Source organism: Paractinoplanes rhizophilus, assembly GCF_042664765.1.
GTDB classification, from domain to species: Bacteria; Actinomycetota; Actinomycetes; order Mycobacteriales; family Micromonosporaceae; genus Actinoplanes; species Actinoplanes rhizophilus.
Map to the genome: position 1 here is coordinate 1 of NZ_JBHTBJ010000036.1, position 55,770 is coordinate 55,770.

A 55,770-nucleotide genomic window follows, 5' to 3' on the forward strand; every position below is an offset into this window, starting at 1 on the left:
CGCCTGCTGCTGGACCTGCCGCAGGCGTCGCCCACCGAGGACGGCGGCGTGCTGCTGTCCCTGCTGAACCCGGCCGACGAATGGCCGGCCCCGGAGGCGGCGGTCGAGCTCGGCCGCCGGTTGGCCGAGGCCGGCGTCCTGTTCCCGGCGACCGGGTCCTGAGAAGGCGTGGTGGCGGGCGTCCGGCCCGCCACCCACGCTGCCGGCGCTCCGGTGCGCCACATCAAAGTTCCACGTCACCTCGTGATCAACCCGGACACGGTGCGCGGCCTGGCGAGACCGGCGCGATGGTCCCCGGAGGGCCGCCACGCCCAGGGTCAAGGTGGTCATCACGGTCTGACTGGCATGACGCGCTCAGTGTGGTCGATAGAGTTCGATTCCCGTCACCATGGTGAGATGAGCAGGCGGCGGGCGAATCTGCTGGCGGGTGGACTGGCGTTGCTGATCGTCGTGGCCGCCGGAATCTGGATTGCGGCCGATCACCGGGGCACCGCGGCGGAGCAGGCCGCGACGGCCACGATCAGCGGTGGTGACACCGGCGTCCTGGCCGTGTCGGTGGCCCTGCTGCTGGTAATCGGGGAACGGTGGATGAGCGGCCGCCGGCGCCGCCGGGAGGCGGTTTCGGCCGGGGCTGTGGGCGCGTCTCGCGGGCACGGTCCGGATCGACTGTCCGATGCCGACTTCACCCGGCTCGGTGTACGGCGGCCGCTCTATGCCGACCAGGCCCCACGGGACCAACTCCCGTACGCGCCCCGCGGCTTGCTCGACGACGTTCTCGACCGCGCCCTGCGGGACCACCCTTTCGTTCTCGTGCACGGACCATCGGCCGCCGGGAAGTCCCGGTCGGCCGTCGAGGCGGCACGGCGCCAATACGGTGACCGCCCGGTCATCGTCCCGGACCGGCGTCCGAACGTTCTCCACGAGATAATTCGGGCTGACGCGGTTCCGCCGAGAGCCGTGATCTGGCTGGACGATCTCAACGAGCATCTTGATGCGAACCTGGGCGCGGTCACCGTCGGCGACATCACCCGACTGCTGGAGCTGGACGACGTGCGGATTGTCGGAACGATGCGCGCCTCCGCGTTTTCGCAGACCTTCGACAGCCAGGGCGAGATCCAGTCCACCCATCGCGGCGTCCTCGACCTGGCCGAGCGGGTCGAGTTCCCGGCCATGGACGAGCGTGATCGCGCCGCCGCGGCCGAACGCCTCTCCGACCATCCGGACGTGGTGGACGCCCTCGCCCGTGGCATGAGTCTCGGCGAGTACCTTTCCGCCGGCCCGGAGCTGGTCGGCCAGCTCGGACCGACGGCGCCGCCGGAAGGCCTTGCGGTGGTCCACGCCGCCGCGGCATGGTTCCGGGCTGGCATGTCCGGGGCCGCGCCCGACGCTTTTGTCCGGGCCGTCTACCCGCGGTACCTGGTTGATCATCTACAGGGCGCCGGTTACGACCGGGGCCGGGCGTGGGCGGCCAAGCCGGTGTCGGGCGCCCGGATCATCTCGGTCGGGCCGGACGGCGGGATCACGCTCCACGACTACGTCATCGACCATCTCACCGCCAAATCCCCGAAGGGACTGCCCGCCCCGGTCTGGGATGCCCTGGCCGAGGAACTCGCGCCGAACTTCGACGCAATCTTCCAGGTAGCGGTGACGGCCGTCGTCACCCACGATGATCATGCCGCCGGAGTTCGGCTGATCCGGCTCGGGGCTGAGGCCGGTCATCCCCTTTCCCGGACGGCCCTCGGCTGGTGGCTGCTCGATATGGGCACCCAGGAGGCGCGGGATGAGGCGCTGTGGTGGCTGCGGACGGCGGCCGAGAGCGACGACACGGACGCGATGCGGCTGCTCGGGCAGGCTCTGCTGGCGCTCGGCCAGGACCGCCAGGTCGACGAGCCGGTGTACTGGCTGCGGCGGGCGGCTGACCGCGGCGACGAGGAGGCGGCGACCCAACTGTTGTCGGCCCTCGTCAACCGGCACCGGCCGGAGGATCTGGACGAGGCCGAACCGCGGCTCCGCGCCGCGGCCGACAGCGATCCCACGCCGGCCAACCACCGGGAACTGGCCGCCCTGCTGATCTGGCGCGACACCGCGCCGGCCAGATCCGAGGCCGCCGGCCTCCTCCGGCCGCTCGCTCTGTCCGGCGACCCGTCGGCGCAGTTCCTGCTGTTCCGGGCCTTCCAGGACGCCGACCCGGCCGAGGCCGGGCGATGGCTGGACGCGGCGGCCAAGGCCGGACACCCTCGGGCTGCAACCCAGCTTGGTCTGCGACGGCAGGAGGCGGAGGACTTCGCGGACGCCGAACGCTGGTTCCGGATGGCAGCCCAGGCCGGTGAGTCATACGCCATGATGTTGCTGGCAGTGCTGCTGGTCCGCGGTGACGACGGCGAACGGCTCAACGAGGGTGTCGAATGGGCGACGAAGTCGGCCGAAGCCGGGAACTGGCACGCCGTGGACATCCTGCTGAAGTTGCACGGTCTGGCCGAGGACGAGTCCACGCCGTGGCTTCGGAAGGCAGCCGCCGCAGGCCACCCCGAGGCCGCAACCCGTCTGGCCATGTACCTGGTCCGTGACAAGGGGCCGGAGAGCCTGGCCGAAGCCCGGCCGTGGCTCCGGCGGGCGGCCGATGCCGGATCGCCGGACGGGATGTGCTTCCACGGCTGGTTCATGTATGCCCAGGACGGCCCGGAGCATCGCGCGGAGGCTCTGACCTGGCTGCGGCGATCGGCCGAGGCCGGATCGGCCCAAGGGATGCTGGTGCTCGGCGCGATCCTCCGGGAAGCCGAGGCCACCGAATCGGAGGGCCGGGAGTGGATCCGACGGTCCGCCGAGCTGGGCGAGATCAAGGCCATGAATCAGTACGGCAAGATTCTGCTCGACGAGCTCAAGCCGGTGGAGGCGCTGGCCTGGTGGCAGAAGGCGGCGGCCCGCGGCGATGCCGCCGCGCAAACCCTGGTCGACAAGTTCCGGGAGTACGGGTTGAACTGACCCGTGCGCCCACCGGCTCCGACGCCGACTCTCCCGGATCGTGGCGACTCGTCGGTGGTCTGTTGATCACTGGGCCGGCGGGCTCGTCTCGGACCGCAGGTGTTCGCGCAGCCAGCTTTCGGTGTTGCTGACGTGCAGCAGCGCCGCGGCCTGTGCGAGTGGGCCGTCGTGGGTGGCCAGCGCCTGGTAGATCGCCGCGTGCTCGGCGACGGTGCGGTCGGCGGCGTCGCCGTCGACGAGGCCGCGCCAGATCCGGGCCCGCACGGTTCTGCCGGAGATGCCCTCCAGCAGCGTCAGCAGGGTGTCGTTGCCGGTGGCCGCGATCACGGCCCGGTGGAAGGCGGCGTCGTGCAGGTTGAGCAGCTCGACGTCGTCGCGGGCGGCGTGCATCGCGTCGAGGTGCTTCTTCACCTCGGCCAGGTCCGGCTCGGCGATCCGGGCGGCGGCCAGCGCGACCGCCACCGGCTCGAACAGGCGCCGTACCTCCATGATCTCGAGCAGCGAGCCGGTGTCGCCCTGCAGCAGCTCGACCGCGCCACCGAGGCCGCCGAGCAGCAGGTCGGGCTGCAGGCTGGTGACGTAGGTGCCGTCGCCCCGGCGGACCTCGAGGACGCGGGCCACCTCGAGGACCTTGACGGCCTCGCGAGTGAGGTTGCGGGACAGGCCCAGTTGCGCGGCCAGCTGGGGCTCCGGCGGCAGTTTCGACCCCGGGGCGAGCTCGCCGGACCGGATGAGCTCGCGGATGTGGGCGATGGCCTTGTCGGTGAGTGACATGCGGGATTCCTCCACGGCGACCAGGGCGGGCCTCGGCTCCGGCTTGATCGCCTCAGCGGAGCGTAGCAGCGAGCAGGGGACAGGCAGGCCGGACGTAGGCGGCCGACTAGTCCGGCTTGAAGGAGGGGCGCCCTCGCCCTTCTCCCCGGGGCGCCCGCTCCAGTCCTCGGTCAGCTGAACGAGCTGACGTTCTCCTTGGTGACCATCTCGGTGCCGGTGTCGATGGTGGCCGGGACGGTCTGGCCGCGGGCCGCCGCGACCGCGGTCTCGATGCCCTGCGACCCCATCTTCGCGGGGAACTGGGCGACGGATCCGGTCTGCTCGCCGGCCTTGATGGCGGCCAGCTCGTCCGGTGAGGCGTCGAAGCCGACGACGGTGATGCTGCCCGGCTTCTTCCCCGCGCCCTTGACGGCCTGCAGCGCGCCGGTGATCGGGGGACCGCAGGCGCCGTAGATGGCGGTCAGGTCGGGATGCGCGGTGAGCAGGTCCTGCGCGGCGTTCAGGCCCTTGGTCTGGTCGCAGTCGGTGGCGGGCTCGCCCACGACCTGCGCCTTGGTGCCGAGGGTTTCCTTCATGCCCTTGACCCGGTCGTCGAGCGACGGGTTGCCCACTCGCCCCTGCAGCACGCCGATCTTGGCGCCGGCCGGCAGCTGACCGGCCAGCCAGGTGCCGGCGAGCTTCCCGCCGGCCAGGTTGTCGGTCGCGACCACCGAGCTCTTGCCGGTCCATCCGGGGATGTCGTTGTCGACCAGAACCACCTTGATGCCGGCCTGGACCGCCTTGTCCAGCGCGGTCTGTACCGCCGGGCTGGTCGGGGTGATCGCGATGGCCTTGACGCCCTTAGTGATCATGTTCTCGATGATGTTGATCTCGCCCTCGTCGTCGGTGCCGCTCTTGCCCTGGCCGAAAAGCACCTCGACGTCGGCGTGCTCCGCGTCGTACTTCTTCACCGCGTCGACCATGGTGTCGTAGAAGTCGACCGGGAACTTGGTGATGAAGCCGACCTTGAGCGCCTCGGTGCTCGTGCCGGATCCTGCGCCCTGGTCGTCGGAGGAGCAGGCGCCGAGCGGCGTGCACAGCGCCGCAGTGATGGTCGCAGTGAAGAGAGTGATGAGTCGTGGTCTGCGCTGCATCGCTATCTGGTCTCCTTCGGACGGTCAGCCCGCCCCGCCCACGATGAGTGACACGATCCTTTCCTTGTTCTCCGGCCGGGGAACAGCCTCCCCGACCGCACGGCCGCGGCGCATGACCACGGCCCGATCCGCTATCTCCATCACGTGGTCCATCGCGTGCGAGACCACGATGATGGCGAGGCCCTCGGCGCGCAGGCGCAGGATGAGGTCGAGGACGTGCCGCGACTCGCGCACGCCCAGGGCCGCTGTGGGCTCGTCGAGGATCACCACGTTGGTGGCGAACGCCGCCGCCCGGGCGACGGCGACCGCCTGCCGTTGGCCGCCGGACATGAGACCGACGGGGGTGCGCAGGTCGCGTACGCCGACCTCGAGCCGGCGCAGCACGGACGCGGTCTCGTCCGTCATGGCCCGCCGGCGGACGAATCGCAGGCCGCGGGGCAGCCATCGGGGCGCGGCGACCTCGCGACCGGCGTAGAAGTTCGCCGCCGGGTCGAGGTTGTCGAACAACGCCAGGTCCTGGTAGACGGTCTCCAGGCCGAGCGCCCGAGCGGCGGCCGGCGATCCGGGGTCGACCCGCCGGCCGTCCACCTCGACGGTGCCCGCGTCCAGCCGGTGCACGCCGGTGACGCATTTGATGAGCGTGGACTTGCCGGCGCCGTTGTCGCCGAGCAGGGCCAGCACCTCGCCGCGGCGGGCGTCCAGGTCGATGCCGTCGAGCGCGACCACCGCGCCGAAGCGCTTCGTGGCGCCGCGCACGCTGAGCGCGGGCGGGTTCGCGGTCATGAGTGTGCCCCCTGCAGGATCCGGAGGCGTTCCTCCAGCCGCCCGCGGAGGACGTCGAGCTCGACGGCGAGCACGATCACCACGCCGATGACGATCGGCTGCAGGAAGGCGTCCACGTCGAGCAGGTTCATCGCGTTGCGGATGACGCCGATCATGAGGGCTCCGACGATCGCGTTGCCGACGTGGCCGCGACCGCCGTGGAAGCTCGCGCCGCCGATGACCACCGCGGCGATGGCGTCCAGTTCGGCGAGCTCGCCGAAGGTGGGCGACCCACCGTTGAGCCGGCCCGCGTTGATGACCGCCGCCACGCCGGCCGCCAGTCCGCTCAGGACGTAGACGGAGACCACCACGGATTTGACCGGGATGGCGGCCCGCCGGGCGGCGTCCGGGTTGCCGCCGACCGCGAAGATCCACCGGCCCCAGACCATCGACCTGGTGAGCACCAGCGTGACCAGGGCCAGCGCGGCCACCAGGAAAGCCGAGTACGGCAGCCAGCCGATCGCTCCGCCGCCGATGGTCTGGACCAGCCGCGGCATGCCGCTGATGGGTTGCCCGCCGGAGAGCCACAGTGCCAGCCCGCGGGCGATGCTCAGCATGGCCAGGGTCATGATGAAGGGATGGGGCAGGCGGCCCCAGACCAGGACCACCCCGTTGACCACGCCGACGGCGGCGCCGGTGGCCAGCATGGCCAGGATGACCAGCGGGCCGGAGCCGACCGAGCCGAACACGAGCGCACCCACGACCGCGGAGAGGGCGAGCGTCGAGCCCACCGAAAGATCGATGCCGCGAGTGACGATCACCAGGAGCTGGGCCAGGGCGAGGATGGTGATCACCGCGGTCTGGCTGAGCACGTTGCCGAGGTTCCGGGTGGTGAAGAAGACGGGGGACAGGGCGGCGGCCGCGAGCACCACGATCAGCAACATCAGGGCCGGCCCGATCCGCAATGCGCGCAAGCCCAGGTCAGGCAGGCTGCTCGGGCCGGGCGCGGGGCGCGCCGACCCGCCGGAACCGGAAGGTTCGGATGGGCCGTCGGCGGCGCGCACCGGGCCGGCGGCTGACGTGCCCGGCTGAGCGTCACGCTGGACGGCGTCGGGTGCCATGAGACCTCCACGAGGTGCCGGACCGGCTCAGGGTGGTGGCTGCGATAAGTAGCGGGAATCTAACCCGGGATTCATCCCATGTCCATAGCTCGCGCAGCTGCTCATGTAAGGGCTATGTAACCAGGCGGCGGGTAAATCCGACGGTTTTGTCGGGATAATTACCCCCGTATCGGGCAACCAGGACGCCTGGCCCGTCCGTCGCTTGAGAAGATTCATGGGATTAATTTGCAGCACGGTCCCCCACGTCGCCGGCGCAAGCGTCGCAGCTCGATTGATGGGATGACTCGACGGCCGAGTCGACGGATCTTCCGGAGAAATGCCGACGACGTCTGGACACCTCGCGGGCTCGGGCCTTAAATACATCCCATGTCATGTGAGAACGTCACCGGGTGTTCTCGCGTCCGAAACATCGCCCGTCCATCTGGCCGACCAGTAGGAAAGAGCAGCGATGAAACACATAGCCGTCCTGCGCACCGTCGTCTCCGTCACGTCCGCGCTGATCCTGGTCAGCGCCTGCAGCAACGCTTCCGGCACCGGCACCGCGGCGGACGGCAAGCCTGTCGTGGGCGTCGACTACCCCCGGTCGGACACCGACTTCTGGAACTCGTTCATCAAGTACACGCCGAAGTTCGGTGACGAGCTCGGGCTGACGCTGAAGACGACGAACTCGCAGAACGACGTCGCCAAGCTGACGGCCAACGTCCAGACCTTCATGAGCCAGGGCGTCAAGGGCGTGGTGATGGCGCCGCAGGACACCGCCGCGATCGCGCCGGCGCTGGATCAGCTGGCCGCGAAGAAGATCCCGGTGGTCACCGTGGACACCCGGCCCGACTCGGGCAGCGTCGCCATGGTGGTCCGGGCGGACAACCGCGCCTACGGCACCAAGGCGTGCCAGTTCCTCGGTACCAAGCTCGGCGGCAAGGGCAAGGTCGTCATGCTGGAGGGCGGCCTCGACTCGATCAACGGCCGGGACCGCACCGAGGCGTTCAACGAATGCATGAAGAGCAACTTCCCGCAGATCAAGGTCTTCGGGGAGGCCACCAACTGGGACGGCGCGGTCGCGGCGCAGAAGCTGCAGACGGACCTGACCGCCAACCCGGACATCAAGGGCGTCTACATGGAGTCGAGCTTCGCCCTCTCCGGTACGTTGCAGTTGCTGAAGCAGAAGGGCCTGCTGGTGGCGCCGGACGACCCGAAGCACGTCTTCATCGTGTCCAACGACGGCATCCCGGAGGAGCTCAAGGACATCGCGGCCGGCCAGATCGACGCCACCGTGTCCCAGCCCGCCGACCTGTACGCCAAGTACGCCCTGTTCTACCTGAAGGCGGCGATCGCCGGGCAGACGTTCAAGCCCGGCCCGACCGACCACGACAGCACGATCATCCAGGTCCGTGACGGGGTCCTCGAGGACCAGCTGTCCGCCCCGCTGGTGACCCGGGACGGCGCGTCATACGGCGGCGTCGCCAGCCTCAAGAGCGAGGACCCCTCGCTGTGGGGCAACAACCTCAGCTGACGCGGCCCACGACAACGAAGGCGGTTGGGATGCCGTACGCATCCGCCCGCGCCGGCGACGGGCGGTCCACCGAGGATCCGCCCGTCGTCCAGGCGACGGGCATCACGAAGAGATACGGGCCTACGGTCGCGCTGAACGGGGCCGGCATCGCGGTCGCGGCGGGGGAGACGCACGCTCTCGTGGGCCGCAACGGGGCCGGCAAGTCGACGCTGGTCTCGATCCTGACCGGGCTGCAGGCGCCGGACGAGGGCGCGGTCAGCTTCGCCGGCCGGCCCGCGCCACGGCTCGCCGAGCGGGACGCCTGGCGCGAACGGGTGGCCTGCGTCTACCAGAAGTCGACGATCATCGGCGAGCTGACCGTCGCGGAGAACCTCTTCCTCAACCGGTACGACCGCGGCCGTACCGGCCTGGTCAAGTGGTCCGCGCTGCGCCGCCGCGCCGCCGAGCTGCTGGCCGCGTGGTCGGTGGATGTCGACCCGCGGACCTCCGCCGGTGACCTCTCGGTGGAGCAGCGCCAGTTCGTGGAGATCGCCCGGGCGCTGTCGTTCGGCGCCCGTTTCATCATCCTCGACGAGCCGACGGCCCAGCTGGACGGGGCGGCGATCAGCCGGTTGTTCGGGCGGATCCGGGATCTGCAGGCGCAGGGCGTGACGTTCCTGTTCATCAGCCACCACCTCCAGGAGATCTACGAGATCTGCGACGTGGTGACCGTCTTCCGGGACGCCCGGCACATCGTGACCGCCCCCGTCGCCGACCTGCCCCGCGCCGACCTGGTCGCGGCCATGACCGGCGACAACGCGGCCACCGGCCGACGGGAGCGCCGGCGTACGGTCGACGCCGCCGCGCCGGCCGCCCTGAGCGTTCGCGACCTGGTCGGCGCCGAGGGCGCCTACCGGGACGTGAGCTTCGAGATCGGCGCCGGCGAGATCGTGGGACTCGCCGGCGCCGCGGGCAGCGGGCGCACCGAGGTGGCGGAGACCGTGGTCGGGTTGCGCGCGCCCGCCGGCGGCCTGGTCGAGATCGCGGGGCGCCGGCCGAGGCCCGGCAGCGTGCCCGACGCGCTGTCGGCCGGCGCCGGGTTCGTCCCGCAGGACCGGCACCAGCAAGGCCTCGTCCCGGGCATGTCGGTCGCCGACAACGGGACCCTGTCGGTGCCGGGCCGGCTGGGCCGGCACGGCTTCATCAACACCCGGCGCCGGGACGCGATCGCCGCCGGCCTGATCGAGAACCTGGCGATCAAGACGCCGAGCCCGCGGCTGCCGGTGTCCGGGCTGTCCGGCGGCAACCAGCAGAAGGTCGTCATGGCCCGGGCGCTGGCCGACAACCCGCGGCTGCTGGTGCTGATCAACCCGACGGCCGGCGTGGACGTACGGTCCAAGGAGTTCCTCCTCGACAAGGTCGAACAGACCGCGCAGTCCGGTGCCGGCGTGCTCATCGCCTCCGACGAACTCGACGACCTGCGCGTCTGCGACCGCGTCCTGGTGATGTTCCAGGCCCGGGTCACCGCCGAGATCGGCCGCGGCTGGCACGACCACGAGCTCGTGGCCGCCATGGAAGGAATGGACCTCGATGCCTGAGACCGCCCTCGCGGAAACCCCCGCACCCGTGGCCGCCGGAAAGCGGCTCATCGGCGGCCGGATCCCCCTCGCGCGGTTGCGTGACCTCGCCCTGGTGCCGGCAATTCTGATCATCGCGCTGGTCGGGCAGATCGTCAGCCCGGTCTTCCTGCAGCCGGACAACCTGCTCAACGTGCTGCAGACGATGTCCGAGATCGCCCTGCTGGTGCTGGCCGAGGCGATGATCCTGATCGTCAAGAAGATGGACCTGTCGCTCGAGTCCACCATGGGTCTGGCGCCCGGCGTCGCCGCCTGGCTGGTCGTGCCGGTCGGCGCCGGGCACGGGCTCGGCCTGCTGCCCGGTGGCTGGGCGATCCCAGTCACCCTCGCCGTGGGCGCGCTCGTCGGCGCCGTCAACGCGATCCTGATCATCCGGTTCGGGCTCAACGGGTTCATCGTCACGCTCGGCATGCTCATCGTGCTGCGCGGCACGCTGACCGGCATCTCCGGCGGCCAGACCTTCTTCCACCTGCCGGCGTCGATGCTCTACCTCGGCACCACCGCATGGCTCGGCGTGCCGGCGTCCATCTGGATCTGCCTGACGCTGTTCGCGGTGGCCATCGTCGTGCTCGGCTGGACCAGCTTCGGCCGGTCCCTGTACGCGATCGGCGGCAACGTCGACGCCGCCAAGGCCGCCGGCATCCGCACCGACCGGGTGCTGTGGATCGTCATCGTCACCGGCAGTGTGCTCGCCGCGCTGGCCGGGCTGCTGCTCTCCGGACGGCTCGCGTCGGTCGCCTCGGCCCAGGGCAACGGCTACATCTTCACCGTCTTCGCGGCGGCCGTCATCGGCGGCATCAGCCTCAACGGCGGCAAGGGCACCATGTTCGGCGCGTTCACCGGCATCCTGCTGCTGTTCATGATCCAGAACGTGCTCACCCTCGCCGGCATCCCCGCGCAGTGGATCGGCGCTCTCAACGGGCTGATCATCCTCGCCGCGCTGATCATCTCGCGGATCACCGGCGGCAAGGTCCAGGACTGAGCCGTGAACCCATCTCTCCCAGGAGTCGCCAGCATGCCTTCGACCGCCCGCATCGTCGCCCTGGACGTCCTGGACGTGCGGTTCCCGACGTCCGAGCACCTGGACGGCTCGGACGCGATGAACCCGGAGCCGGACTACTCGGCCGCCTACGTCCGGCTGTGCACCGACGCCGGCGACGGTCACGAGGGGCACGCTCTCGCCTTCACCACCGGCCGCGGCAACGACGTGCAGGCCAACGCCATCGCCGCCCTCGCCCCGTACGTCGTCGGCCGCACCGTCACCGACATCTGCGACGACCTCGGCGGCTTCGCCCGCACCCTCGTCCACGACCCGCAACTGCGCTGGCTCGGCCCGGAGAAGGGCGCCATGCACATGGCCACCGGCGCCGTCGTCAACGCCGCCTGGGACCTGGCCGCCAAGCGGGCGGGCCTGCCGGTGTGGCGGTTCCTCGGTGAGATGTCCCCGGAGGAGCTGGTCGCCCAGGTCGACTTCCGCTGGCTCTCCGACGCGCTCACCCCGGAGGAGGCGGTGGACATCCTGCGCCGGGCGGAGCCGGGCCGGCGGGACCGGATCGATCTGCTGCTCGCGGGCGGCTATCCCGCGTACACGACCTCGCCGGGCTGGCTCGGCTACACCGACGAGAAACTCGCCCGGCTGGCACGTGAGGCCGTCACCGACGGCTTCAGCCAGATCAAGCTCAAGGTGGGCGCCTCGGTGGAGGACGACGTCCGGCGGATGACCGCCGCCCGCGAGGCGGTCGGTGCCGGGGTACGGATCGCGGTGGACGCCAACCAACGCTGGGACGTGCAGCAGGCGATCGACTGGATGCGGGAGCTGGCGCCGTACGACCCGTACTGGATCGAGGAACCGACCTCGCCCGACGACATCCTCGGCCACGCCACGATCCGCCGGGCCCTACGGCCGATCAAGGTCGCCACCGGTGAGCACGTCGCCAACCGCGTCGTCTTCAAGCAGCTGCTGCAGGCCGGCGCGGTGGACATCGTCCAGATCGACTCGACCCGGGTCGGCGGGATCAACGAGAACATCGCGATCCTGCTGCTCGCCGCCAAGTTCGGCGTGCCGGTCTGCCCCCACGCGGGCGGCGTCGGCCTGTGCGAGATGGTCCAGCACCTGGCCATGTTCGACTACGTCGCGGTCTCCGGCACCATGCACAATCGCGTCATCGAATACGTCGACCACCTCCACGAGCACTTCATCGACCCGGTACGCATCCGCCACGGCCGGTACGTCGCGCCCACCTTGCCAGGGTTGAGCGCCCAGATGCACCCGGCGTCGCTCGAGGAATACGCCTACCCCACCGGACCCGTATGGGCCTCCCGTGTCTGACACCGCCGCCGGCCTGGTCGACGCTCACCACCACCTGTGGGACCTGGCCGCCCGCGCGCAGGACTGGCTCGCCGAGCCGGCATACGCGCCGATCCGGCGCACTTTCACGGTCGACGACCTGCGCGCCACGGCGACGCTTCCCATCGCCGGGCGCCGGCTGAGGGGCAGCGTAGTGGTGCAGTGCGTCACCTCGGTCGCGGAAACCGAGGAACTGCTGGCCCTGGCCGGCCGGGATCCACTGGTGAGGGCCGTGGTCGGCTGGGCCGACCTGGCCGACCCGGCCGTCGGGGAGGTGGTGGACCGGCTCCGCGAGGGGCCGGGCGGCGGCTTCCTGCGGTCGCTGCGCCACCTGGTGCAGGCCGAGACCGACCCGGAATGGCTGCAACGGCCCGCCGTCGAGCGTGGCCTGGCCGCCCTCGCCGAGCGCGGACTCGGCTACGACGTCCTTGTCCGCGCCGGTCAGCTGCCGCAGGCCGTCCGCCTGGCCGAGCGGCTCCCGCAGCTGCGCCTGGTGCTCGACCACGCCGGCAAACCGCCGATCGCCACCGGTGACCTCACCGGGTGGCGGCGCCACGTGCGCGCCCTCGCCGCGCATCCGCAGGTGTGCTGCAAGGTGTCCGGGCTGGTCACCGAGGCCGACCACGCGTCGTGGACGACCGCCGACATCCGCCCGGTGTGGGAGGTGCTGCTGGAGGCGTTCGGGCCGGGCCGGCTGATGTACGGCTCGGACTGGCCGGTCTGCGTGGTCGCCGGCGGCTGGGACCGCTGGGCCGGCACGGTCGGCGAGCTGGTCGGCGAGCTCTCGCCCGGCGAGCAGCACGCCATCGTCGCCGCCACCGCCACCGCCTTCTACCGGATCGACGAACTGCCGCCTGCCCGCCTAGAAGGGACCCTGCCATGACGACCGCAGTCGCCGTCCGCTACCTCGCCGCCCGTACGCTGGAGACGGGACCGGCCGTGACCGCGCCGCCCGGGCCCGGCGAGGTGGAGATCGCTCCCGCCTTCGTCGGGATCTGCGGCACCGACCTCCACATCTTCCACGGCAGCATGGACGCCCGGGTCAAAGCGCCCGCCGTCCTCGGCCACGAGATGTCCGGCCGGATCACTCAGGTCGGAGCCGGCGTGACCGGCTGGCGGCCGGGGGACCCGGTGACCGTGATGCCGCTGCGGTGGGACGGGGACTGCCCGGCCTGCGTCGCCGGCCACCGGCACATCTGCCACCACCTGAACTTCATCGGCATCGACTCGCCCGGTGCCATGCAGCAGCGCTGGACAGTGCCGGCCGACACTCTGGTACGACTTCCCGACGCGCTGGCCCTGGACCGGGCGGCGCTGGTCGAGCCCGTCGCGGTGGCCGTGCACGACGTGGGCCGGGCCGCCGTGCGCGACGGCGAGCGGGTCGTGGTCGTCGGTGGCGGCCCGATCGGCGTGCTCATCGGGCTGGTCGCGAAATCCCGGGGCGCCGACGTCCGGCTGGCCGAGATCAGCGGCTACCGCCGGTCGGTCGCCGAGCGGCTGGGGTTGTCGACCTGGAACCCCGCCGACGACGACATCGCCGAGCTGACCGACGCGTGGACCGGTGGCGCGGGCGCGGACGTCAGCTTCGAAGTGTCCGGCGCGGCGGGCGGGGTCACCACCGCGGTCGACGTCCTCGGCGTACGCGGAAGGCTTTGTCTCGTGGCCATCCACCCCCAACCGCGAGAAATCAACCTGCACCGCTTCTTCTGGCGCGAACTGACCCTGGTGGGAGCTCGGCTGTACGAGCGCGCCGACTTCGAACAGGCGGTGGCGCTCGTCGCCGGCGGCACCGTCCCCGCCGAACTGCTGATCAGCAAAATCGTCCCGCTGGCCGGGTCCGCCGTCGCGTTCGAAACCCTGGAGCGCGGCGACGTGATGAAGATCCTGGTGGAGTGCGTATGAACCCCTTCGACCTGACCGGAAGACTCGCCGTGGTCACCGGCGCCCGGCGCGGCATCGGCCGCGCGATGGCCCTGGCCCTCGCCGAGGCGGGCGCCGACGTCATCGGCGTCAGCGCGAACCTCGAGGAAGCCGGCAGCGCCGTGGAGAAGGACGTCACCGGCGCCGGCCGGTCGTTCGAGGCGATCCGCGCCGACCTCGCGTCGCCCGCAGTCGTGCGGGAGCTGGGGGACAACCTGGCCGGGCGCGAACGGCCGGTGGACATCCTGGTCAACAACGCCGGCACGATCCGGCGCGCCCCGGCCGACCGGCACCCGGACGCCGACTGGGACCTGGTGCTGCAGGTCAACCTCAGCGCCCAGTTCGCCCTCGCGAAGGCCCTGGGCGCCGCGATGGTCGCCCGCGGGACCGGGAAGATCATCTTCACCGCGTCGCTGCTGAGCTTCCAGGGCGGCATCACCGTGCCCGGCTACGCCGCCGCCAAGCACGGCGTCGCCGGCCTGACCAAGGCCCTGGCGAACGAGTGGGCGCCGCGGGGCGTCAACGTCAACGCGATCGCCCCGGGCTACATCGCCACCGACAACAACCAGGCCCTGCGCGACGACCCGGTCCGGGCCGCCGCCATCCTCGACCGGATCCCGGCCGGGCGCTGGGGCGCCGCCGCCGACCTCGCCGGTGCGACCGTCTTCCTCGCCTCTGACGCGGCGGCCTACGTGCACGGCGCGATCCTGCCGGTCGACGGCGGATGGCTCGGCCGATGAGATCCCTGCGACGCCGGCTGGTCGCCGGCACCACGCTGAAGCTGACCGAGCTCGGCTTCGGCGGGTCCACGATCGGCAACCTGTACCGCGAGACCTCACCCGAGGACGCGGCCGGCGCGGTGGCGGCGGCCTGGGGCGCCGGCATCCGCTACTTCGACACGGCGCCGCACTACGGGCTCGGCCTGTCCGAGCGGCGGCTCGGCGCCGCCCTGCGCGGATACCCCCGGGAGGACTTCGTCCTCTCGTCGAAGGTGGGCCGGCTGCTTGTCGACAATCCCACCCCGCGCGGCACCGACACCGAGGGCTTCGCCGTGCCCGACGACCTCTGCCGGAGATGGGATTTCAGCCGCGACGGCGTGCTGCGGAGCATCGACGCCACCCTGTCGCGCACCGGCCTCGACCGGCTGGACCTCGTCTATCTGCACGACCCGGACGACCATTGGCGGCAGGCCGCCGACGAGGCCATGCCCGCCCTCGCCGACCTGCGCGACGAGGGCGTGATCGGGGCCATCGGCGCCGGCATGAACCAGTCGGCGATGCTCGCCCGGTTCCTGCGCGAGACCGCCGCCGATGTCGTCATGCTGGCGGGTCGGTACACCCTGCTCGACCAGTCGGCCCTCGACGACGTGCTGCCGGCCGCGGCCGAGCAGGGCAAGAGCGTCGTCGCGGTCGGCGTGTTCAACTCCGGCCTGCTGTCCCGCGATCGGCCGACGGACGGCCTGACCTACGACTACCAGGTGGCGTCGCCGGAGCTCGTGGACCGGGCCGTGCGCATCGCCGAGGTGTGCGAGGCGTTCGGCACGACCCTGCCGGCGGCCGCGATCGCGTTCCCGTTCACCCACCCCGCCGTCGTCAACGTGACGGTCGGCATGCGAACGGCCGCCCAGGTCGCCCGGAATGCCGAACTACTCGGACGGCCGGCGCCGGCGGACCTGTGGGCGGCGCTGCGCGCCGAAGGTCTGGTGCGCGCCGAGATCATCACGCGTGGATAAGAGGATGGGGAACGGATGAGGCGGGTCGCATCGGTCATACAACTCCGGCCGGAGAAGGCTCAGGAATATCTCGAACTGCACAAGGACGTCTGGCCGGGCGTCGAGCAGCGGCTGCGGGACAGCAACATCACCAACTATTCGATCTTTCTGCGAGACGGGCTGCTCTTCGCCTACTACGAATACGTCGGCGACGATTTCGACGCCGACATGGCAGCGGTCGCCGCCGACGCGACCACCCGCGAGTGGTGGAAGCTGACCGACCCGTGCCAGCAGCCCCTGCCCACCGCCGGTCCCGGCGAACGATGGGTCGAGGCCACGGAGGTCTACCGCCTCCGAGAACAGCCATAGACGGGGGTCATAGCGGTACGTCGTGGCGTGTGACGGGGTCAGCGGTAGGCGCTGACCCCCGCGAGGTCTGCGCCGGGTTGCGCAGCGCGAGTGCCGCGCCGAAGATCGCCGCGTTCTTCGCCGGGGCCATCTTCGACCGCGCCGAGTACGGCCGGTGGGTCATCGACGCGGAGGTGTCGACCAGGACCAGGGTGCGGCCGGTCAGGGCCGGCACGTTACGCACCGACGCGTTGAGCGCCTGATCCAGGCCGTGGCCCAGCGCAGGGACGGCGCCGCGTCGTACGCGGCCAGCCACCGGTACGGGAACATCCGCGACCGCGCGACCTGCTCCGGGTCGGCGAACCGGGCCACGGTCCGCGCGGCCACCGTGTCGGACACGCCGGCCTCGTCGAAGTTGCGCAGGTTCCGCGCGAGCCCCAACAGCCCCATGTGCGGGATGATCGCCCCGGCTCGTCGGCGCGCAGCAACGCGGCGTCGACCAAGGCGCGGTTGCCGCCGGCGAGGCCGGCCGCGCGCCGCGCGTGCACACCTTCGGCCGCGGCGACGATCGGCGCGGACCGCAGGTTCGCCACCGTCCGCAGCCACCGCACGAAGCCGGTCAGCCAGGCGAGGTCGGTCACTCTCCTAATACCGGTCAGCCGAGGTTGTTCCTTACGGAACACCGCTACACGTGGTGTGAAGCAGCGCCACAGCGGAAATGGCATGGGCGTGGAGCCCGTAGCCGGAATCGAACCGGCGAACACCCGCTTTGCAGACGGAGCCCTTGACCACTCGGGCATACGGACACGTGCCCCCGGCAGGACTCGAACCTGCGACCTCGACGCTCGGAACGTCGCGCGCTCTCCATCTGCGCTACGAGGGCATGGTGCGGGATGAGGGACTCGAACCCCCTCAGCGCGTGCGGCCGGGTTACAGCCGGCCCCGACTCTCCAACGTCGGCGATCCCGCTTGGGGTGACTGACCGGAGTTGAACCGGCGTCTCCGGGGCCACGACCCGGCGCTCTGCCATTGAGCTACAGCCACAGTCCCCGCACCTGGGATCGAACCAGGGGCCTCTCCGGTGTGAACGGAGCGCTCGTACCGCTGAGCTATACGGGGTCGACATGCTCCCAACAAATTTTCGCGACTGCGGCCCATGCCGTGGTGGCTTACTCCTGCAAGAGTCTGGTCGACAGGATTTGAACCTGCAGCCTCCGCACCCCAAATGCGGCGCTCCACCAAGTTGAGCTACGACCAGCTGCGTTGCGACGACGATCTGACCCCGCTGCCTGACTGGCTGCGCTCAGCCCCGAACGAAGGCACGCGCTGGGTTCTGCAGGCAGTCCTCGCGCTGGCCGACGCCGGATCGGAGATCTGCTGGCGGGGCGACATGCGCCACCTCCCGTCCGTCGGCGTCACGAACGCCACCCCATACCTGGTCGTCAAGCAAGACGACAACGGCAGCACGTTCGTCGTCACCGCCAGCCCAGAACCTCCAGCTGCCGCGACGATCTCCTTCAGCGTCCCCGCCCGCAGCATTGGTGTCTGGACCCATCCCACGCCCGAAGACAGGGCGGCCACCAGCATCGACGCCTTGATCCTGCCACCGCAGTCACCCGGCGCCGAACCGCCATTCTGACCGTCACAGCGACAGGAGCGGCCCAGCTCGGGCGAGAAGCCGATACCGCGGCTGCGACGGCGAATCGATTGGCATAGTGAGGCAGTGCCGAACCTGGACTTCTACGCTGCGGACGACGACTGGTCTGCCGTGCTGCGCGTCGTGTTCGACCTGGGCTTGTTTCGCGTCTTCGAGGCCGATTCCCGCCATGACCACGAGCTGCGCGAGTTCCGAACCCTCGACGAGGTCGCTTCTGATCACCATGGGCGGCACTTACAGCTGCTGGTCGTCGGCGCCGGCCCGGAGCCAGTGGCGAAACGCATCAACTTCCTGCCAGGGATCGTCGATGCCACCTTCCGATACACCTGCGAAGGCTGGGGCCTCATCCAGTTGCACTACGGCGGTGTCTTCAGAGACCGTGAGCTGCGCTGGAGTCACACCAACCACAACACGGAGAAGCGCGCATCAGCCTGGGCACGAACCGTGGACCACTTGGGCGATCCCGCCGCATGGGACTGGCCGGCCGTCACCAGCGCCTCCGGCAAGATGAACAGGGCGATCCGCCGGATGGCCGTCGGCAAGGTCCGCTCACACCCGGTGCTGCCGCACGCCGCGCAAGTCATCGCGGAAGCGAACCTGCGATACGAGTACGGAATCGGCATCCACGCGACGCCAGCGTTCGGGGTGACGCCGTAGCTGGATGAACGGTGCATGCCCGGCGCTGACGACGCGACAGCGCGATGCAACGCACCCGTGGAGCCACGGGGACTCGAACCCCGCCATCCGCCTTGCAAGAGCGGCGCTCTTCCATCTGAGCTATGGCCCCGAAGTTCGTGACGGAAGGTTCCATCGCGGTGTTCTCCCTGCTCACCGCCCGTCCGGCGTCCCATGTCTGCAGATAAAGATCGAACTCCCAACCTCCCGGTTGCGGGCCGGGCGCTCTACCAGTTGAGCTACAACCCCTGTTCCGCACCGGGTTTGATGGAGACATCGAAACCTGGGAGGAACACCGGTAATGCCAGCACCGAAGAAGTACAGCGATGAACTGCGTGAGCGTGCGACCCGGCTGGCGGTCGAGGCTCGGCGGGACCCGGCGGCCGCGGTCGGGGCGATCCGGCGGATCGCCGATCAGCTCGGAGTGCATCCGGAGGCATTGCGGACCTGGGTGAAGCAGGCCGAGACCGACGCCGGGCAGCGGCCGGGCACCACCAGCAGCGGACGCTGAGCGGATCGCCGCGCTGGAACGGGAGAACCGTGAGTTGCGGCGGGCGAACCAGATTCTGAAGTCCGCGGCGTCTTTCTTCGCGGCCGAACTGGACCGTCCACCGCGATGAAGGTCGCCTTTGTCGACTCCCACCAGGGCGAACACGGTGTCCAGCCGGTCCTGCAGGCGCTCGAAGGCACGCCGGCGCAGATCGCAGCGTCGACCTACTACGCCGCCAAGAGGCGCCCGGCCAGTGCCCGCTCCCGGCGCGACGCTGAACTCACCGAGATGATCAAGCAGATCCACGCGGAGAACTACGGCGTCTACGGCGCTCGGAAGATCTGGCACGAGCTGCACCGCCGTGACGTGCGGGTGGCCCGGTGCACCGTTGAACGGCTGATGCGCGCCGCTGGGCTGCGCGGGCTGCTACGCGACAAATCGCCACGCACGACCCGCCCCGCAGCCGAGACCAGCAGGCCTGCTGACCTGGTCAAACGGGACTTCACGGCCGTGCGCCCGAACCAGCTGTGGGTCGCCGATCTGACCTACGTGCGCACAAGCGTGGGCTGGGCGTACGCCGCGTTCGTCCTCGATGTGTACTCCCGCATGATCGTCGGCTGGCAGGTATCCACGAGCCTCTACACCGACCTCGCGTTGGACGCGCTAAAAATGGCGATCTGGCGACGCGAGAATCAAGGGGCTGACCTGCACAAACTGACCCACCACTCCGATAGGGGTGTGCAATATCGAGCGATCCGCTACACCCAGCGCCTCGCCGAAGCCGGCGCCGTCGCCTCGGTCGGCTCCAAGGGCGACTCGTACGACAACGCGATGGCCGAAGCGTTCAACTCGCTCTACAAGGCCGAACTCGTCCGCAACCGAGGGCCCTGGCGCGGACTCGACGACCTGGAGATGGCCACCGTCGAATACATCGACTGGTACAACAACCGCCGCCTGCACGGCGAGCTCGGGCACATCTCACCCGCCGAGCACGAGGCCCTACACGCCATGACCCAGCCGGTCAGCGCACCCCTGGAAACCAGCTAACCAACTCTCCATCAAACCCGGGGCTTGACACCCCTTTGCATGCGATGCCTGCTGACCTGCCTGTTGCGCTCCCCGACAAGGATTCGAACCTCGTCCTCGACGTCCAGAGCGTCGCGTCCTGCCGATTAGACGATCGGGGATGGAGAACCGACCGCGTGCGGCCGGCGTGAAGGGTGTTGTGACGGCCCGCCGCCGCACGGTGGCGCCGGCGGGCCCTGATTTTCATGCCATTTCCGCTGTGGAGTTCTCAATTCCGAGGCCCGGGCGGGTCTCGACGGGTCCATGCCCGCACGGGTTGTGCGGGGGACGAAGCAGGGGTGACAGGACTCGAACCTGCAACCTTCGGATTTGGAGGCCGCTGCGCTTCCGGTTACGCCACACCCCTCTGAGATGTGTTCTTGGAAAGTGAAAAGGCCGCCTTCCCGGGTTCGGGAGGCGGCCTTGGCGCGGGGCGCTTGGGCTCAGGCGCTCGGTGGCGCCTCCCGGTATGTGGGTTTGCTGAGCTGCTGGTCGACGAGCCGTCGGGTCGTCCCGAATGCGCAGCAAGCCGCGGCCGGCAGCGAATGCTGCGGCTCGGTCACGGCGTGCCAGCGGTTCATCGGGAGTGCTCCAACTCGAGTCGATTGTGGGCGGATTGGTGTCGTTCCTTGGTGCTGATATAACGGTAGAACATTCACCGGGCGTCAGCGAACGCATTTATTGGAGCCGCCGATTTGACCGCCGATTCGCGCTTGGGTTGCCTCTCCAGCGGGTCGCTTGTCGGCAGGTCAGAGCCGGTCGCCGGACCAGCGCTTTCGGAGAGGCGATCCAGGCCGACACCACCGGCGGTCACGGCGATCAACTGAACCGCAGTGTCTCGGACGCCGCCGGCGGCACGGGCGGGATCAGCCGGCGGGATCAGCCGGGTGGCCCAGGCTGCGCCGGCACCAGCGCCGGGATCGGCGGGGCCCGGCAGGCGACCGCGGATCTGGCCCGCATGTTGACCGAGCTGAAGGCGCTGGTGGACGGCCGGCGCGACCAAGTTCATCGCGTGGTGTAACCACTGTAATAGGTTCACCGGTTGACATCCGGGAGAGCCGGTGTAACGGTTACGGTGGTTGTCTCGCGCCTGGTGCCTGTACTGCGCCGGTGACGCGTCAGCAAAAGGAGACTCCACCGTGGTAGTTCACTGCAGCCCGGTGTTCGGTGCGGATGCGGAGAAGCTCATACCGCTCCTGCACGATGCCGAGGAGGACGACGAACGGATCCGTACGGCGTTGCGTGATCCCGCCTGTCAGGCGTATGTGGCGCGCGTCGATGAACAGTCTGTCGGAGCCGCCGTGGTCCGCTGGGACGACGTCGAACCCGGCGAGATCCTCTACATCGCGGTTGCCGACACCGAACGCGGGAAGGGCTACGGGCGGCAGATCATCGCCGCGATCCAGGCCGAGCTGCCCGCTCGGGGACGGACCTTGCTGGTCGGTACGGCGAACTCGTCGCTCGACAACATCGCCTTCTACCAGAAGTGCGGATTCCGCATGTACGAGGTGAAGAACAACTACTTCTCCTACATTCAACCCCCGATACGGGAGAACGGGATCGTCATGCGCGACATGATCGTGTTCAGATACGACCTGGACGCCGGGTGACCGGCGACGTGCGGGTGCTGCTCGTGAGCGGGAGCACCCGCGCCGCCTCGACCAACACTGCCGCGCTGCGGACTGCCCGGCTGGTGGCGCCGGAGGGATTGACGGCCGTGCTGTACGACGGCCTGATCGATCTGCCGGCGTTCCGGCCGGACGCCGAGGTAACGAACGGCGCCGTGGACGACCTGCGGAACCAGCTCGCGACGGCCGACGCGGTCCTGTTCTGCACGCCCGAGTACGCGGGCTCCCTGCCCGGCAGCCTCAAGAACCTGATCGACTGGACCGTCGGGAGCGGTGAGCTGTACCGCAAGCCGGTGGCGTGGGTCAACGTGGCGGCGAACGGCCGTGGCGGCGGTGCCAGCGCCGACCTGGCGAAGGTGCTGGGCTATGTCGACGCCGCTGTCATCGAGCCGGCCTGTGTCCAACTGCCGGTGCATCGCGGCGCCGTGGGCGCGGACGGCACGGTGGTCGACGCGGCCTTTCTCGCCGGTCTTGCGGGGGCCCTGCGAACGATCGCCGACTGGGTCGAATGTGCCGGACTATGCCGTACCGCCCTCGATGATCCGGCCGGCGTTTAGCGTGGGCGGCCTACAGGTACGTGTCGCCCGGCAAACCGCTCAGCTGCACACCGTTGTCGCGTTCTACCGTGACCGTCTCGGGCTGCCCGAGATCGGCCGCTTCACCGGACACGACGGATACGACGGGGTGATGATCGACCTGCCCGGGACCGGCGCCCATCTCGAGTTCACCTCGACCACTCACGTTGAACCGCCACGGCCGCACGTCGAGGACCTCCTCGTGCTGTACCTGGGAGACCGCCAGACCGTGGACGAGCTGTTGGCACGGTCGGGCGCCGAACCGGTTCCCAGCGCGAACCCGTACTGGGATCGCGTCGGCGTGACCATCACCGACCCCGACGGGTTCCGAATCGTTCTGGTCGCCGACACGTGGACCGACTGAACGCGGCACGCGAGAAGCGGGCAGACCTCTCGCCGCGTCGAGGTGCTTGCGGTCAAGTAGGGGCCGGGCCGGGTCAGACCGGAGACTGCGGCGAGGTGCGGTGGCGACTGCGGAACGTGGCCATCTTGGCCCGGTTGCCGCACTCGGCCATCGCGCACCACCGCCGTGAGGTGTTACGCGAGCCGTCGACGAACACCCAGCGGCAGTCGTCGCCGCGGCAGGCCTTGACCCGCGGCCAGTCCGGCCGGGCCGTGGCGCGCAACAGCGCCGCGACGGTTGCGGCGCCGATGTCGCCGGCGAGATCGCCCGGCACGTCCGCGCGCAGTGACGGCGCACCGCGCAGATCGAGGCGCAGGGCCAGCCCGTCCAGGCCGGCTGTCTCGCTCAGGTCGGTGTCGATGCCGTTGTTGCGCAGGGCCAGGCCGCGGATCAGCAGGCGCAGCGTGCGCAGCGTCGCGACGTTCTCCGGGTCTTCCGGGCGCCCGCGAGTGGCCACTGGCGCGCCCAGGCCCCGCCACCAGGCGCGGACCGAGCGAGCATCGGCGAACTCGTCGCGCTCGCCGTGAGCGGTGTTGGCCACGGCGAGGAGCAGCTGCTCGTCCCCGAGACCGGGCCAGGAGATCGTCCGCGCCATGTAACCACCATACAGGGTTACGTGGTTGCCTGCGCCGAGAACCGATGTCACTCGGGTCTGTTCGAACCCGACCACGGCCACGAGCCGAACCGGACCGGGTCCGCCCCATGTCAGCGCCGGCCGTGGCGGCGGCGGAGGATGACGACGGTGCCGGCGACCACGAGCAGAATCGGAAGCACGAGCCCCCACAACAGCAAGCCGTTCATCAATTGCCTCCCGCCTGAACCGGCCGCTCGCACGGCGTGGCATCTCCGCTCCTCAGGCTTCCCGGACTCGACCTGGCCGGAATCATCCGGGCCGGGTGAAGGCTCGCCGGCGGGCCGGCGCGCCGCACACCGGCCGGATGAACCCGGCTCAGACGTGCGCGAGCTCGCGGCCGTGCACGGTGACGGCATAGATGACCAGCACGTCGAGAGCGATGATGATGACCGAGCCGAACGGGTACGCGCGAACGAACAGCACGTTGGCCACGGCGCTGAGCACCGCGACACCGACCGCGATCACCCGCGCCCACATCGCGCCGCGGGCCAGGCCCACGCAGGCCAGCAGCGCCAGCACACCGAGGCTCAGGTGGATCCAGCCCCACGCCGACAGGTCGACGCTGACCGGCATCCCGGCCTCGTCGAAAGCGAGAACCTCATCGCCGACGATCGCGGCCAGCCCGATCACCGCCTGGAACGCCCCGAGGATGAACAGGATCGCGGCGGTGAAATACAGAACCCAGACCCAGCCGGTCGCTTTCTGATCTTCCGCAGACATGTCGAACGCCTCCCGGTCGTCTCGCGCCCGCCCATACTCCCGCCGCGCCGACCGCGATGCGCCATCCGCGGCGAGCGAAGCCGGGGCCTATCAGGCCCGTCGGACCGAGCACCTGGGCAGCGGCGGGAAGCGATGGTGGCCGAGGCGACGAGGAGATGGCCGAACCTCTTGATCCGCGATCGTGCGGCAATGCCGGAATCGTGCCATCCACATGGCGGCAATTCCGCTCGCTGAAAATGTGTTACGCACCGGCGGCCTTGATGTGCCGGAAATCCTCTGGCATATTCGTGAATCTCGATGGGAGCGCTCCCAGCGCTTCGTCCGTCTGCCAGGCGTACGCATGCGGTCTCTCCGCCGTCTGCGTGCGCGGACTCCCGTCTTCACATCGGAGGAACCCACATGACTTCTTGGACGCGTCGCCGGCTCGTGGCCGCCGGGTTGACGATCGGCTCCCTGGTGGCCGCCGGGGCTGCCGTCGCCGTCTCCGCGCCCTCCGCGCAGGCGCTGGAGAACGGCGTTGCCCGGACGCCGCCGATGGGATGGAACAGCTGGAACACGTTCGGGTGCAATATCAACGAGACGTTGATCCGGCAGATGGCGGACGCCATTGTCTCGTCCGGCATGAGCGACCTGGGATACAAGTACGTCGTGGTGGATGATTGCTGGTTCAATCCGAATCGGGATTCGTCCGGCAATCTGCAGGGTGATCCGTCGCGGTTCCCGAGCGGGATGAAGTCGCTGGGGGATTATCTGCATGGCAAGGGGTTGAAATTCGGCCTGTACGAGGTGCCGGTCGCCAAGACGTGCGCGCAGGGCACGGGTGGCTATCCGGGGTCGACCGGTAGCCAGGGTCACGAGGCGCAGGACGCCCGGCAGTTCGCCGCGTGGGGGGTGGACTATCTCAAGTACGACTACTGCTCCGGCAGCGGCACGATCAACGATCAGGTGACCACGTTCGCGAAGATGCGCGATGCGTTGGCGGCGACCGGCCGGCCGATCGTGTACAGCATCAATCCGAACAGTTTCCACTGTTGTACGGGCCCGCAGCGGAACTGGGGCGATGTGGCCAACATGTGGCGGACCACGGAGGACATCACCAACCGGTGGGACACCGGGAATACCAACGGATATCCGATGGGTATTCAGAACATCGTCAACGTCAATGTGCCGCTGGCCGGTAATGCCCGGCCGGGGGCGTTCAACGATCCGGACATGATGGAGGTCGGTCGAAGCGGGCTGACCGACACCGAGCAGCGTAGTCATTTCGCGTTGTGGGCGATGATGGCCTCGCCGTTGATCGCGGGCAACGACATCCGGTCGATGTCCTCGGCGACGCAGACGATCCTGAAGAACGCCAACCTGATCGCGATCGATCAGGACAGCCTGGCGGTGCAGGCGACGCAGGTGTCCAACGACGGCTCCCGGCGGGTGCTGGCCAAGAAGCTGGCCAACGGGGACGTCGCGGTGGCGTTGTTCAACCAGAGCGGCGGCACCACCACGATCAGCACCACGGCCGCGGCGATCGGCATGTCGGGCAGCTCGTTCACCCTGCGCGACGTGTGGAGCAACGCGACCAGCACCACCACCGGCGCCATCTCGGCCAGCGTCCCGTCCCACGGCACCGTCGTCTACCGGGTCAGCGGGGCCGGTACGCCGACCTCGCCGCCGACCTCGCCGCCGACCTCGCCGCCGACCTCGCCGCCGACCTCGCCGCCGACCTCGTCGCCCACGTCGGAGCCCCCGTCGTCCAGCCCGACGACGCCGCCGGCCGCCGGCGGCTGCCGGGTCAGTGACACGGTCAACGCCTGGAACAACGGCCTGACCGCCAACATCACCATCACCAACACCGGCACGAGCATGATCAACGGCTGGTCCCTGGCCTTCACGCTGCCGAGTGGCCAGACCATCACCTCCGGCTGGAACGCCAGCTACTCGCCCAGCTCGGGCCAGGTGACGGCCAGGAACGTCTCCTACAACGGCGACCTCGCACCGAACGCGTCCGTGACGATCGGCTTCCAAGCCACCCACACCGGCAACGCCGCCGCTCCTACCTCGTTCACCTTGAACGGTGTCAGCTGTGCAGTCGCCTGACCGCCGGACAAAGCGCCGGGCCGCGCCGCCCGGACCCCGCTTCCGGGCATTCCTCACCGTTCTCCTCTCCATCGGCGCGCTGTTCCTGGTTACCGGCCGGGCCGCCGCGGCGGCGGGGTCCTCCGCACCCTCCGACCTCCATGTCACCGCCATCAGCCCGACCTCGGTGACCCTCGCCTGGACCGCTTCCACCGGCGATCCCGTCGGCTACTCGCTCACCTACTGGCCCGCCTTCGGCGACGTCGGCTACAGCCAGCGCGTCGGCGACGTCACCACCGCCACCGTCACCTCCGGCATCAGCCCGAACGGTCAGGTCCAATTCACCGTGCAGGCCCTCGACGCCGACGGCCACTACTCGACGGCGAGCAACGCGCTGGTCGTGGTCACCCCGGCGAACACCACCGGCGACATGACCGCGCCGACCGCCCCCGGCAACCTCACCCTGACCGGGGTCGGGCCGGCCGGCGCGGAGCTGACCTGGACGGCGTCCACCGACGACGTGGAGCTGACCGGCTACTACGTCTACCTGTTCGACGGCTGGTTTGTGTCCCGGTATCTCGGCACCACGACCGGCACCTCCTTCACCGCGCCGATCCTGAGCACCCAGACCGGTATGGTCCGCTACTACGTGCGCGCACGCGACGCGGCCGGCAACCTGTCGATCGCCTCCAACCAGGTGTCCACGACCGCCACGCCGCCGACCACCCCGCCACCGACCACACCGGCTACCCGGTGCACGGTCGCCTACAAGACGACCAGCGACTGGCCGGGCGGTTTTGTCGCCGAGGTGAAGCTGACGAACACCGCGACCACCGAGGTGAGTGTCTGGTCCCTGGCCGTGTCTCTGGGCGGCGACCAACGCGTCACGTCGTCGTGGGCGGCGAAATGGGCCCAGTCCGGCTCGACAGTCACGTTGACCAACGAGACCTGGAACGCGACCATCCCGCCCGGAGCCGACGTCACGGTCGGCCTGGTCGGCACGTACGCGAAGAGCAACGCGCCGGCCACGACGGCCGCGCTGAACGGCACGGCCTGCACCCTCGCCTGATCTGTCACGGTGTCGTCGTTAGCGTTCACAACGCGACGGCATTACTTCAGCCGGCGGTGAATTGCTCCCTCACGTAGTTACCGAAAAAGTGTTATGTGGGGCCTCGGCCGAGGCCGCGGCCGGGCGTATACATATCGACAGACGTCATTGACGATCGGCAATAGTTAACGTTAACTTTGCGACACGTGACCGTTGCCGCCGGGAGGAGTTCCGAGGATGCACGCGTCAACTTCCGGGCGTACGTTCCGGTTCCTGCTCGCCGTTGTCCTGGCGCTCGCCGGGACAACCGTGGTCCAACATCGGGCGTACGCCGGCACCTCGCAGTTCCACGGGGTGAACTGGGCCGATCAGCGCGACAACTTCGTCGACGGCGTCCTTTACGTGTCGGGCCTCGGCTCGGCCGACACGTACGCCTCCGCGGCCGTCGTCGCCGATCGGGTCGTCGGGCAGCTGTACTCGATCACCGGCGCCGACACCGTCCGCATGCCGATCAACGAGCCGACCGTCGCGACGTACTGGACCACCTACACCGGCGCCATCGACCAGGCGCTCACCCGGGGCAAGGTGATCCTGGCCTACTGGGCCCACGCCAACGGCCGCCCGGCGAGTGCCGCCGCCTACGACCGGATGTGGGACACCGTGGTGGCCCGGTACGCCGGCAACAGCAACGCCTACTTCGAGGTCATCAACGAGCCGTACGGCTACTCCACGCCGGATCTGAACAACTTCTACACCGGCTGGCTCGCCCGGCACCCGGACGTGCCTCGCGGCCGGGTCATCCTCGACGGCGCCGGGCTCGCCCAGAACGTCGCCGCGGTCGGCCAGGACACCCGGCTGAACGGGACCCTGCTCGCCGTCCACGACTACTCGTTCTTCGCCGGTTACGAGGACGAGACCTCGTGGGCCAACCACATCGCGAGCTCCATCGGCGGGTACGCGTCGCGGACCGTGGCCACCGAGTGGGGCGGCCCGATGAGCCCCGGCAGCAAGAACGGCGTCTCGTACGACACCATCGACTACAACATCCCGAGCGGCTCGTTCTTCGCCGACTACCTCCGGGGTGTCAGCAGCAAGCTGCGCGAGCTCGGCGTCGGCAGCGTCTACTGGCCCGGTCTGCGCGATGGCGACTGGTACAGCCTGACCCGGCGCACCGGCAGCGGATCGAACCTCACCCTGACGCTGACCAACCCCTCCGGCCTGAACCGCCTGCGGTACGCCTGGGGCATCGGGACCGGCGGCACCACCACTGTTCGCATCGTCAACGCGGCCACCGGCCGGTACGCCGACGGTTGGGGCCGGACCGCGGCCGGCAGCGACATCGCTCAGGGCTCGAGCAGCGCCAGCGCGAACCAGCAATGGGTGATCGAGAACTCGGGCACGTTCGTCCGGCTCAGGAACGTGAGCACGGGGCTCTATTTCGACGGCATGGGCCGGGCTTCGAACGGCGCCGCCGCCGGGCAGTATCCGGCCAGTACGTCGGCCAATCAGCAGTGGTCCGTGCTCACCGACGCGAACAACGTGCGGCTGCGCAACCGGGCCACCGGTCTCTATCTCGACGGCATGGGGCGTACGGCGAACGGCGCCGCCGTTGGTCAGTACAGCGATTCCACCAGCGCCAACCAGCGCTGGCGGATCGTCGCCGCGGGATGAGGCAACCACACATCGAGAAGGAAGCTGACAGATGAACCAAGTGCCCATCCACCCTCGACGCCGTACCCGTGGGTCCGCCCGGCTGTTGGCCGGTGGAGCTCTCGCCGTGGTGACCGTGGTGGCGTCGGTAGCCGTGGCCACCCTCGCGCACGCCGATCTCAGCGGCCCGCCCGGGACGACGCTGAAGGCGGCGGCCGAGCGGAGCGGCCGGTATTTCGGCGCCGCCATGGGCCGCGACCGCCTCAGCGACTCGGGGTTCCTCACGATCGCGAACCGCGAGTTCGACATGATGACGGCCGTCAACGAGATGAAGCCCGACGCGACCGAGCCCAACCAGGGCCAGTTCTCCTTCGCCGCCGGGGACGCGATCTACAACTGGGCCGTTCAGCACGGCATGCGGGTTCGCGGCCACACCCTCGCCTGGCACGCCCAGCAACCCCGGTTCTGGGGCAGCCTCAGCGGAAGCGCCCTGCGCTCGGCGATGATCGAGCACATCAACGGGGTGATGGCCCACTACCGGGGCAAGCTCGCCTATTGGGACGTGGTGAACGAGGCCTTCGCCGAGAACGGCAGCCGGCGGTCGTCGAACCTGCAGTCCACCGGGAACGACTGGATCGAGGTGGCCTTCCGCACGGCCCGCGCCGCCGACCCGTCGGTCAAGCTCTGCTACAACGACTACAACATCGAGAACTGGTCGTACGCGAAGACGCAGGGCGTCTACAACATGATCCGCGACTTCAAGGCCCGCGGCGTGCCGATCGACTGCGTCGGGCTGCAGACCCACTTCACCGGGGGTAGCTCGCTGCCCAGCAACTTCCAGACCACGCTGTCGAGCTTCGCCGCGCTGGACGTGGACGTGGCGCTGACCGAGGCCGACGTCACCAACGCGGCGACCAATCAGTACCAGGGGCTCACCCAGGCCTGCATGAACGTCCCGCGGTGCGTCGGCATCACCACCTGGGGCATCCGGGACAGCGATTCCTGGCGCGGCAGTGAGAACCCGCTGCTGTTCGACCGCAACAGCAATCCGAAGGCCGCATACTCCGCCGTCCTCAACGCCCTGAACGCCGCCTCCACCACGGTGCCCGGCACCAGCACCACGCCGCCGACCACACCCACCAGCACGCCGCCGAGCACCCCGACCAGCACGCCGCCGACCACGCCGCCGACCACGCCACCGGTCACCGGGCAGCCGGGGGCCTGCACCGCGACGTACCACACCATCAACAGCTGGGAGGGTGGCTTCCAGGGCGAGGTGACGGTGACCAACAACGGCTCCGCCACGCTCAGCGGCTGGACCGTCAACCTGACGCTGGCCGGCGGGCAGAGCGTGGTCAACCTCTGGAACGGTGTCAACACCGGCGCCAGCGGCGCGATCACCGTCCGGAACGCACCGTACAACGGGTCTCTGGGCGCCAACGCCTCGACCAGTTTCGGGTTCGTGGCCAACGGCAGCAGCACGGCGCCCGGGAACATCTCCTGCACCAGTCCCTGACCGGCCGCACCTGCCGGCCCCTGAGCATCGACACCGCAGGACCCGGAGCTACCCGCTCCGGGCCCTGCGCCGCGTCGAGGCCACCTCATCGGGATCAGGGCAGGAACTTCACCTCCGGGAACACGCGGCTCGGTCCATCGAGCAGGTGGCCGTCGCGGCGTCCCCGCAGGTGCAGGTCGAAGAAGGCCAGCGGATAGGCCCGCTGGATCTGCACCGCCCGGCCCGGATCCAGCGTGCCGATCCAGCCCTGCACGTCTTCGGTGCTCAACCCCACGATCGGCGCGAGCTCCGTGATCAGGACTTGATAATCGGTGTACGACGGATGGAGCGCACCCTCGACCCGAATGTTGAGCCGCCAGCCGTGCAGGTGTGACCAGAATGCCGCGACCGGCGGCGCCTCGGCCCGGGTGAACGCGGCGGTCATCAGCATGACCGGCCGATCCAGGTCGGCCAGCGGCGGCGGGTTCGACTCCATCGGCCCGTCGAGAATCAGCCCGGCCCGCACCCGGCGGTCCCGGTCCATCAGCAGGGCGGTCGCCGTGCCGCCCTTCGAATGGCCGAACATGCCGATGCGCTTCAGGTCGAGCGCCGCGCCGAGCCCGGCCGGCAGCGGCCGATGGTCGATGTCGGGGTTGTGTCCGCGGGCCACGACCTCGAGCTGGTCAAGGACGAACCCGACGTCGTCGGCGAAGTCGGGCGGCAGCATCACCGGGCCCTCGCCCGGCACGATGACGCGCCCATCGGGGAACTGGCTGAAGGCATCGTACGTGTGATCCACGGTGACCACGATGTAACCGTGACTGGCCAGCTCCTGAACGACGATGGTGTTCTGCGAACGGTGATCGTGCGCGGCGTGTGAGAAGACCACCACGGGCATGCGTACGCCGGAGGGGTGCACCGGCGCACCGGTGTGCCCGGCGGTGCGGGGCGCGAGCGCGGCGTCCGGATCGAAGCCGGCCGACTCGAGCAGCAGGCGGAACGGCGCGGCGTCCATCCACGGCGCGAGCGGGTACGACCAGGTCCGGTGCGCGGGGTACCAGACGCTGGCCATCAACTCCCGGACCCGGCCCCGATAGGCGCGGGAACGGTCGGCCAGATGAAGGTTCACGGTGCCCACTGGGTACGGCCCGGTGGGGCCGGGCAACCGCAGGCGTGACGGGCCCGATCGGGTCGCGGGGGTCCGGGAGACCAGGGGCACGGCGAGCCCCGCGGCGAGCAGGTTCCGGCGTGACAGGGAAACAGTCATGGCCGGGAATCTACGCCGAGTATATACGCGAGGTATACCCCCCGTGTATGGTCATCTCATGAGCGTTCCGCTGACACTGCTGGGCCTGCTCGAGCGGGAGCCGAGCCATGGCTACGACCTCAAGCGCGACTACGACACGTTCTTCGGCCGGGGCAAGCCGCTGCCGTTCGGGCAGGTGTATTCCACGCTGGCCCGCCTCAGCCGGGACGGCAAGATCGTGATGAACGAGGCCGAGCCGGGCGACGGCCCCGACCGCAAGCGCTACGTGATCACCGAGCAGGGCGCCACCGAGGTCAACGCGTGGCTGGCCGAGCCGGTCGCCCCCGAGCCCAACCTGCAGAGCATCCTGTTCTCCAAGGTTGTCCTGGCCCTGATGCTGGAGCGGCCCGCCGAGCAGTACCTCGACGCCCAGCGGGCCGCCCACCTGCAGCGGATGCGGGAGCTGACCGAGATCAAGCGCGGCGGCGGCCTGGTCGACGGGCTGCTGGCCGACCACGGTCTGTTCCACCTGGAGGCCGACCTGCGGTGGATCGACACCACGGCGGCCCGGCTGGACGCGCTGCGCCGGGAGGTGCGGCGATGACGCTCATCGAGGCACGCGGCGCCGAGCTCTCCTTCGGAGCGACACCGGCCCTGCGGGGGGCCGATCTCGCGGTGGCGGCCGGCGAGATCCTGGCCGTGATGGGGCCGAGCGGCTCCGGCAAGTCGACGCTGCTGCACTGCCTGGCCGGCATCCTGGTGCCGCAGGCGGGCGAGATCCACTTCGACGGCCGGCGGATCGACACGCTCGGCGAGAACCAGCGCAGCGCGCTGCGTCGTGACCAATTCGGGTTCGTCTTCCAGTTCGGACAGCTCGTTCCCGAGCTGACCGCCGAGGAGAACGTGGCGCTGCCGCTGCTGCTGGGCGGCACCCGCCGCGAACCGGCGTTGCGTGCGGCCCGGGCCTGGTTCGATCGGCTCGGGCTCGGCGGCCTCGAACGCCGCCGGTCCGGAGAGCTGTCCGGCGGCCAGGCCCAGCGCATCGCGCTGGCCCGGGGGCTGGTCGCCCGGCCGCGGATCCTGTTCGCCGACGAGCCCACCGGCTCGCTTGACTCGCTGACCGGCGAGCACGTCATGGACCTGCTGGTCGCCTCGGCCCGGGCCGAGGGCACGACCGTGGTCCTCGTGACCCACGAAGCGCGCGTGGCGGCGTGCGCGGATCGGGAAGTCATCGTGCGCGACGGCAAAGTCACGTCGCTGGCGCCGGCCCCGGTGCGCCCGTGATCCGCCTCGGGCTCCGCCTCGCGCTGGCCGGCGGCCGCGAGGCCATGGTCCGGCTCACCATCATCGTGGTCGCCGTCGCCATCGGAACCGGCCTGCTGCTGAGCACCCTGGCCGGCCTCAACGCGGTGCAGACGCAGAACGAACGGTTTGCCTGGCTCAACACCGGCGCCCGCACCGATGCCGTCGGCACGGCCGACCCGGCCTGGTGGCTGCTGCGCGGCGACTACTTCCACGGCGACCGGATGGCCCGGGTCGAGGTGGCCGCCACCGGTCCCCGCTCGCCCGTGCCGCCGGGCATCCCGCGGTTGCCCGGCCCGGGGGAGTTCTACGTCTCGCCGGCGCTGGCCCGCGAGATCCGGGCGACACCGGCCGACCAGCTCGCCGACCGGTTCCCGGGGCGCCAGATCGGCACCATCGCCGAGGCCGGTCTGCCCGGTCCCGACTTCATGATCGCCGTCGTCGGCGATACCCCGCAGCATCTGTCCCGGCAGCCCCACGTCATGCGGGTCACCCGGATCGAGTCGATCGATCCGAGCAGCTGCTCCGGCTGCCGGGTCGGCACCGATGCCGACGGCATGGCGTTGCTGCTGTCCGTGGTGGCGGCCGCGCTGATCTTCCCGTTGCTCATGTTCATCGGTACGGCGACCCGCCTGTCCGCCGCCCGGCGCGAGCAACGGTTCGCGGCGATGCGGCTGATCGGCGCCACCCCACCGCAGATCTCACTGATCGCCACGGTGGAGGCGACCCTCGCGACGCTGATCGGCCTGCTGGCCGGATTCGGGGTCTTCTTCGCCCTGCGACCGGCGATGGCCACGATCACCTTCACCGAGACGGCCTTCTTCACCGGCGACCTGTCGCTCAACCTGCGTGACGTCCTGGCCGTGACGATCGGCATACCGGTGGCCGCGGCGGTGGCCGCCCGCGTCGCGTTGCGCCGGGTCCAGATCTCCCCGCTCGGTGTCACCCGCCGGGTCACGCCCAAGCCGCCCCGGATCTGGCGGCTGATCCCGGTGGCGCTGGGTGTGGCCGAGCTCGCCTACCTCGTCGGCCGTCGGCCGCCGACGACCGACGGGCAGGTCGTCGCGTACCTCTCCGGGATCTTCACCGTGATGATCGGCATGGTTGTCGCCGGCCCCTGGCTGACCATGGCCGGGGCGCGGCTGCTGGCGGGCCGGGCCCGCCGGCCGGCCGCGCTGATCGCCGGGCGGCGGCTGGCCGACAATCCGCAGGCCGGCTTCCGGGCCGTCAGCGGCCTGATGCTCGCGCTGTTCGTGACCGCGGTGGCCAGCGGCATCATCTCCACCATCGTCGACAACCGCGGCACACCGGTCGATCGCGGCTCGGCGGCGAACGTGGCACTGGTCCAGAGCTTCTGGCCGAACATGGGCCAGAAGGCCTCGCTGCCGACCGATCCGGCCGCGATCCCGCCCACGCTGCGGTCCGCGCCCGGTGTCCGCGGCGTGCTGGTCACCCGCCTCAACCCGCAGTTCCGGCCGGACATCCTCAGCGACACGCTGCCCGGGCTGGTCGCGTGCTCGGAGCTCGCCTCCCATCCGCTGCTCGGCCGGTGCCCGCCCGGCGCCCAGGTGGCCGAGGTGAACCCGGATCTTCAGGGACAGCACGACGGCGGAACCATCGGGCCGGTGACGACGTGGCGGGCGGCCGCCGTCACCCCGGCCGGCCTGGCCGCGCTGCCCATGCTGTCGGTCGTGGTGCAGACCGACGGCCGCGCCGCCACGATCGAGCGGTCCCGGACCGCGCTCGAGAACGCCTACCCCGGGCGGGACCTGCCCGCCACCAACGGCGAGCACGACGGCGACTTCGGCAAACAGCTGGTCCAGTGGCAACAGCTCGCCAATGTGGTCATCCTGACCAGCCTGCCGATCGCCGGATGCAGCCTCGCGGTCAGCGTCGCCGGCGGCCTCACCGACCGCAAGCGGCCGTTCAGCATGCTGCGGCTGACCGGAGCCCGGCTCGCGACGCTGCGCCAGGTGGTCGCGCTGGAGAGCGCGGTGCCGCTGCTGCTGGTCGCCGCGCTGGCCACCGGCGTGGGCTTCCTCACCGCCCATCTCTTCCTGCGGGCCCAGCTGGACTATTCGCTGCATTCGCCCGGCCTTTCCTACTACCTCGTGGTATTCGCCGGCCTGGCCGCGTCCCTCGGCATCATCGCCTCGACCCTGCCCCTGCTGCGCCGGATAACCGGCCCCGAGACGGTCCGCAACGAATGAGGCGCTCGATCACCACAGGGCGTCCGCCCGGCGATCCACCTGCCGGGGCTGTGGCTCAGAGCACGGCGAGCCGGTCCACCAGCAGCTCCACCCTCGCCTCGGCGAGCTCGGGCAGCAGCCGGCCCGTGCGGGTCAGGGTCGCCAGGCCGTGCAGCGACGACCAGAACACCTCGGTGAACAGTCCCTTGTCGACGCCGTCCCCGGCGACCTCGCCCAGGGTTTCCAGCAGCGCGGCAAAGGCATCCTTCAGCGGCGCCGGGGTGTCCTCCCGCGCATACGCCAGGCCACCGTCGAGCTGGAACAGCGCGTCGTAGACCGCCGGATTGCGCGCGGCGAAATCGAGGTACGCGCGGGCCAGGGCGGTGACCCGGGCTCTCGGGTCGCCCGCCGCCTCGGTCGCGGCCCGGATCTCCGCGGCCATCTCGGTGGCGCCTTGCAGGGCGACCGCGCCGATGATCTCCCGTTTGCCGCGGAAGTGGCTGTACAGGACGGGCTGGCTGTACTCGATGCGCTCGGCGAGCCGGCGAGTGGTGACCGCGTCCCAGCCCTGCCGCTCGGCGAGATCCCGGGCGGTCGCCACGATGAGGCGCTCGCGCTCGGCCCGTTCCCGCTGCTTGCGTTCCGTTACCGACATGGCCGAATCCTAGCACCGCTAGACATTCGAGCGGTAGCAGTGCTAGCTTTGCCTCGACAGCTAGCAACGCTAGATAGATGGGGCGGAGTCGTCATGCTCAACACACTGCAAGTCATCACCACCGTGGTCGTCGGCCTGATGGTGGGGGTGGAGTTCGCCGTCGCCTTCATCCTGAACCGGATCCTGGACGCCCTCCCCGAGGACAGCGGCCAGCTCGGCCACGCACACGGCGGCCGGATGCTCGGCACCCTGATGCCGTTCTGGTACATCGGCTCGCTCGTGCTCATCGCGATCTGGGCGGTGGCCGGCTGGCAGCACGACGGCGCCGGGCTGGTCGTCACCGCCGCCGGGCTGCTGATCGTCAGCGTGCTCATGTCGGTGCTGCTGCTGGTCCCGATCAACAACCGCAACCGGACCTGGACGCCGGAGAACCGGCCCGCCGACTGGAAGCAGCAGCTGAACCGGTGGCTGCGCTACCACTACGGCCGCCTCGCCGTCATCCTCGCCGCCTTCACCCTGCTGGTCACCGCCCTCGCCTGATCCGGCGGCCCGGGCCGGCTCGGCCCGGGCCGGAGGGCTCGTCAGCTACGGGTCCACTTCTGGTTGCTCCCGCCGTTGCAGCTCCACAAAATGATGAGTGTTCCGTTGGCTGTCCCGTTGTTGCTCGCGTCGAGGCACAGGTGTGACTGGGCACCGGTGATCGTGCCGTCGGAGTTGACGGTCCACTGTTGGTTGGCCTGACCGTTGCAGTCCCAGATGACGACCTTCGTGCCGTTGGCGGTGCCCTGTCCGGAGGCGTCGACGCACTTGGTGCCGTACACCTGGAGTTGGTTGCCGGAGGTCAGCGTCCAACGCTGGTTGGTTCCGCCGTTGCAGTCCCACAGTTCCGTCTGGGTGCCGTTGGCCTGGGCGGCGTTCGGCACGTCCAGGCATCGGCCGGCGTTGACGTTGCGCAGCGCCGACGTGGAGCCGCCGGTGCCGCCGCCGGTGCGGCTCAGTCCGATGGTGGCGTTGCCCAGCGACCGGCCGGCTTCCGCGGCCACCCCGGTGACCTGGGCGAAAGGTAGCGATGCGGTCGGCGCCGAGGGGCGCTGCACCAGGTATGACCGCCCGGCGACAACCGGCACGCTGAGCGCCGGCGCGGTGGTCGGGGCGACCACCACGGCGCCGGTCGAGCCGTCGACCACCTCGGCCTGCTGACCCGGCCACGGGTTGCGTACGGTCATGGTCCGCGTGGTGCCGGCCTCGATCGCCGCCGTCGCGAGCGTTCCGCCCTCGACCTGGACGTGCACCCGCGAGCCGCCCTGTGTGAACACCGTGCCGGACACGTCCCAGCCCGCCGGCCAGGCCGGAGCGAAGCGCAGGGTGCCGTCGTAGTCGGTGGCCAGCGCCTCGTCCAACGTGGCGGCGACGTTGGAGACGTGCTCGATGTAGGGCTCGTCGAGCGATCCGGGGTTCCAGGCGGCCAGGCCGGAGGGGTACAGCTGGTAGGTCTTCGTGCTGGTGATCAGGGTGTTGGCGACCTCGGAAGACAGGCCCAGGCGGGCGGCCTGGATCGAGTCGTAGGTCCAGTCCGGGTTGTTGACGTACTGGCGGTGGCTGTAGGTGCGCCGGGCCAGCGCGGTGAGGTCGTGGCCGTCGACCACGGTGTTGTCGCCGATCACGCCGTACGGCCACACCGGCTCCAGGCCGAGGTTCTCGGTATTGTGGATCGCCGCGGTGGGTTGGTAGGAATTGCCGATGACGTCGGTGCCGGACGCGTCGGCGGACGGCCCGAGCAGTTGGGTGTGCGTCGCCTGGTCGGTGCGGGCATAGGGCCGGATCTGCCCGAGTGCCGTACGCAACCGGGAGACCAGTGCCGAGTCGGTGCCCAGCAGCGTCGCGGCGTCCGCCGTGGCCGAGAACAGCGCCTGGTCGGCGGCGATGTCGGTGGTCGGATCTTGCACGGCCCACTGAGTCTCGTGCGCGTTGTCGACCGAGTGCAGGTAGCCGTCGGAGCCGACCGACTGCCAGGCCAGCAGGAACGTGGCCGTCTGCTGGAGCAGCGGGTAGTACTTCTGCAGGAAGCTCAGGCTGGCGGTGTTCTGGTACTGACGCCAGATCCACAGCGCGATCTCGGCGCCGCTGGTGATCGTCAAGGCGTTGAAGCTCGGGCTGGAGGCGACCGCGCAGGAGGCGTTCGCGGTGATCCCGCCGCCGTTGTAGTAGCCGTTGCCGTTGAACCGCATGGTCTCGGGCACGCACGCGCCGGGTTTGCCGTTCATGTTGGCGCTGGTCCACGACTGGATCGCGGGCAGGTCGTCGAGGTACATGTCGAAGATCGGCAGGTTCAGCGCGAAGTTGCCGGAGGCCAGGTTCGCCGAGATCTGCCCGCGCAGGTTCCACAGCCAGTATCCGGCGGGGTACCAGGCCTGGTGGTCCTGGTTGAAGTTGTAGAGGTCGGCGAGGCCGGCCTGGCTGCCCGGGTACTGGCCGGTGTGCATGATCCCGGCTTCGAAGTACAGGTACAGGGTGTTGAGGTTCTCCATGTACTGGGCGGTGCCGTCGGCGGAGGTCGCCTCGATCAGGCCGCTGCCGGCCCAGTACCGGTTCCACCACGTGGCCTGGGTGGTCAGCAGGCCGGCGGTCGCGGCGGTGGTGTCACCGCCGATCAGGCTCGAGGCGGTGGACACCGCGTTGCCGCCGGTCCAGGCGGGCGACGCGACGACGATCCGGTACGAGCCGTCGCTGTTGGGGTTGACGCCGACCTGGACTTGGTTGGCGCCGACCACCGAGGCGGTGACGTTCTGCCCGCCCGCGGTGATCGCGGCCATCGCGCCGAAGGTCCGATCGGAGTGGCCGGTCTGGGAATTGTCGACCCAGGACTGGGCGAGCGCGCCGATCCCGCCGGCGGCGGTGGCCGCGGGGTTGCGGCCGTTCCAGAGGCTGAGGTTGGCGGTGATCCGGCTGGCGGGGTTGGCGCCGGTGACGTCGATGATCAGTTCGTCCTTGCCGGCGGGCACCCAGGCTCGCAGGGTGATGCCGCCGCCGGACTCGCGCAGCACGCCGTTGTACAGGTCGAGGTGGCCGGTGAAGTCCGATGCCGTCGTCATCGCGGTCAGGGCCGGGATGCTGACCTGGCCGGGGGAGAGCCGGTTCGGCATGGTGTCACTGCGGTTGAGCTGGGCGGTGAAGCCGTTCGCCGCCCATTCGGCCACCCCCAACGAGCCGTTGCCCAGCGGCAGGAACTGCGTCGCGGAACTGTTGGGCCGCCCGAGCACCACATCGGAACGCGAGACGATGCCGCCGACGTCGCGCACGAACGATCCGTTGCGCCAGGCGGTCGTCACGGTGGCCGCGGCCGCCGGAGTGGCGGAGCCGACGGCCACCCCCAGCACGGGGGCGAGCGAGACAACGGCCGCGGCGGCAGTGAGCCGCCATAGCTTCGTACGGTTTGTCATCTTTCCTCCCTGAGGCTGTCGGTAGCGCGCTCGGGGAGGAGCAACATCAATGGGCTTCGATTAATAAAACATCTCGCGCCCGCCGGAGGGCAAGCGCTCCGACGCCGCTCAAATTTCGTGGTATGGTTCGTACCATGGAATCCGAGGGCCGGGGCTATCGGCAGGCGGCACGGGCCGAGGCGACCACCGGGAACACCGAACGGATCATGGCGGCGGCGTTCGAGCTGTTCGTCGAGCGGCCGTTCGACCAGATCACGCTGCCCGCGGTGGCCGAGCGGGCGGGCGTCGGGCTGCAGACCGTCATCCGCCGGGTCGGCACCAAGGACGGCCTGGTCGCGGCGGTCAACGCGTGGCTGGCGCCGCGCGTCGCCGCCGACGGGCTCGGCGCTCCGGGCAACCCCGATCCCGCCCACGTCGCCGCCGCGTTCCGGCGGCTCTACGAGCGGTGGGCGCTCGCCATCGAGCGCACGCTCGCCCAGGCGGAGAGCTCGCCCGCCCTGGCCGCCAATGCCGCGAGCGGCCGCGCCGCCCAGCGCGCATGGCTGGCCGCGACCTTCGCCGACGCCCTCGCCGCGTCACCCGAGCCCGATCTGCTGCGTGCCCGCCTGGTGGCGGTCACCGGCGTGGAGGTCTGGCTCGTGCTCACCCGTCACGAAGGGCTCTCCGCCGACCAGGCCGAGCAGACCCTCCGCCTCCTGATCACCGCGAGTCTCGAAGGAACACCGTCATGACCCGATTCCTGGTTTACACCCCGCCGGCCACCGGCCACGTCTTCCCGCTCGTGCCCGGTCTGCGCGCCCTGGTCGCACGCGGTCACGAGGTGCACGTCCGCACGACCGGGGAGCTGGCCGTGCACCTGCGCGCGGCCGGCCTCACCGCCGAGCCGGTCGACGAGCGGATCGCCGCGTCGGCGCGCGCCGTCGATCCGGACGGTCGCCGGCACGCCGACGACATGTCCGACCTGATGCGCCGCGGGCCGTGGGAGATGGCCGACCTGACCCGCGCGATCGCCGAGGTGCGGCCGGATGCGCTTCTCGTCGACAGCAACACGTACGGCGCGTCGACCGCCGCCGAGGCGTCCGGCCTGCCGTGGGCGATGACGATGCCGTCGGTGCTGGCCCGTCCGGGACGGGGCATTCCGCCGTACGGTCTGGGCCTCGCGCCCCGGCCCGGCCGGATCGGCGCCCTCCGCGACGCCGTGCTGTGGAAGGTGGTGGAGCGGGCGTTCGGCCGGGCGATGCTGCCCGAGCTGAACCGGATGCGGGGGACGGCCGGGCTGCCGCCGTTCCGGTCGCCGCTGGACTATTCGGCGCGCCCCGACCTGCTGATCACGCTGACCGGCGCGCCGCTGGAATATCCGCGCGCCGATCTGGAGCCGCATGTCCGGATGGCCGGGAGCACGCCGTGGGACCCGCCGGCCGAGACACCGCAGTGGCTGTCGGCCGAGGGCGACCCGTGGGTGCTGGTCACCTGCTCGACGGACTATCAGGCGGACGGCGCGCTCGCCCAGGCCGCGGTGGCGGCGCTGCGGGACGAGCCGGTGCGGGTTCTGGTCACCCTCGCCGACGCGTACGGGGAGGTGACTCTGCCCGAGGCCGGCAACGTACGGGTCGAACGCTTCGTCCCGCACGGCGCGGTGCTGCCGCAGGCGGCCGCCGTCGTGTGCCCGTCCGGAATGGGGATCGTAAGCAAGGCCGTGGCGGCGGGCGTACCCGTGGTGGCCGTGCCGTTCGGGCGCGACCAGCCGGAGGTGGCCCGCCGCGTGCAGCAGTCCGGCGCCGGCGTGATCCTGCCGGCAAAGAAGCTGTCGGCGGCCCGCATGCTCGCCGCCGTGCGCGCGGCCCGCGCCCTGCCACCGCGCCCGGCCACCCCGGCCGACGGCGGCGCGGCCTTCGCCGACGCGGCCGAAGAGCTCGGCGTCCGAGAGCCCGCCGCGACCACCGAGCTGGGCACCCGAACGGCCGCCGCCGAGCAGCTGGGCGGGTGAGGCGGGGCCTCGTCAGCCGCGCAGGAACAGCAGCACCGCGAGCACCCGCCGGCTCTCGCTGCCGGTTGCCGGCAACCCCAGCTTGCCGAAGATGCTGGACACGTACTTCTCCACCGCTCGCAGCGTGATCACCAACCGGTCGGCGATGCCCTGGTTGGAGTTGCCCGCCGCCATCAGCTCCAGCACCTCCCGCTCGCGCGGCGTCAGCCGTTCCAGCGGATCGTCGCGGCGGCGGCGGGACAGCAGGGTGGACACGATGATCGGGTCGATGGCCGAGCCGCCCGCCGCCACCCGGCGGACCGCGGCGAGGAACTCCGGCACGTCGCTGATCCGGTCCTTGAGCAGATAACCCACGCCGTCCGCCGAGTCGGCCAGCAGCTTCATGGCCAGCCCCAGCTCGACGTACTGGGACAACACCAGTACACCCATTTCCGGGTACGCGGTGCGGAGTTCGATCGCGGCCCGCAGCCCCTCGTCGGTGTGCGTGGGCGGCAGCCGGATGTCCACCACGATCACGTCCGGCAGGTCGGCCTTCAGGTGCGACCGCAACTGGTCGGCGTCGCCGCAGCGGGCGATCACCTCGAACCCGGCGTCGGTCAGCAACCGGGCCAGGCCCTCGCGCAGCAGCACGCTGTCTTCGGCGAGCGCTACCCGCATGGCAGCTCCGCCCGCACCCGGGTGCCGCCACCGCGAGGCGTCCACACCCGCAGCCGGCCACCGAGCGCCTCGACCCGGTCGGCCAGGCCGCGCAGGCCGGTGCCGCGCTCGGTGTCGGCGCCGCCGACGCCGTCGTCGACGACCTCGACCACGATCTGGTCGCCGGTCCGGGTCACCTCGACGGTGGCCGAGGACGCCTGGGCGTGCTTGCCGACGTTGGCGAGGCTCTCGCACACCACGAAGTACGCGGCCACCTCGACCGCCTCCCGTACCCGGCCATCCAGGTCGACGCGCAGCCGCACCGGGACCGGCGCCCGGGCCACCAGCGACTCGACCGCCACCGCTAGCCCGTGGGCGCTGACCACCGCCGGGTGCAGGCCGCGGGCCAGGTCACGCAGCTCGGCGAGGGACACCGCGATCTCCGAGCGGGCCTCGGCCAGCAGTGCCTTCGCCTCCGGATCCTCGCCCAGCCGGCTCTGCAGCACGCCCAGGTTGAGCGACAAGGCGACCAGTCGCTGCTGAGCGCCGTCGTGCAGGTCGCGTTCCAGCCGCTGCCGTTCCCGCTGACCCGCCTCCAGCACCCGGGCCCGGGAGCCACGCAGCTCCTCCACGTTGGCCCGCAGCTGTGCCTGCAACCGGCCGCTGCGCAGCGCGATCCCGGCCGCGGCGCTGACCGCGTCGAGAAGCTCCGGCTCGTCCCGCAGCGCCGGATCGTGCACCAGGGCGGCCATCGGCTCGCCGTCCTCGTCGATCAGGGTCACCCGGCGGTGATCGGCCGGTAGGCCGACCGCGCGGCCGTCCTGGCCGGCCCAGGTGCCGAACGGCGGAAGCCAGTACAGCAGCGACAGCGATGGATCGCGGAGCGCCGCCGCCAGCGGCGTGCGCAGGTCGGCCGGGTCCGCGCGCAACGCCACCACCAGCTCGGCGACCGCGGTGCGGGCCAGCCGGGCCTGCAACAGCCCGGCCAGGAACGCGACCGGGGCGACGCCGAGCAGGAACAGGCTGATCCGCTGCACCACCGGGAACGCCGGGCCGCCGAACACCCCGACCACCAGCAGCACGGCGATCGTCACCAGGCCCACCGCGAACGAGTCGACCAGCAGCGTCAGCGAGCGGCGCAGCGGGCGGCCGTGCCGGCGCCGGCGGACCATGAGCAGCCCGACGCCGGCCAGCGCCACCCCGCTGACCACGACGAGCTCGATGCGATACAGCAGCAGCGCGGCCTCCGGCCGGTCGACGACGGTCAGCCGGTGCGGCGTGAGACCACCGAGCGCCATCGCCGCCACCTGGGCGCCGAACGCCGCGGCGTACCCGGTCCCGATGATCAGTTTTTCCGCCCGGCCGCGCAGCCGGCCGGTCGGGTAGGTCACGAAGACATGCACGATCAACACCAGCGGCAGTACGTCGAGCGCCTGGCCGGCGGTGTGCAGCAGGCTGTCCTCGGGCGCCCAGATCAGGCTGCCGGCCAGCGCGGCCGAGCCGGTGAGCACCATCAGCGGGCCGAACCGGTTGCGGGGACGGCATCGCCAGGCGACCAGGCCGCTGACCGAGTACGCCAGCACCAGCCAGCTGATCGTGACCAGGTGGGCCGGGTCGACCCCGCCGCGGACCCCGAGCAGCAGGATCCCGCCCAGCGCCGTGACCAGCACGGCCCCGAGGATGGTGAGTGTGGCGTTGGTCGGGCGGAGCATGCGTCACCCCCGGCGTCGCGATAGACGCTACGCCCTCACCCAGCACCTTGGACACCAGGAAACCCGCGGGGCGGCCGCGCCGCCAGGCGCGGCCGCTCGGGATCGTGCTCAGGCGTGTTCTCTCCCGGATCTCCAGGCGGCCCGGTCGGCGAGGATCAGCGCGAGCGCGACCACGGTCCACGCGGCGCACTCGTACCACTCCTGGCGGGACAGATCGGCGCCGCGGTAGCCCAGGTCGGTCATCGTCAGGAAGCCCTGGGCATTATGGAACAGCAGCACCAGCAGCACGCTGCCGCCGGTGCGGTTGAACAGCCAGACGTACACGAAGGTGATGACGAACGTGGCGACCAGGCCGGCCGGGCCGACGTCGCCGAGCAGCGGCAGATGCCAGAGGGCGACCAGGACCCCGAGAACGGCTGCGGAGGCCAGCGGGGACAGGTCGCGCTGCAGCCGGGGTACGGCGAACCCGCGCCACGCCGGCTCCTCGGCCATCGGCCCGTCCATCGGGTTGACCAGGCGCACGAGGAACGTCAGCGCGAAACTGCCCCAGGCGAGATCCGACCACGCCGGGCCGGGCGCGCTGTTGACCGCCGACACCCCGAAGCGCAGCACCACCGGCACCAGCAGCGCGAAGGCGTAGAAGTACCACGGCACCCGCCATCGGATCATCCGCCGGCCGAGGTCGCGGAAACCCGCCCGGCCGTCCGCGACGGCGATGACGATCAGCGCCGCCAGCAGCGCGCCGATCGCTTGGAATTCCTGTCGCGGCCACACGTCCAGGCGATACAACGGCCAGGACCACCAGGCGAGCACGTACGCCAGGACGAAGAAGCTGGTCAGCCGGTGGCGGGTGATCCACTCGGCCAAGCCGTTCCGGGTGGTTTCTCGTGGCGGTTCCTGGATGATCTGGGTCTTCATGACGACGCTCCTCATGCGGTAGGCGATCGATCCGGCCTCCTCACGCTCGCAGCGCCGGCGGCACCCGGTAAGCCGGTCCGCTGGCGGATGGGACGGCCGGTTTTCTGGCGTACGGCGCGCCACCACCCCGCACGCCAGAAAACCGGCCCCCCGACCGGCCAGTGCGCCGCCTTACCGCGATCGTCCCCGGCTGCGAGCGTGGGATGCGTCCTGACCACGTCTTCTTCGGACAGGTGAGTCCCATGCCGAAACGCACCCCGGTGGCGCTGCGTCACCGAGGAGTACCGCTACGCCAAGGGCAAGCCGGTCATGGCCCATCAGGTCGGGGGCGCCACGTTGCGGCTGACCGAGTCCGGTTGCGGCGGCGACGAAGCCCGCTGCGAGGTCCGCTTCCGCATCCGCGTGCCGGCGGCGACGGCGGTGGAGATCACCGCGCAGGCCGGCGCGGTCGACGTCGACGTCCGCCCCGGAGTCGGCGGCAGCAGCGTCCGCGTGGACAAGAACCCCGCCTCGCCCGTGACCACACGTTAGGAGTTCCGCAATGAAGACCATGTCCAAGCACCTTCTGCTCGGCGCGTCCCTGGCTGTCGTCCTCACCCTGGGATTCAGCCCACCGGTCTCCGGCCAAGCCGCCGGCCGGCTCACCATCGACTGGGCGCCGTGCCCGACCGCGCCCGCCAAGCAGTGCGGCACCATGCAGGTCCCGGTCGACTGGTCGCAACCGCGCGGCGCGAAGGTCGCCGTCGCGGTCGCGCGGCGGCTGGCCGACGACCCGGCCCGGCGCATCGGCACGCTGTTCTTCAACGCCGGTGGACCCGGCGACGGCGAGGTGAAGTACGTGGTGGACGAGGACTCGTACTTCTCGCCCACGCTGCGCGCCCGGTTCGACATCGTCGGGGTGGATCCGCGGGGGACCGGAAACGCCGACGCCATCCGCTGTGATCTGCCGGCCATCACGCCCTCGTACACCATGTTCCCGCGCACCCAGCAGGAGTTCGATGCCATGATCCGGTACAACCGGGACTTCGGGCGCAGCTGCTTGCGCGGAACCGGGGCGTACCTCGAGCACACCGACACCGTCAGCGTCGCCCGCGACCACGAGGCCGCCCGCGCCGCGCTGGGCGTCGACCGGGTGACCTGGCTCGGCATCTCGTACGGCAGCCAGCTCGCCGCCAACTACGCCGAGCTGTTCCCGGGCCGCACCCGCGCGATGGTGCTCGACTCGGCGCTGGAACACAGCCTGCCGGACAACCAGCAGCTCGCCGAGGAGATCCTCGGCGCCGAGGCCTCCTTCAACCGGTTCGCCGCCTGGTGCGGCACCGCGCCGGAGTGCGCGCTGCGCGGACAGGACGTCGGCGCCGTCTACGACCGCCTGGTGGCCGGCGCCGAGCGCCACCCGATCCCGGACGACGGCGCGCTGCGCCCGGTGACCAGCGAGGACATCCGGATGCAAACCATCCGGCTGCTGGCCTTCAAGGAGCCGGCGCTCGGCGGACCTGATCTCTCCTGGGCCGGCCTGTCCCGGGCGATCGCCCGCGCCGTCGCCGGCGACGCCTCCGGATTCGCCCTGCCGCCGGTCGAATACCTGCAGGACGACGTGGAGGCGCACGGGGCCATCGGCTGCATGGAGTACGTGTCACAGGTCCGCACCTGGGGCGAGATGCAGCAGCGCCTGCAACTGGGCCGGCAGCTCGCGCCGCACCTGCAGGGCGCCGCCGAGTCCTGGCAGATCATCCGATGCGCCGGCTGGCCCCTCCCGGCGGCGAACCCGCCCCGGCCGCTGCACGTACGGGATGTGCCCACGCTGATCGTGCACTCGGTCTTCGACCCGTCCGACCCGTACCAGTGGGCACACGGCCTCGCCGCCCAGATCGACGGCAGCGTCATGCTCACCCGTACCGGCGACGGGCACACGTCGTACCACACCTCCGAGTGCGCCCGCGCCGCCACCGATCAGTACCTGATCCGTCCCCAGGCACCCGCCGACCGGGTGTGCGAGGGCTGAGGATCGTCGCCAGAATCGTCGCGGCCGGTGCAGCACTGCCGGCCGCGATGGACGTCTTTCTATGAAACGCTGACCGAAGCGGGAGATCCGGAACAACGCCGGACCTGACTCTCGGCTCCGGATCCAATGCGTCTGAAGCCGCGGCGACCGCTCCGACGAGGCCTCCGCTCGTCAGGCTGGGCGGAGGCGCTCAGCGAGGACCGGCCCTCACCGCTGCGGTCGATCCGTTGATTCCCGCATCGGTCATCGTCCATTCTCAAGGGATGCCGACCACCGAACTCGTCGTCACGATCGACGATCCGTCCCTGCGTTCCTCGCTGCGATCCTGGCTGGCCGCCGACGAGAACGTGCCTCGTCGGTTGAAGGTGGCACCGGCACAGGCTCGGCCCGGGGAACTGGGTGCGGAACTGGAGATCATGCGGATGCTACTGGAGGGCGGCGGCGCCGTCACCGTGTTGATCGAGTCGGTTGCGTTGTGGCTGCAGAGCAGGCGGTCGGATGTCTCGGTCGAGCTGAGCATCGGAAAGAAGAAGGTCAGCGTGAGTAGCGGCAGCCTGCGCAACGCCTCCACCGAGGATCTGGAGAGGCTGGTGCGGGGCATTGCCCGAGAGCTGGAAGACGAGTGACAAGTCTGTGGACGCCTTGTCCCGCCAAGTCGACTGCGGTCTTGATCGGCACGCAGGCCTGCACCGACCCGAACTTGCCGGACGTGCCGCAGATCCCGGCAAACCTGGGCGGCCTCCGGGACGCGCTGTGCGATCGGGAGGTGGGATTCTTCCTCCACGAGAACTGCACCACGATCGAGCAGCCCAGCCGGAGGGACGCGCTGGAAGCGGTGACCCGGATGGGCCAGCGTGCCGATGACACCTTCGTCGTCTACTACGGCGGGCACGCCATCCGCGACGACCAGCGCGGTGACGCGCTCCTGCTGAGTCTGGCGGACAGCGACGAAACGCCGTGGTCGTTCCTGCGTATCGACGACCTCGAGGGCGCGATCCGGGAAAGTCCGGCCCGCTTTCGGATCTTGGTGCTGGATTGCTGCTATTCCGGGGTGGCCACCGCCGGACGGCTCGGTGCCGGGAACGACTCGGAGGTGCTCGCCAGCCAGGCGTCCATGTCCGGCGTCTATGTCCTCGCTTCCTCGGCGGCCAACCAGCGGTCACTCGCGCCAGAGGGCAGCACCTACACGACGTTCACCGGTGCCCTGATCAAGCTGCTGCTCACCGGTATCCCCGACGCGTACGAATTCATCGAGATGCACCGGCTCTACCAGCACCTGCGGCTGGCGCTCGCCGGGCCGAATCCGAAACCGGCCCAGCAGAACACCGGAGACGCGGCCAGCCTGGCGATCGTGCGCAACCGTGCCTATCAGCCGGCTGCGGCCCGGACCGGCGGGCAGGAGGCGGGCTACTTTTCGTACCTCGACGACGTGGTGGGCGACCGCCTGGATTTGGAAACCCGGCTCGACACCGTCGACGCGATCGCCCGGCGGGCCGAGACCGACGACATGTTCCTCCGTGTGCTCCGGATGATCACTGAGTCGCCGCAGGTACCGTCGCTGCTCCGGATCAATGTGGCCTGGCGGCTGGACCTGCTGGGCGATGAGGCGGGCGCCGTCAACGGCCTCAATCAGGTGGTGGGCCCGGGTGGAGGCGTACAAGCCTTAGAGGGTCTTCGGGTGCTCCTGACGATCAACGAACCCGCCGACGAGTGGCCTCGCCCGCAGGAAGAGACCGACCCGAATGGAGACGACGAGCCCGCGGAGGAGATCGCGGTCCGGCCGGTGCGGCTGGACCGGCTCACCGACCAGCAACTGTGGGGCCTGCTGATGGCGACGGTGTTGCGCGCCACCGGTATGTCGCTGGAAGGGGTGCTGGCGGCGATCAAGGAACTCATCTCGCTCGGCGAGAACAAACCCGCCTGGCTGATCCTGAACGCCGTCTTGAAAACAGCCTCGCTTGATTCAGCGGGGCGGCTCGAAGTCGAAAGCCTCCTCGGCGAGGTCCCATTCCGGGCGTAGGTCGTGCGCGGCGCGGCGCGGTGCGGGCAGGAGCCGGTACAGGTTGCCCTTGGTTGCCGCGATGCGTTCGGCGCGGTGGGCGACGGTGCGATCGCCGGTCCGGATGGTCTCGGTGACGGTGACGATCGCGAGGACTCCAAAGGCGAACACTACGCAGAAGCCGGCGATGGCGGTGAGTGTGAGCACCGTTCGTTGCCATGTGTCGAGCGGAAACGAGGTAACCCAGACCGTGGCGGTGACGCTGGCGATGAGGCCGGCCAGGGCGACGCGGGTGGGCCGGCGCAGTCGACGGTCGTTTTTCGTCTCCGTCCATCCGACGTCGTCCCGGGTTCCCTGGAGGGCGACCAACAGGTGTACTGGCGCCTCTGACGCCGCCACGACGAACCCTGCGATCGCCGCCAGCGACAGCAGGAAGCGCAGCGCGATGGGCACGGTTTCGGAGTGGACCAGGAACAGCAGGACGATACCGATGCCCCCGGCCGCGACGGCCCGGGACGCCAGCTTCTGCTGTTGCCAGAGCTGAGTCGGGCTGAGCCGGACCAATCCGGGATCACGTTCGGCCCGGACGGCGAGCTCCTGAAGGAAGCGGGCGCTGGACAGTGCGGCGCCGACCACGACCAGGGCGCCGCCGGCCAGCCCGAGGGTCAACCAGGCGGGCGTGGCGCCGAACACGATCGCGCAGATCAGAAGTAACGCCGTGCCGCTGAAGGCGACGACCGGCCCAGGCCCCAGATCACGCGGGCCGTCGATCACGGACTCGGCGACGAACGTCGCCAGCTCGTACCGGTCTCGAGGCGGGCTGGCCATCCTGCCGAGATCGGCGGCCGCCGCGAGTGCGATCCATCCCGCGGCGAAGCCACTGGCCAGGCCCGCCACTGTGAGCAGGCCCAGCCCGAAGGCACCGAGGCGGTTCTGGTCGAAGACCCGCAGGCCGGCAAGGGCGATGGCGGCGAGCAGGAAGCCGCCGCCGGAAACCAGGATCAGCCCGATGCAGAACTCCGGGACGCGGTAGGCGTTCCTCTCGTCCTCCTGCTCCCGGAATTGTCGGAGCGCCTCGGTCGCCACCTGAATCGTGAAGCAGACCAAGGCAGTGACGGCGACAACCAGCAGGCCGGTTGAGACGATGTCGAGTACGCCTGCGAGCCGCGGTCCTATGTACGACTGCCACTGTTGCTGATGTCGGGCGACGATGGCACCGATGCCCCAGCCGGTACCGGCGACGAACGCCATTCCATAGCTTTTCCGCCCCACGTCGTCGGCGATGGCGGCCACGATGCCGATGATCGCGGCGATCGCGGCCATGACAGCGATCCGGTTGTGCCATCCGGCAGGCGCCCACGCACTCGTCTGCTCCAGGGCGTACGCCGTAATGCCGCTGACCGTGAGCACAAAGCCGGCCCGGGAACGTTTGCGGTCGCGAAGCCACAGCACAACCACCACGGTTGCCATCAGGAAGAACGCGTCGACAAGGAAGGCATGGACCTCGTCGCCCCACGGGACCAGGCCCGGCCTTTGCTCGCCGAGGAACAGGATCCCGCCGATCACCCCGGTCAACAGCAGGGCGGCCCCGCTGGATCGAGGCGCCGGCACGGCGGACAGGAGCGTCGCCGCGGCAAAAAGCACAACACTGATCAGCACGACCCGGTTGTGCCAGCCGGGCGGCGCCCACGGGTTCGATTGCTCGGTGATGTAGCCGATCGACCCGACGATGGTCAGCACCAGCCAGAACGCGAGCGGCCGCCGGCTCGTGAGCAACAGGCTTACTCCCGCGGTGACCAGCACCGCGACGCTGTCGAACCGCTGGACCGGATCGGCGATGAGGCCTTGCCCGTCGTTCCCCACCGGCAGCAGGAGGAGGAGCCCGGCAGCCGCGAGGATCAGGCCGATTCCCATCGGCCTGATTCTCGTGCCGTCGCTGAGAGCTGATAGCGCTCCATGCGACGAACCCTACACGGTACGCACTCAGACGATCTCGCAGTGTGATCGCTCGTGCGTCCTCCTTCTGCATCTGCGAGTCGGGTGAGGCAGACCGCCCCGCTGTCGACCCGGCGAGGCGAGTTGGTGCCTTGTGGTCAGGGCGAGTCTCCGGGGACGATCAAGCCGGATTCGTACGCGAAGACGACGGCCTGGGCTCGGTCTCGCAGGCCCAGCTTGGTCAGCAGGTTGCTGACATGCGTCTTGACCGTGTGCTCGGTGACGACCAGCTCCGCGGCGATCTCGGCGTTGGAGCGGCCGCGGCCGAGCAGTCTGAGGGTGTCCATCTCGCGGTCGGTCAGGTCGCCGAGGCGCTGCCGCAGGCGGGGCCGGGCGCGGCCTCGGCCGACGAACTCCTCGATCAGCCGGCGGGTGATGGCCGGCGCCAGCAGCGCCTGGCCGGCGGCGACCAGGCGGACCGCCTGGATGAGGTCGTCGCGCCGGACGTCCTTGAGCAGGAAGCCGCTGGCGCCGGCGCGCAGGGCGTCGTAGACGTACTCGTCCACGTCGTACATGGTCAGGACCAGGACCTTCGCCGGGGTCCGCCGGACGACCTCGGCCGTTGCCTCGACGCCGTCGACGCCGGGCATGCGGATGTCCATGAGCACCAGGTCGGGCTTCAGCTCGACCGCTTTCGCGATGGCCTCGGCGCCGTTCGCCGCCTCGCCGACGACCGTGATGTCCTGGGCGGCGTTGAGGATCAGCGCGAAGCCGCCGCGGAACAGATCCTGGTCGTCGGCCACGAGCACGCGGAGCATTGCGGTCAGCCGATCGGCAGGGTCGCGGTGACGGTGAAGCCCGGGTCTCCCGGCCGTACGGCAAGCCGGCCGCCGCAGGCCGCGACGCGCTCGCGCATTCCGGTCATGCCGTACCCCTCCCGGACCTCGCCGGCGCCGCGGCCGTCGTCGGCGACGCCGATCTCCAGGGTGTCGCTGGACCAGGCGAGACGCACGCGCACGGTTGTCGCGGCGGCATGCCGGATGGTGTTCGTCAGCGACTCCTGCACCACCCGGTACGCGGCCATGTCGACGCCGGAGGGCAGCTCGCGCGGCTCACCGCGCACCTCGGCGGACGCGTCCAGGCCGGCCCGGCGGGCATTGTCCAGCAACCCGGGCAGCGAGGCGAGTCCGGGCTGCGGCGCGCGGCTGGGGTCCGGCCCGTGCAGCGCGCCGAGGATCAGGCGAAGCTGGCCGACCGCGTCCCGCCCCGCGGCGGCGATCGACTCGAACACCGCCTCGGCCTTCTCCGGATGGTCGCGCACCACCAGCGGGCCGGTCTCGGCCTGGATGAGGATGAGCCCGACGGAGTGCGTGACGATGTCGTGCATGTCGCGGGCGATCCGGGTGCGCTCCTGCGCGGCGGCGGCGGCGCGTTCCTCCCGGAGGCGATGTTCGCGCTCGCGCAGAGCTTCCCGTTTGGCCCGCCGGGCCCGCGCGCCGATGCCGAAGGCGTACGCGGCCACGATCACCGTGACGAGATAGCGGTACGTCTCGAGGTTCTCGTGCGGGATGATCAGCGACATCGCCACCCCGACGACCAGGGCCGCGATGCCGATGGCGCGGCGTACCCGGGAAAGATCGGCCGCCGCGAAGGTGTAGGTGCACACGAGTACGCCGTACGGCAGCAGGATCACCGACTGCGGCAAGGATTTGGCGGCGATCGCCACGAGCGTCGTCGCGCTGCCGACGATCACTCCGGTGGTGAGGATCGCGCGGCGCCGCCAGAGCACCGGCACCGACATCAGGACGGCGAGGGCCACGAACCACCACGGCCGCACGTACGGAATGAACGCGGGGGTCACCGTGAGCACGGTGACGACGGCGGCGACCGCGACGTCGGCCCGCTCGACCTTGAGAATGTCCGCCCGCACTACCGCCCCCCGATCGGCCGAGACACCGTGGTACGACCCTAGGCGATCGCCATCCCCGGACGCCTCGCCCGCCGGTCGATGACCGTCTCCCTCGCAGGAGTGAGACCCGACGGCCCGTGCGAGGGCGGTGCGGACCGCTCCCGGCGGCGATGTGCGGGGAGGGCGCCTCCGGAAGCGTGGGGCGGCATGGCGTACTCATCAATCCGTCGTTTCGGCGTGGCGCTCGCCGCCACCGTGCTCTCGGCGATGCTCTTCGTGTTCGGCACGGGCCTGCGGCCGGTGCCGTGGCTCACCTGGCTCGCACCCGTACCCGTGCTCCTGCTTGCCCCGCGCGTCCGCGCCCGGGTCGCGTTCCTCGCGGCGTCGGCCGCGTGGCTCGGCGGCGAGACCCCGATGTGGGGATATTTCCTGCGAACCGTGCGGATACCGCCGCCGATGGCGGTCTCGATGGTCATCGGGTCCGCGCTGCTGTTCGGGCTGGCCGTGCTCCTCGCCCGGGGGCTCATCCTGCGCGGGCGGCCGGTCACGGCCGTCGTGGCGCTGCCGGCCGCGTGGGTGGTGATCGAGTACGCGGCGTCGGTGCTGTCGCCGAACGGGGCCTGGTGGAGCCTGGCGTACACCCAGGCGGACATCCTTCCCGTGCTGCAGACGGCCTCGATCGCCGGGCCCTGGGGCATCACCTTCCTGCTCCTCGCGGTGCCCACCGCGGCGGCCGCGCTCCTGGCGCCGCGAGCGATCGGCCGGGCACGGGTGGCCGTGGTCGCCGCGATCGTCCTCGCGCTCACCGCGGGATACGGCGCCTGGCGCCTGCACACGCCGGACGAGGACGGGTCGCAGCAGGTGGCGCTGCTCGCGACCGATCGTCAGCCCGGCTCGCCGCCGGTCGACACGCCCGAGGGCCGGGCGCTGCTGGCCGAGTACGCGGCCGCCATTCCGGACGTCGCCGCCCGGGGCGCGCGCGTCGTGGTCCTCCCGGAGAAGTCGTTCACCGCCGACGACACGACGTTGCCGATCCTGGCGGCGCCGCTGGCCCGGCTCGCCGCCGACCGGCACATCGACATCATCGCCGGGCTGATCCTCGAGCGCGGCGGGGAGCTGCGCAACGCGGCCATCGATTTCCCGGCCGGCGGCGGCCGGCCGGTCGAGTACTTCAAGCGCCATCTGATCCCAGGGCTGGAGAGCGATTTCACGGCGGGGGACCGGCTGGCGTACGTCCCGGACACCGGCACCCGGTGGGGGATCGCCATCTGCTTCGACCTGGATCTGCCCGGCCTGGTCCGCGATTACCGCCGGAGCGGGGCCACCACGCTGTTCGTTCCGGCCTGGGATTTCAACCGCGACGCCTGGCTGCACGGCCGGATGGCGGTCGCCAGGGGAGTCGAGAGCGGGCTCACCGTGGTGCGCGCGGCCCGGAACGGCGACCTGGTGGTGAGTGACGCGTACGGCCGGATCCGGGCCGAGGCGCATTCCGCCGACGCGCCGTTCGTGTCCCTGGTCGCCGCGCCGCCCGAGCGCGGGGCGACCACGCTCTACGCGGCCTGGGGCGACTGGTTCGCCTGGGCCTGCGTGCTCGTGCTTCTGATCGGGCTCGCCGCCGGGTATCGAGCCCGTCCCCGACCGGAACGCGACCGTCGCCCGGCGGAGCCCGCCGTGGCCGCGGTGGGGTGACTTCGGGGAAGGCCGGCTGCGTCCTCCACGGCGGCGCCGTCGCGGAGTGGCGGATGCTTACCCCGCCAGGATCCGGTCGACGACGTCGGTCAACGTCGGGCCGACGATGTCCGGCTGGTCGCCCAGCGGGCTGGGGACGACGCCGGGACGCCGCACGAGGGCGGCCCGGCAGCCGGCGGCGAGGGCGCCCGAGACGTCCCAGGCGTGCGCGGTCACCAGGCGTACGTCGGAAATGGCGACGCCGAACCGCTCAGCGACCGCGAGATATGGCTCGGGCGCCGGCTTCAGCCGGCGCACCGCATCGGCCGAGAACACGTCGTCGAACAGGTCGCGCAGCCCGGCGTGCGCGAGCTGCGCCTCGGCCACCGCCAGCACCGAGTTGGTGAGCGCCACCATCGTGATGCCGTGACCGCGCAGACGGGCCAGCGCCGCGGGCACCTCCGGATGCGGCGGAAGGGCGGACATCCCGTCGACGATCGCCTGCGCCCGCGCGTCGCTCAGCTCGGTGCCGGTGCGTTCGGCGAGCATCGCCAGCGCGGCGTGCTGGGCGGTCGTGAAGTCGACGTACTCGCCGGTGAGGCCGCCGACGAAGGACAACTGCAACATCTGGTCGCCCGATTCTTCTCCGTCGGGCGGGAGCGCGCGAGCCGCAAGGCCTCCTGAGTGGCGCAGGACATCGATGAGCGTCACTTGACAGTCATCGTACGTACGACCTATGTTGCTGCTGCATCGACGGTCAGGAGGAGCCGTGAACCGAAAACGTGGACTGCCGTTCGCGGCCGCGATGGTGGCGCTCGCCGTCCTTGTCCTGACCGGTTTGACGTTGACCGGCCGGCTCGGCGGCAGCGCGTCGGCCGGGGTGCGCCCGCTCGCGGCGACCGCGGGCTGCGCGAAGTCGCCGACGCTGGCGAGCGGAACCCATACGATCCAGAGCGGCGGCCAGACCCGCAGCTACATCCTGCGGGTCCCGGCCAACTACGACAGCAACCACGCGTACCGAGTGATCTTCGGATTCCATTGGGTGGGTGGTACCGCCAACGACGTCGACTCCGGCGGGACCGACGGATACAACTGGTCCTACTACGGGCTCCGGCGGCTGGCGGACAACGCGAACAACAGCACGATTTTCGTCGCGCCGCAGGGCATCAACAACGGCTGGGGCAACTCCGGCGGCCAGGACGTGGCCTTCGTCGACGCCATCCGCAGCCAGCTCGAGACCGGCCTCTGCGTCGACACCACGCAGATATTCTCGACCGGTTTCAGCTACGGCGGCGCGATGACCTATGCGCTCGCGTGTTCCCGGCCCACTGTCTTTCGCGCGGTCGCTGTCTACTCCGGCGCCAACCTCAGCGGATGCGACGGTGGCACGCAGCCCGTCGCGTACATCGGACTGCATGGCCTGCGGGACAACGTGCTGCCCATCGCGTCCGGGCGGGCGCTGCGCGACACCTTCGTCCGCAACAATGGCTGCACCAGCCAGAATCCGCCCGAGCCGGCGTCCGGAAGCCTGACCCACGTGGTCACCGCGTATTCCGGCTGCCGGGCCGGATACCCGGTCGTGTGGGCCGCGTTCGACGGGGCCGGCCACGACCCCGGTCCCATCGACGGATGCACCTGCGGCGGCTGGATGACCTGGACGAAAGACGTCGTCTGGAACTTCTTCACGCAGTTCCAGAGTGGCCCGCCGCCGAGCTCGCCGACGACCAGCGCCCCGCCCGGCGGCGGCCAGCAGAACGCCGAAGTGGTGGGAAGCCAGTCCGGCCGGTGCCTGGACGTGCCGAATTCGAGCTCGGCGAACGGCACACAGACGC

Annotated in this window: 49 protein-coding genes, 9 tRNA genes and 1 pseudogene (1 of these 59 only partly in view); 33 read left to right on the top strand and 26 right to left on the bottom strand. The window is 70.5% G+C overall.

Annotated features, from left to right (window positions below; all coding sequences use genetic code 11):
* Nucleotides 1-396: 396 nt before the first annotated feature.
* Complete coding sequence (locus tag ACFQS1_RS32140) at nt 397-2,982, top strand: tetratricopeptide repeat protein (RefSeq protein WP_378975688.1); 2,586 nt, start codon at nt 397-399, stop codon at nt 2,980-2,982.
* A gap of 66 nt (nt 2,983-3,048) precedes the next feature.
* Here ACFQS1_RS32140 and ACFQS1_RS32145 read toward each other — a convergent pair whose 3' ends face one another.
* The 4 genes from ACFQS1_RS32145 to ACFQS1_RS32160 form a co-directional block, all read right to left on the bottom strand.
* Complete coding sequence (locus tag ACFQS1_RS32145; protein WP_378975690.1) at nt 3,049-3,756, bottom strand: FadR/GntR family transcriptional regulator; 708 nt, start codon at nt 3,754-3,756, stop codon at nt 3,049-3,051.
* Nucleotides 3,757-3,926: 170 nt separating this feature from the next.
* Complete coding sequence (locus tag ACFQS1_RS32150) at nt 3,927-4,889, bottom strand: sugar ABC transporter substrate-binding protein (RefSeq protein ID WP_378975692.1); 963 nt, start codon at nt 4,887-4,889, stop codon at nt 3,927-3,929.
* Between the two features lie 24 nt (nt 4,890-4,913).
* Entirely contained in the window at nt 4,914-5,672 is a 759-nt protein-coding gene (locus ACFQS1_RS32155; RefSeq protein ID WP_378975694.1) for an ATP-binding cassette domain-containing protein, read from the bottom strand.
* Nucleotides 5,669-6,772 carry an ABC transporter permease gene (locus ACFQS1_RS32160; RefSeq protein ID WP_378975696.1) on the bottom strand — a complete coding sequence of 368 codons (1,104 nt, stop codon included), beginning with the start codon at nt 6,770-6,772 and terminating at the stop codon, nt 5,669-5,671. Before ACFQS1_RS32160 ends, ACFQS1_RS32155 begins: the two co-directional genes overlap by 4 nt.
* Nucleotides 6,773-7,220: 448 nt before the next feature.
* Between ACFQS1_RS32160 and ACFQS1_RS32165 the strand changes: the two genes are divergently transcribed.
* From ACFQS1_RS32165 to ACFQS1_RS32205, 9 genes are read left to right on the top strand one after another with little or no spacing between them, the layout of a single operon-like run.
* Entirely contained in the window at nt 7,221-8,285 is a 1,065-nt protein-coding gene (locus ACFQS1_RS32165; RefSeq protein ID WP_378975698.1) for a sugar ABC transporter substrate-binding protein, read from the top strand.
* Between the two features lie 29 nt (nt 8,286-8,314).
* Nucleotides 8,315-9,862: a sugar ABC transporter ATP-binding protein gene (locus ACFQS1_RS32170; protein ID WP_378975700.1), complete on the top strand. Its 1,548-nt coding sequence runs from the start codon at nt 8,315-8,317 to the stop codon at nt 9,860-9,862.
* A complete protein-coding gene (locus tag ACFQS1_RS32175) occupies nt 9,855-10,883 on the top strand; it encodes an ABC transporter permease (RefSeq protein ID WP_378975702.1) in 1,029 nt (342 codons plus the stop codon). The genes ACFQS1_RS32170 and ACFQS1_RS32175 overlap by 8 nt, the downstream gene beginning before the upstream one ends.
* 33 nt (nt 10,884-10,916) lie before the next feature.
* Nucleotides 10,917-12,230, top strand: coding sequence for an L-fuconate dehydratase (locus ACFQS1_RS32180; RefSeq protein ID WP_378975704.1), 1,314 nt, complete (start codon nt 10,917-10,919; stop codon nt 12,228-12,230).
* The gene (locus tag ACFQS1_RS32185) at nt 12,223-13,131 is read left to right on the top strand and encodes an amidohydrolase family protein (protein WP_378975706.1); all 909 of its coding nucleotides are present in this window, start codon (nt 12,223-12,225) and stop codon (nt 13,129-13,131) included. Before ACFQS1_RS32180 ends, ACFQS1_RS32185 begins: the two co-directional genes overlap by 8 nt.
* Nucleotides 13,128-14,150 carry a zinc-dependent alcohol dehydrogenase gene (locus ACFQS1_RS32190; RefSeq protein WP_378975708.1) on the top strand — a complete coding sequence of 341 codons (1,023 nt, stop codon included), beginning with the start codon at nt 13,128-13,130 and terminating at the stop codon, nt 14,148-14,150. The genes ACFQS1_RS32185 and ACFQS1_RS32190 overlap by 4 nt, the downstream gene beginning before the upstream one ends.
* On the top strand, nt 14,147-14,908 hold the full coding sequence (locus ACFQS1_RS32195) for an SDR family oxidoreductase (protein WP_378975710.1): 762 nt from the start codon (nt 14,147-14,149) through the stop codon (nt 14,906-14,908). The genes ACFQS1_RS32190 and ACFQS1_RS32195 overlap by 4 nt, the downstream gene beginning before the upstream one ends.
* On the top strand, nt 14,905-15,900 hold the full coding sequence (locus tag ACFQS1_RS32200) for an aldo/keto reductase (protein WP_378975712.1): 996 nt from the start codon (nt 14,905-14,907) through the stop codon (nt 15,898-15,900). Before ACFQS1_RS32195 ends, ACFQS1_RS32200 begins: the two co-directional genes overlap by 4 nt.
* 15 nt (nt 15,901-15,915) lie before the next feature.
* Nucleotides 15,916-16,248, top strand: coding sequence for an L-rhamnose mutarotase (locus ACFQS1_RS32205; protein ID WP_378975714.1), 333 nt, complete (start codon nt 15,916-15,918; stop codon nt 16,246-16,248).
* 201 nt (nt 16,249-16,449) lie between these two features.
* Here ACFQS1_RS32205 and ACFQS1_RS32210 read toward each other — a convergent pair whose 3' ends face one another.
* From ACFQS1_RS32210 to ACFQS1_RS32240, 7 genes are all read right to left on the bottom strand, one after another.
* Nucleotides 16,450-16,677 carry a TROVE domain-containing protein gene (locus ACFQS1_RS32210; protein ID WP_378975716.1) on the bottom strand — a complete coding sequence of 76 codons (228 nt, stop codon included), beginning with the start codon at nt 16,675-16,677 and terminating at the stop codon, nt 16,450-16,452.
* Between the two features lie 280 nt (nt 16,678-16,957).
* Nucleotides 16,958-17,033, bottom strand: a tRNA-Cys gene (locus ACFQS1_RS32215).
* A gap of 3 nt (nt 17,034-17,036) precedes the next feature.
* A tRNA-Arg gene (locus ACFQS1_RS32220) sits at nt 17,037-17,110 on the bottom strand.
* 1 nt (nt 17,111) lies between these two features.
* Nucleotides 17,112-17,196: transfer RNA gene (locus tag ACFQS1_RS32225), tRNA-Tyr, on the bottom strand.
* A 1-nt stretch (nt 17,197) separates the two neighbouring features.
* Nucleotides 17,198-17,271 (bottom strand) — tRNA-His (locus tag ACFQS1_RS32230).
* A gap of 2 nt (nt 17,272-17,273) precedes the next feature.
* A tRNA-Val gene (locus ACFQS1_RS32235) sits at nt 17,274-17,346 on the bottom strand.
* A 65-nt stretch (nt 17,347-17,411) separates the two neighbouring features.
* Nucleotides 17,412-17,485: transfer RNA gene (locus ACFQS1_RS32240), tRNA-Pro, on the bottom strand.
* Here ACFQS1_RS32240 and ACFQS1_RS32245 point away from each other — a divergent pair.
* Entirely contained in the window at nt 17,453-17,866 is a 414-nt protein-coding gene (locus tag ACFQS1_RS32245; protein WP_378975718.1) for a hypothetical protein, read from the top strand. The genes ACFQS1_RS32240 and ACFQS1_RS32245 overlap by 33 nt on opposite strands.
* A gap of 84 nt (nt 17,867-17,950) precedes the next feature.
* Nucleotides 17,951-18,541, top strand: coding sequence for a hypothetical protein (locus tag ACFQS1_RS32250; protein WP_378975720.1), 591 nt, complete (start codon nt 17,951-17,953; stop codon nt 18,539-18,541).
* Between the two features lie 58 nt (nt 18,542-18,599).
* On the opposite strand, the gene ACFQS1_RS32255 is transcribed toward ACFQS1_RS32250, so the two are convergent.
* Nucleotides 18,600-18,671: transfer RNA gene (locus ACFQS1_RS32255), tRNA-Ala, on the bottom strand.
* A 189-nt stretch (nt 18,672-18,860) separates the two neighbouring features.
* Between ACFQS1_RS32255 and ACFQS1_RS32260 the strand changes: the two are divergent.
* Nucleotides 18,861-20,096: pseudogene (locus ACFQS1_RS32260) on the top strand (IS3 family transposase).
* Nucleotides 20,097-20,164: 68 nt separating this feature from the next.
* Here ACFQS1_RS32260 and ACFQS1_RS32265 read toward each other — a convergent pair.
* Nucleotides 20,165-20,236, bottom strand: a tRNA-Gln gene (locus ACFQS1_RS32265).
* Nucleotides 20,237-20,408: 172 nt separating this feature from the next.
* Nucleotides 20,409-20,481: transfer RNA gene (locus tag ACFQS1_RS32270), tRNA-Trp, on the bottom strand.
* A gap of 219 nt (nt 20,482-20,700) precedes the next feature.
* Between ACFQS1_RS32270 and ACFQS1_RS32275 the strand changes: the two genes are divergently transcribed.
* The 4 genes from ACFQS1_RS32275 to ACFQS1_RS32290 all read left to right on the top strand — a co-directional run bounded on the left by ACFQS1_RS32275 (nt 20,701) and on the right by ACFQS1_RS32290 (nt 22,681).
* Nucleotides 20,701-21,135 (top strand): hypothetical protein, encoded by a 435-nt coding sequence (locus tag ACFQS1_RS32275; RefSeq protein WP_378975722.1) that lies wholly within the window; start codon nt 20,701-20,703, stop codon nt 21,133-21,135.
* A 139-nt stretch (nt 21,136-21,274) separates the two neighbouring features.
* A complete protein-coding gene (locus ACFQS1_RS32280) occupies nt 21,275-21,724 on the top strand; it encodes a GNAT family N-acetyltransferase (protein ID WP_378975724.1) in 450 nt (149 codons plus the stop codon).
* Nucleotides 21,721-22,299 carry an NADPH-dependent FMN reductase gene (locus ACFQS1_RS32285; RefSeq protein WP_378975726.1) on the top strand — a complete coding sequence of 193 codons (579 nt, stop codon included), beginning with the start codon at nt 21,721-21,723 and terminating at the stop codon, nt 22,297-22,299. The genes ACFQS1_RS32280 and ACFQS1_RS32285 overlap by 4 nt, the downstream gene beginning before the upstream one ends.
* Nucleotides 22,280-22,681, top strand: coding sequence for a VOC family protein (locus ACFQS1_RS32290; RefSeq protein WP_378975728.1), 402 nt, complete (start codon nt 22,280-22,282; stop codon nt 22,679-22,681). The genes ACFQS1_RS32285 and ACFQS1_RS32290 overlap by 20 nt, the downstream gene beginning before the upstream one ends.
* A gap of 73 nt (nt 22,682-22,754) precedes the next feature.
* On the opposite strand, the gene ACFQS1_RS32295 is transcribed toward ACFQS1_RS32290, so the two are convergent.
* The gene (locus ACFQS1_RS32295; protein WP_378975730.1) at nt 22,755-23,315 is read right to left on the bottom strand and encodes a CGNR zinc finger domain-containing protein; all 561 of its coding nucleotides are present in this window, start codon (nt 23,313-23,315) and stop codon (nt 22,755-22,757) included.
* A 354-nt stretch (nt 23,316-23,669) separates the two neighbouring features.
* Entirely contained in the window at nt 23,670-24,074 is a 405-nt protein-coding gene (locus tag ACFQS1_RS32300) for a DUF7144 family membrane protein (protein WP_378975732.1), read from the bottom strand.
* 399 nt (nt 24,075-24,473) lie between these two features.
* Here ACFQS1_RS32300 and ACFQS1_RS32305 point away from each other — a divergent pair, with 399 nt between their 5' ends.
* From ACFQS1_RS32305 to ACFQS1_RS32320, 4 genes are all read left to right on the top strand, one after another.
* The gene (locus ACFQS1_RS32305) at nt 24,474-26,165 is read left to right on the top strand and encodes a cellulose binding domain-containing protein (protein ID WP_378975734.1); all 1,692 of its coding nucleotides are present in this window, start codon (nt 24,474-24,476) and stop codon (nt 26,163-26,165) included.
* Nucleotides 26,152-27,213, top strand: coding sequence for a cellulose binding domain-containing protein (locus ACFQS1_RS32310; protein ID WP_378975736.1), 1,062 nt, complete (start codon nt 26,152-26,154; stop codon nt 27,211-27,213). The genes ACFQS1_RS32305 and ACFQS1_RS32310 overlap by 14 nt, the downstream gene beginning before the upstream one ends.
* Before the next feature lie 216 nt (nt 27,214-27,429).
* Nucleotides 27,430-28,863: an RICIN domain-containing protein gene (locus tag ACFQS1_RS32315; protein ID WP_378975738.1), complete on the top strand. Its 1,434-nt coding sequence runs from the start codon at nt 27,430-27,432 to the stop codon at nt 28,861-28,863.
* A 31-nt stretch (nt 28,864-28,894) separates the two neighbouring features.
* Complete coding sequence (locus tag ACFQS1_RS32320) at nt 28,895-30,358, top strand: glycoside hydrolase family 10 protein (RefSeq protein WP_378975740.1); 1,464 nt, start codon at nt 28,895-28,897, stop codon at nt 30,356-30,358.
* Nucleotides 30,359-30,452: 94 nt separating this feature from the next.
* On the opposite strand, the gene ACFQS1_RS32325 is transcribed toward ACFQS1_RS32320, so the two are convergent.
* Nucleotides 30,453-31,604 (bottom strand): alpha/beta hydrolase family protein, encoded by a 1,152-nt coding sequence (locus ACFQS1_RS32325; RefSeq protein ID WP_378975742.1) that lies wholly within the window; start codon nt 31,602-31,604, stop codon nt 30,453-30,455.
* Between the two features lie 58 nt (nt 31,605-31,662).
* Between ACFQS1_RS32325 and ACFQS1_RS32330 the strand changes: the two genes are divergently transcribed.
* The 3 genes from ACFQS1_RS32330 to ACFQS1_RS32340 are packed head-to-tail and all read left to right on the top strand — an operon-like array spanning nt 31,663 to nt 35,095.
* A complete protein-coding gene (locus tag ACFQS1_RS32330) occupies nt 31,663-32,187 on the top strand; it encodes a PadR family transcriptional regulator (RefSeq protein ID WP_378975744.1) in 525 nt (174 codons plus the stop codon).
* Nucleotides 32,184-32,867, top strand: coding sequence for an ABC transporter ATP-binding protein (locus tag ACFQS1_RS32335; RefSeq protein ID WP_378975746.1), 684 nt, complete (start codon nt 32,184-32,186; stop codon nt 32,865-32,867). Before ACFQS1_RS32330 ends, ACFQS1_RS32335 begins: the two co-directional genes overlap by 4 nt.
* Nucleotides 32,864-35,095, top strand: a complete 2,232-nt coding sequence (locus ACFQS1_RS32340) for an FtsX-like permease family protein (protein WP_378975748.1) — start codon at nt 32,864-32,866, stop codon at nt 35,093-35,095. The genes ACFQS1_RS32335 and ACFQS1_RS32340 overlap by 4 nt, the downstream gene beginning before the upstream one ends.
* A gap of 55 nt (nt 35,096-35,150) precedes the next feature.
* Here the strand turns inward: ACFQS1_RS32340 and ACFQS1_RS32345 are convergent, their stop codons facing one another.
* Nucleotides 35,151-35,729 carry a TetR/AcrR family transcriptional regulator gene (locus ACFQS1_RS32345; RefSeq protein WP_378975750.1) on the bottom strand — a complete coding sequence of 193 codons (579 nt, stop codon included), beginning with the start codon at nt 35,727-35,729 and terminating at the stop codon, nt 35,151-35,153.
* 93 nt (nt 35,730-35,822) lie between these two features.
* Here ACFQS1_RS32345 and ACFQS1_RS32350 point away from each other — a divergent pair, with 93 nt between their 5' ends.
* The gene (locus tag ACFQS1_RS32350; RefSeq protein WP_378975752.1) at nt 35,823-36,269 is read left to right on the top strand and encodes an anthrone oxygenase family protein; all 447 of its coding nucleotides are present in this window, start codon (nt 35,823-35,825) and stop codon (nt 36,267-36,269) included.
* 41 nt (nt 36,270-36,310) lie between these two features.
* Here the strand turns inward: ACFQS1_RS32350 and ACFQS1_RS32355 are convergent, their stop codons facing one another.
* Nucleotides 36,311-39,169 (bottom strand): RICIN domain-containing protein, encoded by a 2,859-nt coding sequence (locus ACFQS1_RS32355; RefSeq protein WP_378975754.1) that lies wholly within the window; start codon nt 39,167-39,169, stop codon nt 36,311-36,313.
* Nucleotides 39,170-39,303: 134 nt separating this feature from the next.
* On the opposite strand from ACFQS1_RS32355, the gene ACFQS1_RS32360 reads away from it, so the two are divergent.
* Together ACFQS1_RS32360 and ACFQS1_RS32365 are read left to right on the top strand one after the other, a co-directional pair.
* On the top strand, nt 39,304-39,900 hold the full coding sequence (locus ACFQS1_RS32360; protein WP_378975756.1) for a TetR/AcrR family transcriptional regulator: 597 nt from the start codon (nt 39,304-39,306) through the stop codon (nt 39,898-39,900).
* Entirely contained in the window at nt 39,897-41,156 is a 1,260-nt protein-coding gene (locus ACFQS1_RS32365; protein WP_378975758.1) for a glycosyltransferase, read from the top strand. Before ACFQS1_RS32360 ends, ACFQS1_RS32365 begins: the two co-directional genes overlap by 4 nt.
* Nucleotides 41,157-41,168: 12 nt before the next feature.
* Here ACFQS1_RS32365 and ACFQS1_RS32370 read toward each other — a convergent pair whose 3' ends face one another.
* From ACFQS1_RS32370 to ACFQS1_RS32380, 3 genes are all read right to left on the bottom strand, one after another.
* Entirely contained in the window at nt 41,169-41,813 is a 645-nt protein-coding gene (locus ACFQS1_RS32370; protein WP_378975760.1) for a response regulator, read from the bottom strand.
* Nucleotides 41,804-43,504 carry a histidine kinase gene (locus ACFQS1_RS32375; RefSeq protein ID WP_378975762.1) on the bottom strand — a complete coding sequence of 567 codons (1,701 nt, stop codon included), beginning with the start codon at nt 43,502-43,504 and terminating at the stop codon, nt 41,804-41,806. Before ACFQS1_RS32375 ends, ACFQS1_RS32370 begins: the two co-directional genes overlap by 10 nt.
* Nucleotides 43,505-43,612: 108 nt before the next feature.
* Nucleotides 43,613-44,422 (bottom strand): CPBP family intramembrane glutamic endopeptidase, encoded by an 810-nt coding sequence (locus tag ACFQS1_RS32380; protein WP_378975764.1) that lies wholly within the window; start codon nt 44,420-44,422, stop codon nt 43,613-43,615.
* A 309-nt stretch (nt 44,423-44,731) separates the two neighbouring features.
* Between ACFQS1_RS32380 and ACFQS1_RS32385 the strand changes: the two genes are divergently transcribed.
* The 4 genes from ACFQS1_RS32385 to ACFQS1_RS32400 all read left to right on the top strand — a co-directional run bounded on the left by ACFQS1_RS32385 (nt 44,732) and on the right by ACFQS1_RS32400 (nt 48,447).
* On the top strand, nt 44,732-44,953 hold the full coding sequence (locus tag ACFQS1_RS32385) for a hypothetical protein (RefSeq protein ID WP_378975766.1): 222 nt from the start codon (nt 44,732-44,734) through the stop codon (nt 44,951-44,953).
* Between the two features lie 10 nt (nt 44,954-44,963).
* A complete protein-coding gene (locus tag ACFQS1_RS32390) occupies nt 44,964-46,427 on the top strand; it encodes an alpha/beta hydrolase (RefSeq protein WP_378975768.1) in 1,464 nt (487 codons plus the stop codon).
* Between the two features lie 263 nt (nt 46,428-46,690).
* The gene (locus ACFQS1_RS32395; RefSeq protein ID WP_378975770.1) at nt 46,691-47,053 is read left to right on the top strand and encodes an effector-associated constant component EACC1; all 363 of its coding nucleotides are present in this window, start codon (nt 46,691-46,693) and stop codon (nt 47,051-47,053) included.
* Nucleotides 47,054-47,094: 41 nt separating this feature from the next.
* Entirely contained in the window at nt 47,095-48,447 is a 1,353-nt protein-coding gene (locus ACFQS1_RS32400; RefSeq protein ID WP_378975771.1) for a caspase family protein, read from the top strand.
* Here ACFQS1_RS32400 and ACFQS1_RS32405 read toward each other — a convergent pair.
* The 3 genes from ACFQS1_RS32405 to ACFQS1_RS32415 form a co-directional block, all read right to left on the bottom strand.
* Nucleotides 48,391-50,340 carry a hypothetical protein gene (locus ACFQS1_RS32405; RefSeq protein WP_378975772.1) on the bottom strand — a complete coding sequence of 650 codons (1,950 nt, stop codon included), beginning with the start codon at nt 50,338-50,340 and terminating at the stop codon, nt 48,391-48,393. The two genes, ACFQS1_RS32400 and ACFQS1_RS32405, sit on opposite strands and share 57 nt — an antisense overlap.
* Before the next feature lie 179 nt (nt 50,341-50,519).
* Nucleotides 50,520-51,179, bottom strand: a complete 660-nt coding sequence (locus ACFQS1_RS32410) for a response regulator (RefSeq protein WP_378975773.1) — start codon at nt 51,177-51,179, stop codon at nt 50,520-50,522.
* Nucleotides 51,180-51,184: 5 nt separating this feature from the next.
* Nucleotides 51,185-52,291 carry a sensor histidine kinase gene (locus tag ACFQS1_RS32415; RefSeq protein WP_378975774.1) on the bottom strand — a complete coding sequence of 369 codons (1,107 nt, stop codon included), beginning with the start codon at nt 52,289-52,291 and terminating at the stop codon, nt 51,185-51,187.
* 186 nt (nt 52,292-52,477) lie between these two features.
* Between ACFQS1_RS32415 and ACFQS1_RS32420 the strand changes: the two genes are divergently transcribed.
* Nucleotides 52,478-53,959 (top strand): nitrilase-related carbon-nitrogen hydrolase, encoded by a 1,482-nt coding sequence (locus ACFQS1_RS32420; protein WP_378975775.1) that lies wholly within the window; start codon nt 52,478-52,480, stop codon nt 53,957-53,959.
* A 57-nt stretch (nt 53,960-54,016) separates the two neighbouring features.
* Here ACFQS1_RS32420 and ACFQS1_RS32425 read toward each other — a convergent pair whose 3' ends face one another.
* Entirely contained in the window at nt 54,017-54,565 is a 549-nt protein-coding gene (locus ACFQS1_RS32425) for a haloacid dehalogenase type II (RefSeq protein WP_378975776.1), read from the bottom strand.
* Between the two features lie 142 nt (nt 54,566-54,707).
* Here ACFQS1_RS32425 and ACFQS1_RS32430 point away from each other — a divergent pair, with 142 nt between their 5' ends.
* Nucleotides 54,708-55,770, top strand: partial view of a lectin gene (locus ACFQS1_RS32430; protein ID WP_378975777.1) — the 5' portion only. Its footprint extends 308 nt past the window's final position; only the first 1,063 of its 1,371 coding nucleotides appear in the window; it begins with the start codon at nt 54,708-54,710; its stop codon lies off the right edge, out of view.

Excerpts from the sequence above, each read along its gene's own strand:
- ACFQS1_RS32390 (WP_378975768.1), top strand. The coding sequence starts at position 44,964 with ATGAAGACCATGTCCAAGCACCTTCTGCTCGGCGCGTCCCTGGCTGTC.
- ACFQS1_RS32355 (WP_378975754.1), bottom strand. The coding sequence starts at position 39,169 with ATGACAAACCGTACGAAGCTATGGCGGCTCACTGCCGCCGCGGCCGTT.
- ACFQS1_RS32165 (WP_378975698.1), top strand. The coding sequence starts at position 7,221 with ATGAAACACATAGCCGTCCTGCGCACCGTCGTCTCCGTCACGTCCGCG.
- ACFQS1_RS32150 (WP_378975692.1), bottom strand. The coding sequence starts at position 4,889 with ATGCAGCGCAGACCACGACTCATCACTCTCTTCACTGCGACCATCACT.
- ACFQS1_RS32210 (WP_378975716.1), bottom strand. The coding sequence starts at position 16,677 with ATGGGGCTGTTGGGGCTCGCGCGGAACCTGCGCAACTTCGACGAGGCC.
- ACFQS1_RS32180 (WP_378975704.1), top strand. The coding sequence starts at position 10,917 with ATGCCTTCGACCGCCCGCATCGTCGCCCTGGACGTCCTGGACGTGCGG.
- ACFQS1_RS32145 (WP_378975690.1), bottom strand. The coding sequence starts at position 3,756 with ATGTCACTCACCGACAAGGCCATCGCCCACATCCGCGAGCTCATCCGG.
- ACFQS1_RS32315 (WP_378975738.1), top strand. The coding sequence starts at position 27,430 with ATGCACGCGTCAACTTCCGGGCGTACGTTCCGGTTCCTGCTCGCCGTT.
- ACFQS1_RS32160 (WP_378975696.1), bottom strand. The coding sequence starts at position 6,772 with ATGGCACCCGACGCCGTCCAGCGTGACGCTCAGCCGGGCACGTCAGCC.
- ACFQS1_RS32305 (WP_378975734.1), top strand. The coding sequence starts at position 24,474 with ATGACTTCTTGGACGCGTCGCCGGCTCGTGGCCGCCGGGTTGACGATC.
- ACFQS1_RS32380 (WP_378975764.1), bottom strand. The coding sequence starts at position 44,422 with ATGAAGACCCAGATCATCCAGGAACCGCCACGAGAAACCACCCGGAAC.
- ACFQS1_RS32170 (WP_378975700.1), top strand. The coding sequence starts at position 8,315 with ATGCCGTACGCATCCGCCCGCGCCGGCGACGGGCGGTCCACCGAGGAT.
- ACFQS1_RS32190 (WP_378975708.1), top strand. The coding sequence starts at position 13,128 with ATGACGACCGCAGTCGCCGTCCGCTACCTCGCCGCCCGTACGCTGGAG.
- ACFQS1_RS32245 (WP_378975718.1), top strand. The coding sequence starts at position 17,453 with ATGCGGCGCTCCACCAAGTTGAGCTACGACCAGCTGCGTTGCGACGAC.
- ACFQS1_RS32385 (WP_378975766.1), top strand. The coding sequence starts at position 44,732 with ATGGCCCATCAGGTCGGGGGCGCCACGTTGCGGCTGACCGAGTCCGGT.
- ACFQS1_RS32320 (WP_378975740.1), top strand. The coding sequence starts at position 28,895 with ATGAACCAAGTGCCCATCCACCCTCGACGCCGTACCCGTGGGTCCGCC.
- ACFQS1_RS32330 (WP_378975744.1), top strand. The coding sequence starts at position 31,663 with ATGAGCGTTCCGCTGACACTGCTGGGCCTGCTCGAGCGGGAGCCGAGC.
- ACFQS1_RS32195 (WP_378975710.1), top strand. The coding sequence starts at position 14,147 with ATGAACCCCTTCGACCTGACCGGAAGACTCGCCGTGGTCACCGGCGCC.
- ACFQS1_RS32345 (WP_378975750.1), bottom strand. The coding sequence starts at position 35,729 with ATGTCGGTAACGGAACGCAAGCAGCGGGAACGGGCCGAGCGCGAGCGC.
- ACFQS1_RS32410 (WP_378975773.1), bottom strand. The coding sequence starts at position 51,179 with ATGCTCCGCGTGCTCGTGGCCGACGACCAGGATCTGTTCCGCGGCGGC.
- ACFQS1_RS32335 (WP_378975746.1), top strand. The coding sequence starts at position 32,184 with ATGACGCTCATCGAGGCACGCGGCGCCGAGCTCTCCTTCGGAGCGACA.
- ACFQS1_RS32395 (WP_378975770.1), top strand. The coding sequence starts at position 46,691 with ATGCCGACCACCGAACTCGTCGTCACGATCGACGATCCGTCCCTGCGT.
- ACFQS1_RS32295 (WP_378975730.1), bottom strand. The coding sequence starts at position 23,315 with ATGGCGCGGACGATCTCCTGGCCCGGTCTCGGGGACGAGCAGCTGCTC.
- ACFQS1_RS32405 (WP_378975772.1), bottom strand. The coding sequence starts at position 50,340 with ATGGGAATCGGCCTGATCCTCGCGGCTGCCGGGCTCCTCCTCCTGCTG.
- ACFQS1_RS32425 (WP_378975776.1), bottom strand. The coding sequence starts at position 54,565 with ATGTTGCAGTTGTCCTTCGTCGGCGGCCTCACCGGCGAGTACGTCGAC.
- ACFQS1_RS32370 (WP_378975760.1), bottom strand. The coding sequence starts at position 41,813 with ATGCGGGTAGCGCTCGCCGAAGACAGCGTGCTGCTGCGCGAGGGCCTG.
- ACFQS1_RS32205 (WP_378975714.1), top strand. The coding sequence starts at position 15,916 with ATGAGGCGGGTCGCATCGGTCATACAACTCCGGCCGGAGAAGGCTCAG.
- ACFQS1_RS32420 (WP_378975775.1), top strand. The coding sequence starts at position 52,478 with ATGGCGTACTCATCAATCCGTCGTTTCGGCGTGGCGCTCGCCGCCACC.
- ACFQS1_RS32300 (WP_378975732.1), bottom strand. The coding sequence starts at position 24,074 with ATGTCTGCGGAAGATCAGAAAGCGACCGGCTGGGTCTGGGTTCTGTAT.
- ACFQS1_RS32155 (WP_378975694.1), bottom strand. The coding sequence starts at position 5,672 with ATGACCGCGAACCCGCCCGCGCTCAGCGTGCGCGGCGCCACGAAGCGC.
- ACFQS1_RS32365 (WP_378975758.1), top strand. The coding sequence starts at position 39,897 with ATGACCCGATTCCTGGTTTACACCCCGCCGGCCACCGGCCACGTCTTC.
- ACFQS1_RS32290 (WP_378975728.1), top strand. The coding sequence starts at position 22,280 with ATGATCCGGCCGGCGTTTAGCGTGGGCGGCCTACAGGTACGTGTCGCC.
- ACFQS1_RS32375 (WP_378975762.1), bottom strand. The coding sequence starts at position 43,504 with ATGCTCCGCCCGACCAACGCCACACTCACCATCCTCGGGGCCGTGCTG.
- ACFQS1_RS32350 (WP_378975752.1), top strand. The coding sequence starts at position 35,823 with ATGCTCAACACACTGCAAGTCATCACCACCGTGGTCGTCGGCCTGATG.
- ACFQS1_RS32175 (WP_378975702.1), top strand. The coding sequence starts at position 9,855 with ATGCCTGAGACCGCCCTCGCGGAAACCCCCGCACCCGTGGCCGCCGGA.
- ACFQS1_RS32325 (WP_378975742.1), bottom strand. The coding sequence starts at position 31,604 with ATGACTGTTTCCCTGTCACGCCGGAACCTGCTCGCCGCGGGGCTCGCC.
- ACFQS1_RS32140 (WP_378975688.1), top strand. The coding sequence starts at position 397 with ATGAGCAGGCGGCGGGCGAATCTGCTGGCGGGTGGACTGGCGTTGCTG.
- ACFQS1_RS32360 (WP_378975756.1), top strand. The coding sequence starts at position 39,304 with ATGGAATCCGAGGGCCGGGGCTATCGGCAGGCGGCACGGGCCGAGGCG.
- ACFQS1_RS32200 (WP_378975712.1), top strand. The coding sequence starts at position 14,905 with ATGAGATCCCTGCGACGCCGGCTGGTCGCCGGCACCACGCTGAAGCTG.